At 46.0% G+C, this 46,788-nt stretch carries 38 protein-coding genes and 1 tRNA gene; 23 read left to right on the plus strand and 16 right to left on the minus strand.

What is annotated here, in order from left to right:
• The first annotated feature begins 219 nt into the window (after positions 1-219).
• The gene (locus tag ACX0G9_RS27130) at positions 220-1,554 is read left to right on the plus strand and encodes a 4Fe-4S dicluster domain-containing protein (RefSeq protein ID WP_459068117.1); all 1,335 of its coding nucleotides are present in this window, start codon (positions 220-222) and stop codon (positions 1,552-1,554) included.
• Here the strand turns inward: ACX0G9_RS27130 and ACX0G9_RS27135 are convergent.
• The 7 genes from ACX0G9_RS27135 to ACX0G9_RS27165 form a co-directional block, all read right to left on the minus strand.
• A complete protein-coding gene (locus tag ACX0G9_RS27135) occupies positions 1,544-2,197 on the minus strand; it encodes a LysE family transporter (RefSeq protein ID WP_459068118.1) in 654 nt (217 codons plus the stop codon). The two genes, ACX0G9_RS27130 and ACX0G9_RS27135, sit on opposite strands and share 11 nt — an antisense overlap.
• A gap of 7 nt (positions 2,198-2,204) precedes the next feature.
• The gene (locus ACX0G9_RS27140) at positions 2,205-3,263 is read right to left on the minus strand and encodes a hypothetical protein (RefSeq protein WP_459068119.1); all 1,059 of its coding nucleotides are present in this window, start codon (positions 3,261-3,263) and stop codon (positions 2,205-2,207) included.
• On the minus strand, positions 3,260-3,991 hold the full coding sequence (locus ACX0G9_RS27145) for an NRDE family protein (RefSeq protein WP_459068120.1): 732 nt from the start codon (positions 3,989-3,991) through the stop codon (positions 3,260-3,262). Before ACX0G9_RS27145 ends, ACX0G9_RS27140 begins: the two co-directional genes overlap by 4 nt.
• Complete coding sequence (locus ACX0G9_RS27150; RefSeq protein ID WP_459068121.1) at positions 3,979-4,482, minus strand: hypothetical protein; 504 nt, start codon at positions 4,480-4,482, stop codon at positions 3,979-3,981. The genes ACX0G9_RS27145 and ACX0G9_RS27150 overlap by 13 nt, the downstream gene beginning before the upstream one ends.
• 40 nt (positions 4,483-4,522) lie before the next feature.
• On the minus strand, positions 4,523-5,131 hold the full coding sequence (locus ACX0G9_RS27155; RefSeq protein ID WP_459068122.1) for a YceI family protein: 609 nt from the start codon (positions 5,129-5,131) through the stop codon (positions 4,523-4,525).
• Positions 5,132-5,146: 15 nt separating this feature from the next.
• On the minus strand, positions 5,147-5,539 hold the full coding sequence (locus ACX0G9_RS27160; protein WP_459068123.1) for a DoxX family protein: 393 nt from the start codon (positions 5,537-5,539) through the stop codon (positions 5,147-5,149).
• 111 nt (positions 5,540-5,650) lie between these two features.
• A complete protein-coding gene (locus ACX0G9_RS27165) occupies positions 5,651-6,385 on the minus strand; it encodes a Crp/Fnr family transcriptional regulator (RefSeq protein ID WP_459068124.1) in 735 nt (244 codons plus the stop codon).
• Between the two features lie 52 nt (positions 6,386-6,437).
• Here ACX0G9_RS27165 and ACX0G9_RS27170 point away from each other — a divergent pair, with 52 nt between their 5' ends.
• The 11 genes from ACX0G9_RS27170 (at position 6,438) to ACX0G9_RS27220 (ending at position 19,722) form a co-directional block, all read left to right on the plus strand.
• Positions 6,438-7,217, plus strand: a complete 780-nt coding sequence (locus ACX0G9_RS27170; RefSeq protein ID WP_459068125.1) for a (Fe-S)-binding protein — start codon at positions 6,438-6,440, stop codon at positions 7,215-7,217.
• A 24-nt stretch (positions 7,218-7,241) separates the two neighbouring features.
• Positions 7,242-7,772 (plus strand): hypothetical protein, encoded by a 531-nt coding sequence (locus ACX0G9_RS27175; protein ID WP_459068126.1) that lies wholly within the window; start codon positions 7,242-7,244, stop codon positions 7,770-7,772.
• Between the two features lie 230 nt (positions 7,773-8,002).
• A tRNA-Gly gene (locus tag ACX0G9_RS27180) sits at positions 8,003-8,078 on the plus strand.
• Between the two features lie 184 nt (positions 8,079-8,262).
• Positions 8,263-8,856, plus strand: coding sequence for an RNA polymerase sigma factor (locus ACX0G9_RS27185; RefSeq protein ID WP_459068127.1), 594 nt, complete (start codon positions 8,263-8,265; stop codon positions 8,854-8,856).
• A gap of 49 nt (positions 8,857-8,905) precedes the next feature.
• Positions 8,906-10,069, plus strand: a complete 1,164-nt coding sequence (locus tag ACX0G9_RS27190) for a FecR family protein (protein WP_459068128.1) — start codon at positions 8,906-8,908, stop codon at positions 10,067-10,069.
• 329 nt (positions 10,070-10,398) lie between these two features.
• Positions 10,399-13,866, plus strand: coding sequence for a SusC/RagA family TonB-linked outer membrane protein (locus ACX0G9_RS27195; RefSeq protein WP_459068129.1), 3,468 nt, complete (start codon positions 10,399-10,401; stop codon positions 13,864-13,866).
• Between the two features lie 50 nt (positions 13,867-13,916).
• A complete protein-coding gene (locus tag ACX0G9_RS27200; protein ID WP_459068130.1) occupies positions 13,917-15,383 on the plus strand; it encodes a RagB/SusD family nutrient uptake outer membrane protein in 1,467 nt (488 codons plus the stop codon).
• A gap of 61 nt (positions 15,384-15,444) precedes the next feature.
• Complete coding sequence (locus ACX0G9_RS27205) at positions 15,445-16,878, plus strand: hypothetical protein (protein ID WP_459068131.1); 1,434 nt, start codon at positions 15,445-15,447, stop codon at positions 16,876-16,878.
• Positions 16,879-16,882: 4 nt separating this feature from the next.
• The gene (locus ACX0G9_RS27210) at positions 16,883-17,398 is read left to right on the plus strand and encodes a protein-disulfide reductase DsbD domain-containing protein (protein ID WP_459068132.1); all 516 of its coding nucleotides are present in this window, start codon (positions 16,883-16,885) and stop codon (positions 17,396-17,398) included.
• 31 nt (positions 17,399-17,429) lie between these two features.
• The gene (locus ACX0G9_RS27215; RefSeq protein WP_459068133.1) at positions 17,430-18,500 is read left to right on the plus strand and encodes a redoxin domain-containing protein; all 1,071 of its coding nucleotides are present in this window, start codon (positions 17,430-17,432) and stop codon (positions 18,498-18,500) included.
• Between the two features lie 28 nt (positions 18,501-18,528).
• Complete coding sequence (locus ACX0G9_RS27220; RefSeq protein WP_459068134.1) at positions 18,529-19,722, plus strand: redoxin family protein; 1,194 nt, start codon at positions 18,529-18,531, stop codon at positions 19,720-19,722.
• Positions 19,723-19,841: 119 nt separating this feature from the next.
• On the opposite strand, the gene ACX0G9_RS27225 is transcribed toward ACX0G9_RS27220, so the two are convergent.
• The 4 genes from ACX0G9_RS27225 to ACX0G9_RS27240 form a co-directional block, all read right to left on the minus strand.
• Positions 19,842-21,584 (minus strand): T9SS type B sorting domain-containing protein, encoded by a 1,743-nt coding sequence (locus ACX0G9_RS27225; RefSeq protein WP_459068135.1) that lies wholly within the window; start codon positions 21,582-21,584, stop codon positions 19,842-19,844.
• Positions 21,581-23,143: a DUF1501 domain-containing protein gene (locus ACX0G9_RS27230; protein WP_459068136.1), complete on the minus strand. Its 1,563-nt coding sequence runs from the start codon at positions 23,141-23,143 to the stop codon at positions 21,581-21,583. The genes ACX0G9_RS27225 and ACX0G9_RS27230 overlap by 4 nt, the downstream gene beginning before the upstream one ends.
• A gap of 17 nt (positions 23,144-23,160) precedes the next feature.
• Positions 23,161-24,828 (minus strand): DUF1800 domain-containing protein, encoded by a 1,668-nt coding sequence (locus tag ACX0G9_RS27235; RefSeq protein ID WP_459068137.1) that lies wholly within the window; start codon positions 24,826-24,828, stop codon positions 23,161-23,163.
• Positions 24,829-24,907: 79 nt separating this feature from the next.
• Complete coding sequence (locus ACX0G9_RS27240; protein WP_459068138.1) at positions 24,908-25,393, minus strand: hypothetical protein; 486 nt, start codon at positions 25,391-25,393, stop codon at positions 24,908-24,910.
• A gap of 201 nt (positions 25,394-25,594) precedes the next feature.
• Here ACX0G9_RS27240 and ACX0G9_RS27245 point away from each other — a divergent pair, with 201 nt between their 5' ends.
• The 8 genes from ACX0G9_RS27245 (at position 25,595) to ACX0G9_RS27280 (ending at position 38,711) form a co-directional block, all read left to right on the plus strand.
• The gene (locus ACX0G9_RS27245) at positions 25,595-31,459 is read left to right on the plus strand and encodes an alpha-2-macroglobulin family protein (RefSeq protein ID WP_459068139.1); all 5,865 of its coding nucleotides are present in this window, start codon (positions 25,595-25,597) and stop codon (positions 31,457-31,459) included.
• A gap of 78 nt (positions 31,460-31,537) precedes the next feature.
• Entirely contained in the window at positions 31,538-32,980 is a 1,443-nt protein-coding gene (gene miaB / locus ACX0G9_RS27250) for a tRNA (N6-isopentenyl adenosine(37)-C2)-methylthiotransferase MiaB (RefSeq protein ID WP_459068140.1), read from the plus strand.
• Between the two features lie 78 nt (positions 32,981-33,058).
• Complete coding sequence (locus ACX0G9_RS27255) at positions 33,059-34,309, plus strand: sigma-54 interaction domain-containing protein (RefSeq protein ID WP_459068141.1); 1,251 nt, start codon at positions 33,059-33,061, stop codon at positions 34,307-34,309.
• A gap of 48 nt (positions 34,310-34,357) precedes the next feature.
• A complete protein-coding gene (locus ACX0G9_RS27260) occupies positions 34,358-34,891 on the plus strand; it encodes an LptE family protein (RefSeq protein ID WP_459068142.1) in 534 nt (177 codons plus the stop codon).
• Positions 34,892-34,914: 23 nt separating this feature from the next.
• The gene (locus ACX0G9_RS27265) at positions 34,915-36,204 is read left to right on the plus strand and encodes a hypothetical protein (protein WP_459068143.1); all 1,290 of its coding nucleotides are present in this window, start codon (positions 34,915-34,917) and stop codon (positions 36,202-36,204) included.
• Between the two features lies 1 nt (position 36,205).
• Positions 36,206-36,547 (plus strand): preprotein translocase subunit SecG, encoded by a 342-nt coding sequence (gene secG, locus ACX0G9_RS27270; RefSeq protein WP_459068144.1) that lies wholly within the window; start codon positions 36,206-36,208, stop codon positions 36,545-36,547.
• Between the two features lie 111 nt (positions 36,548-36,658).
• A complete protein-coding gene (gene mltG / locus ACX0G9_RS27275; protein ID WP_459068145.1) occupies positions 36,659-37,717 on the plus strand; it encodes an endolytic transglycosylase MltG in 1,059 nt (352 codons plus the stop codon).
• 25 nt (positions 37,718-37,742) lie between these two features.
• Positions 37,743-38,711 carry a YihY/virulence factor BrkB family protein gene (locus ACX0G9_RS27280; protein WP_459068146.1) on the plus strand — a complete coding sequence of 323 codons (969 nt, stop codon included), beginning with the start codon at positions 37,743-37,745 and terminating at the stop codon, positions 38,709-38,711.
• Positions 38,712-38,739: 28 nt separating this feature from the next.
• On the opposite strand, the gene ACX0G9_RS27285 is transcribed toward ACX0G9_RS27280, so the two are convergent.
• The 3 genes from ACX0G9_RS27285 to ACX0G9_RS27295 form a co-directional block, all read right to left on the minus strand.
• Positions 38,740-39,153 carry a DUF7336 domain-containing protein gene (locus ACX0G9_RS27285; protein WP_459068147.1) on the minus strand — a complete coding sequence of 138 codons (414 nt, stop codon included), beginning with the start codon at positions 39,151-39,153 and terminating at the stop codon, positions 38,740-38,742.
• 89 nt (positions 39,154-39,242) lie between these two features.
• Positions 39,243-39,758, minus strand: coding sequence for a TlpA disulfide reductase family protein (locus ACX0G9_RS27290; protein ID WP_459068148.1), 516 nt, complete (start codon positions 39,756-39,758; stop codon positions 39,243-39,245).
• A gap of 50 nt (positions 39,759-39,808) precedes the next feature.
• Positions 39,809-40,477 (minus strand): TrmH family RNA methyltransferase, encoded by a 669-nt coding sequence (locus tag ACX0G9_RS27295; RefSeq protein ID WP_459068149.1) that lies wholly within the window; start codon positions 40,475-40,477, stop codon positions 39,809-39,811.
• A 95-nt stretch (positions 40,478-40,572) separates the two neighbouring features.
• Here ACX0G9_RS27295 and ACX0G9_RS27300 point away from each other — a divergent pair, with 95 nt between their 5' ends.
• From ACX0G9_RS27300 to aat, 3 genes are read left to right on the plus strand one after another with little or no spacing between them, the layout of a single operon-like run.
• The gene (locus ACX0G9_RS27300) at positions 40,573-43,305 is read left to right on the plus strand and encodes an AsmA family protein (RefSeq protein ID WP_459068150.1); all 2,733 of its coding nucleotides are present in this window, start codon (positions 40,573-40,575) and stop codon (positions 43,303-43,305) included.
• Between the two features lie 60 nt (positions 43,306-43,365).
• Positions 43,366-43,674, plus strand: coding sequence for an ATP-dependent Clp protease adaptor ClpS (locus ACX0G9_RS27305; protein WP_459068151.1), 309 nt, complete (start codon positions 43,366-43,368; stop codon positions 43,672-43,674).
• A gap of 21 nt (positions 43,675-43,695) precedes the next feature.
• A complete protein-coding gene (gene aat, locus ACX0G9_RS27310; RefSeq protein ID WP_459068152.1) occupies positions 43,696-44,340 on the plus strand; it encodes a leucyl/phenylalanyl-tRNA--protein transferase in 645 nt (214 codons plus the stop codon).
• Here the strand turns inward: aat and ACX0G9_RS27315 are convergent.
• Complete coding sequence (locus ACX0G9_RS27315) at positions 44,321-44,833, minus strand: hypothetical protein (RefSeq protein WP_459068153.1); 513 nt, start codon at positions 44,831-44,833, stop codon at positions 44,321-44,323. The two genes, aat and ACX0G9_RS27315, sit on opposite strands and share 20 nt — an antisense overlap.
• A 59-nt stretch (positions 44,834-44,892) precedes the next feature.
• Positions 44,893-46,275, minus strand: a complete 1,383-nt coding sequence (locus ACX0G9_RS27320) for an exonuclease domain-containing protein (protein WP_459068154.1) — start codon at positions 46,273-46,275, stop codon at positions 44,893-44,895.
• Positions 46,276-46,788 lie beyond the last annotated feature (513 nt).

Consider the following 46,788-nt stretch of genomic DNA (forward strand, 5'->3'; position numbering starts at 1 on the left):
CACAAAAGAGGCTGTAAGCCTCTTGTCCCGGAGGGACCGACATTAAACAGGTGCCGGAGATCCGCTAAATTTTTTAAAGTGGATCTCCGGTCACAAAAGAGGCTGTAAGCCTCTTGTCCCGGAGGGACCGACATTAAACAGGTGCCGGAGATCCGCTAAATTTTTTAATGCGTATTTCCGGTACATACCCTACCTTAGATGCCATAATAAATTTCAGTTATGGTCCTTGTTCAGCAGATCCTCTTTATACTGGCCGCAGGTTTGGCTGTTTGGTGGTTCTCCAAAAAGATCGGGCAGATCCGGCGCAATATTCTTTTAGGCAGGGACGAAGCATATAACGACCATCCGGATAAACGCTGGAAAAACTTGTTGCTGCTGGCTTTCGGTCAAAAGAAGATGTTCCGAAATCCCCTGGTGGCCCTGATGCATTTTGTCATCTATGCTGGTTTTATTATCATCAATCTGGAAGTGTTGGAAATCATCCTGGATGGTATCCTGGGAACGCATCGTCTTTTTGCTTCAGCTCTTGGAAGCCTCTACCCAGTCCTGATCAATGCCTTTGAAGGGCTCGCCGTGGGAGTGTTTACGGTATGTGTACTTTTCTTATTCCGAAGAAATATTCTTAAGCTCAAACGTTTCATCAGTCATGATCTCGATGGATGGCCACGCAGCGATGCCAATTATATCCTATTGACGGAAATTCTGCTGATGACCTTGTTCCTGACGATGAATACAGCCGACACCTTGCTTCAATCCAGGGGGTATGGTCATTATGCGGTTCACCCAACCGGAGATTTTGCCTTCTCCCGGGTCCTGCATCCTTTATTGAACGGATGGAGCGATACTGCCCTGGTGAATCTGGAAAGGACCTGCTGGTGGCTGCATATCCTGGGGATCCTCGCCTTCCTGAACTATCTTCCTTATTCCAAACACCTGCATATTTTGCTCGCCTTCCCGAACGCTTATTATGCGAGACTGGAACCGGAAGGCAAGCTGCGCAATATGCCCGAAGTTCAACGGGAAGTAGGTTACGCCATGGACCCATCTTCCGTACCCCCATCTCCGGAAGGAGGTGCCCCACCACCGGTTCCTAAGTTCGGGGCAAAAGATGTTTTCGATCTGAGCTGGCGTAATTTACTGGATGCTTATTCCTGTACAGAATGCGGCCGCTGCAGTGCTGCCTGTCCGGCCACCCAAACCGGAAAACTGCTTTCCCCCCGGAAGATCATGATGTCTACCAGGGACAGGCTGGAAGATGTCAGTAAGAATATCAACAGCAATGGTGCCTTTAAGGATGACGGAAAGTCTCTCCTGGATTACATCGGCGTAGAAGAACTGAGAGCCTGCACGACCTGCAATGCCTGTGTGGAGGAATGCCCTGTCAGCATCAGTCCTGTAGAAATCATTATGGAAATGCGCCGGGCCCTGATCATGGAAGACAGCAATGCACCGCAGGAGTGGAATACCTTATTTGGAAATGTGGAGAATAATTTTGCCGCCTGGAAATTTAGTCCGGAGGACCGTGACAAATGGGTAGAAGAAATCAAGGGTTAGCCTTCCATCGTTTGGCTATCCTGGTGCCCTGAAAAAGAGCTGTCAGGAGAAAGATTCCACCGATAACCCAATTGACCAGGCTCCGGTAGGTAAAAAGTGCATCTACAAAATAACGACCTCCAAAAATATAAATCCCGTTTCCCGCAAAGGTACCCAGCCCAATTCCCAGGATATAAAAATAGTAATGATCTTTGCGGGGTTGTAATACTTTCTTGGTAAGCAGGATGGTACTCCATCCAAACCAGAAAGGAATCTGCAGCGGGTTGATGGCACTAAGAAAAACACCGAATAAAAATGAAAATAACGGGCCCGGAGAAAAGCTGGTAGCGTTTACCGGCCGCCCATTGCCTGCTCCCCGGTAAGCCGCATAAAAACTACCGATGGCCATGATCAGCACTATACCTAAAGTGAGCCATTCCAATGTCTGAAAAAGCCTTTTTTGCCGCTGCACCCAATCCATGGCCAGCAGTGATAACCAGACATAGCCCATTTCCACCAACAAAACTCCGACAGAAAAACAGGTTGCCGTAAAGATGCCTTCGCTCACGGACAGCCTTGCGGCAGTTACATTTAGCGTTCCCAGGGGCAAAGCTCCCAAAAAACTGATTAAGAATCCTATGAAAAGTATTTTAACGAATTGCATAGTTATCCTACATTTCCGCCAATTTTGCCGACCATCCTTTATCTTCCCTGAACATCTGCAATCCTTCCTTAATGGTAAGGTAAGGATGTCCCAGCCGGTGGTTCAGACGACTAATCTTTCCCAGAATTATCCAATGCCGGATAATCTCCTTCCAGGCATAAAAAAGAGTATGGGCAGGATCGTAGATATGGGTCGGCTCGGACCCGGCGCCGTTCACTTCAATAATGGCAAAGTTCCTGCCTTGTTTCAATTCTTCCCAATCCCGGTAGCGAATATCCAGTCTCCCAAAATAAAATCCCGGGATCTGCCTGCAAACGCGGTCAATGGCCAGGGTTAGTTCATCGTCGATTAAATGAGAGTCGTCGAGGAATTTAGCTCCACGCGCATGATTGCCATAAGGCACCAGGACAAAATCCTCTCCTTCCGGCAGAACTTTGCCGAAGATCGATCCATACAATTTTTTAAGTCCGTCGGTCTGAAGGATCGCTCTTTTATTCCTGCTGATCAACTCCCCGATCTGCGAGTGGCCATCACCTTTAATACTGAGGAACTCCTTCCGGACGATCCCGGATATCCTTCCCTTCTTTTCTCCTGGATACCGGTAATAAAATATCCCTGCTTCCTTTTTATACGATACAAACTCCTGGATATGAAAATCCAGGGTAGCAGAACCAATATACTCTTCCAGATCAGCACTTGTATTAAGGATCTTTACCCCTCTGCCTTTGCTGCCTACATTGGGTTTGCCGATCAGGGGAAATAAAAAACCCTGGCCTTCCAATTGAAGAAGGACGTTTTCTTCAACTGCCGGCAAGGAAATGAACAAGGTTTTGGGATGATAACACGCAGGAATGAGTGGTGAGATATCCTTCTTGGATTCACTCAGAAAACCTCCGTTTTTTATGCTGGGATTGGACGCCGCAAAAAAGAAAAAGGACCGCGCACGGAGGCACAATCCAATCCAGATAATATAAATGGGAAGATAAACGGCAGTAAAGCTCCAGTACTCCCAATTAAAAAGGCGAATAAAAAATGGCCGGTATGCCAGACGTTGGAACCAATTCATAAAAAAACTTCCCTGGCTTTGGTAAAGAAAACTTCCTGGCAGGTCGTTTGTTTGCCTGGCAAGGCAAGATATTTCATCCGGGCGACACGGGGTGTAAAAAATAAAGAGGTTATACTAACTGTCTGCATCAGCCTTCCCCGATTCATCAGCAAACCGGAATGCGGATCCCCTGCCCCTGCCGATTGATGGAATTCCAGAATGGCATCCTGATCCGGATCGGGGTTTTCCAACAGAAACTGTTCAAACCATTTTTCCCGTCTTTGCACTCCCGCTTCATCATACAAAGTTACCGAAGACCATATCCAGGGTTTATTCTTGTCCATTTGCCTTTCAAACTTCACCGATCCATCCCAACGGCATTCAAATAAATTTCTTTCCAGCACCAAAATAAGCGTAAATGGTTCAATCCCGCTCAAATCCGTATGCCGGAAGCTCAGAAGGGGGTTATCGCCCTGTGCCAATTCCAGAAGAACCAGACCCCTGCTTTTACGATAAGGAGGCAGAGGAACATGTTTTTTCCAGGCGCCGTTCAACAGGATAAGCACATGCCCTTTTTCATGCATAACAAACCAGGTTCCGCCTTCTTTACCGTCCCTGGGGAACAAAAGTCTGCCACAGGGTCCGTCAACGAAATGCGGATCACGGGCAACGGTTCTCTCTGGATTTTCATCCCGGCTTGACGTAAGCAAAAGGGTATCCCCTACGGGAATATAGGTCACTGCGCACATTGCCTGCGGTATTTGATGGTAGAGGAAGCGATCCCGTAATTTTCAGCCAGAATAAGATGAGGACAGATCTCCCGCATTCCGATCCGGATCAACGCCATATGATGGATAGTATGTTCCAGATTATAGACGATCTCCCGGAAAAAGTTGGTTTGAAGGGTAAATGGAATACCGGAAAGTTCGTCATAACTCGCCTCAAGCATCAGGGGCTTGTCCGGTCTGTTAAGATCTTTTATTATTTGTTCCAGCAAATAAATGGCCAGGTCTATATCCTTTTCGATGATTTTATCCCGTTTTCTGTTTTCGTAATTTACCAATCCGGGTTCATAGCCATTCTCCAGAACCTGGAACAATTCGATGATATGCCGGACATGCTGTCCGATGGTATTGCCGGATAGGGTTTGGCAGGATTGTAAATATTCATTGGGGTGCAATTGACGTAACGATTCCGTCAACTGACCAAAAACGTGCCGGACAGCTAATTGTAATTGCATGATTAGACCTTTACTTTTCCTAAGCTAATATTATTTTTCTTTATTTTTTAGCAAAAAGGGCTAAAACGACGGTAAGATTATTGGAAATGGTGCTGGAACCCCCAATATCGAAATCTTTCCTGTTAATGGTAAACTCTCCGCTGAAAATGTAATCGTTCCCCATAGGAGTGGCAATAAATGGGAATGAAATTTCCTTCGTTTTGTTCTTAATTGTCAATTTTCCCGAGATCTTATACGTATTGTTTATATCCGAAGGAGTGATGCTGGTAGATACGAAATGCATCCGGGGATAGTTCTGAACATCAAAATAATTCTGTTTCTTCAGGTGTTCGTCCCGCACGCCGTTATCCGTATTTATGGTGGAGGCATCCACACTAACCTCAAAACGGGAATTAGCCGTTTCCCTGGGGTCAAAACTGATCTTTCCCTGCAAACCGGTAAAAGATCCGCTTACCACAAAACCAAAGTTTTTGATCTTAAAGGTAACCGAGGATCCCTGGTCTGTAGGATTATATTGATTTACAGACTTTTTTTCTGTCGACAAAGAAGGTTGTTTTGCCGTTGCCTGACCAGCATCCTTTATCGATTCCTGAGCAAAAGAGAATATTCCTGTCAACTGGATCAAAAAAAACAAAAAAGTACGGTTCATAACAGACTATCGAATTTATATTTTAGACAAACCGGCCACCTTTAATAATTCCCTGCGGTAATAGAACAGCAGGACGGCACAGGAAATAAAAGCGATCACCGCATAAAGGAACAGCACATAATCTCCGTCAAATTTAATCCCTAATTTGGTCAAATGGAAAAAGATGGCTCCGGCCATTAATCCCAGGCCCAAAAAAGCTCCGTATCCCGTAGTCCTGGGATAGAGAATAAGAATCGATGCGATCAATTCCAATATTCCAGTCCCGATACGGCCCCAGGGTTCCATGCCCAGTACGGTGAACAAATGGACAGATTGCGGATCGGCCGTAAATTTATAAAAAAGGGTTTGGAGCATGATCAAGGCAGCCAGGACCCGGAAAATCCATAATACGATATTTCGGACATTCATACAGACATGGGTTAAAAGGTTAAAATATGACGGACCCGATTAAAAGGGAAAATGCCCTGTTTCTTCATCCGGCACTTAAAAATAGAGCCCTTTCTTAATGTCCATTGTCGGTCAATTGACATTCACCCGTTTTTGTAATTTTTTAACGTCCAGAAAACAGATCTCCTGTCTGTTGTAGGATAAAATGCCTTCCGTTTCCAATTCATTGATCATCGTGGTCACGGTTTGGCGGCTGCTGCCGATCAGGCTGGCGATATCTTCGTGAGTCAGGTAATTAGGCATACAGAATCCTTCAGCAGTATTTTCACCCAGGTTCTGCTCTACCAGTTGCCATAAAAAATGGATCAGTCTTGTCTTTACATCCTTGTTTAAGAGATTGAGCAGGCGATTTTCGATATTCCTCAATTTGGCCCCCACCTGTTTGCTGTATTTCAAAGCCAGATCCGGCCGGTTCTTCAACAGCTTTTCAAAATCATCGATGGTAAAAGCGCAAATGCTGACATTATCCTTATAGGCCTGGGCAAATTCGCCATGAAGATTATTCCGCTCCAGGCTGAACTGGCCAAAAAGCTCTCCTTTCCGAATGATCTCCTTGATCTTTTCTCTGCCTTCCGGATCGATAAAACCGATTTTGATAGTTCCCTCCTTAACAAAGTAGATCTTATTGTGATTGTAGGCCTCAAAGTAAATATATTCCCCTTTGGGCACCTCGATCACACGATGCTCTACCTTCAGGTCCTTATATTCATCCTCGGATAAATGACACCAAAGGTCATAATTCCTGATCAGGAGCATATCGTCACCGCCCGCCATAAATAAATGCGTTTTAGCAACTAAAGTTACCATTAACTATGGTAATTAGTTCTTCATCTGTATTTTTACAAAAAATTATCCTTTCATGCAGGTACCAACGATGGCCGAATTATTGGCAAAAGGAGAAAGCCCTGAAATTTTATTCTGGGTGGGATGCGCGGGCAGTTTTGATCAGCGGGCACAAAAGATTACCAGGGCCTTTGCCACTATCCTGAACAAGGTAGGCATTAAATTTGCCATTCTGGGAAAAGAGGAATGTTGTACAGGAGATCCTGTCCGCAGGGCGGGGAATGAGTTCATGTTTCAGATGATGGCCTATCAGAACATTCAGTTGCTGAATAATTATGGCATTAAAAAAATCGTCACCACCTGCCCGCATTGTTTTAATACCTTAAAAAATGAGTACAGCGAACTGGGGGGCAGTTATGAAGTTATTCACCATACCGTTTTCCTGCAGCAATTGCTGGATGAAGGTAAGATCGTGATGAAAGAAGACGGTCCTTATAAAGGCCGCCATATTACTTACCATGACAGCTGTTACCTGGGAAGGGCTAATCATATTTATGAAGCCCCCCGTAAGGTACTGGAAGCCCTGGATGCCGAACTGGTGGAAATGAAACGCTGCCGGAGTAAAGGACTTTGTTGCGGCGCCGGGGGCGCTCAAATGTTCAAGGAAGAGGAAAAAGGGAGTACACGGATAAATTTTGAAAGGACCGGTGAAGCATTGGATACCGGGGCCGGTATTATCGCCTCAGCCTGCCCTTTTTGTAATACCATGCTCACCGATGGAGTCAAACACGGGGAAAAAGAAGAAGACGTGAAAGTGATGGATATCGCAGAACTAATTGCTGCCTCAATTGTTTAAATTGTTAAAGATCAATCGTAACACATGAACACTGATTATAAGACATTATTACCTGAAGATTTTGCCGGAAGTTCCCGGGTCTGGATCTACCAGAGTCATCGTCTTTTCAGCATCGCAGAGGCCCTTTCCATTGAAGAGATTTTGGAGGCCTTTGTTAAGGATTGGAATTCCCATGGAGCCCCGGTTAAAGGGTATGCCAATTTATTCTATGGACAATTTATTGTATTAATGGCTGATGAATCGGCAACAGGGGTGAGCGGTTGCAGCACCGACAGCTCGGTCCATCTGGTTAAGGAAATAGAAAAGGCCTTCAGCGTATCTATGTTTGACCGGCTCTCCCTTGCCTTTTTGATTCGGGACTCCGTGCAGATCATTCCATTAGCACAATTGCCTTATGCCCTGGAAAATAATTTTATCGATGAGAATACCCTGTATTTTAATAATCTTGTCCAGACAAAAGAAGAATTGGAAGAAAAGTGGATAATACCATTGAAATACAGCTGGTTATCTGCTAAATTTTTGAAAAAAATGACACCAAATTCAGTCTTAAAATAAGCGCCCTTGTATAGGATATTATTATAAATAACATTCCCGCTACTGTCACCCAACCGGTGAAGCCTACACCTGCAACATCAACAGTTATGGCCATTATGTACTTTCGAAAAATGGAAATAAAGAAATACTTCAAAAAGAATTAAACCCTATTTTTGCGGCTGAAGGCTAATCATTAACGATTTTGAGAAGGGTAATTATATTTTGAACAATCTATCCTTCGCAAAACAAATGCGAAAGTAGCTCAGTTGGTAGAGCGTCAGCTTCCCAAGCTGAAGGTCGCGGGTTCGAACCTCGTCTTTCGCTCCAAAAAACGCCGCAGGCAGTTGTGCGAAGGCCGACATTAGATTCAAAAGGCCGTCTTTAACAGGACGGCCTTTTTTTGTTTATCCGATCCGATATTGTACTTTTATTGACCATTCACCATTCCTATCTCTTGACGAACATTTACTAACACCCGATTCCTTTATCAAAATCAGAGACAGGCCGTTTAGTGTCCAAAGAAGAATTACATACCAGCAAAGAGTTATTGCAGCGGGTGGCCAAAGACGATCATGATGCTTTCAGGCAATTATTTGATCTGTATGCAGACCGGCTGTATGCCGCCGTCTATAATTATACCAAATCCCGGTTTATTGCCGAGGAGTTAGTCCAGGAAGTTTTTATCAAGCTCTGGGACCACCGGACCCAGCTGAAAGAAATACAGGACCTTACAGCCTACCTGTACCGGATGGTCTTTAATCATATCAACACCTATTTAAAGAGGACAGCTAACGAACGGCGTATACTAGAAAAAGCGGAAACATGGATGACCGCCGGCCAGGACGGCACCCGGCAACAGCTGGAAGCAAATGAAATGCTCCGCATCATTAACACCGCCATAAACCGCCTCCCTCCTCAAAAAAAGCTCATCTATCACCTGAGCCGCGAAAAAGGCCTCAGTTACCAGGAGATCGCCGAAAAGCTCCACCTCTCCCCCAATACTGTCAAAAATCACCTGGTAGAAGCCATGAAATTATTACGCAGTTACCTGAAAGATCACGCATTGGAGATAACCCTGCTCATCCTCCAGACCCTCATGAAATAATTTTTTATTCCAACTAGTCTTTTTCTTTTCGACGATAGTCTATTGTTCAATGGAGCGGATTAAATTTTTACTATCAAAATATCTGGCTAACCAGGCAGAAGAAGAAGAAATACAGGAGATACTCCAATGGCTGCGTAACCATGAGCATAACGAAGCCCTCCTCCAGGAAATTTGGGAACAACAGCCCTCCCCAGCGCCGGCAGCGGATCTGCAGCGGATGTGGATGAATATTGAGGCCTCCACCCTGCCCGTACCCATACTCCGGCTCCCCTTCCTTCGCAGAAACTGGCAGGCCGTCGCAGCCGTCTTTTTGTTATTGGTATCAGGCGGATGGCTCCTGGTCAACAATCACAACCACACCACTCCCGCCGGACAGCCACCAGTCGCAGTCCAGGAAATAGCTCCCGGAAAGAACGGAGCCGTTCTAACGCTCGCCGATGGTAGCAATATCTCATTGGACAGCACCGGCAACGGAGTGATCGCTAACCAGAAAGGCACACAGGTATTGCTAAAGAACGGCCAGCTGGAATATGATGAAACAGGAAAGGCTTCCGGTGAAATAGTTTACAATATCATGACCACCCCCAAGGGCCGGCAATTCAACCTCGTACTGCCGGATGGCTCCCGCGTCTGGCTGAATGCCGCCTCATCCATAAAATTCCCTACCGCGTTTAAGGGGAATACCCGCAGCGTAGAGATCACCGGAGAAGCCTATTTCGAAGTGGCGAAGGATAAGAACAAACCCTTTTTTGTCAAAGCCATGAATACAGAGACCGAGGTCCTTGGTACACATTTCAATATCAATGCCTATGAAGAGGAAGGGATAGTAAAGGCTACCCTGCTTGCCGGCAGCATCCGAACCACTGCCCTGAACTCCGCCCGACCGGGTGACGCAGCCCTTCTGCAGCCGGGAGAGCAAGCTCAGATAAGACCCAATGAAAAACTGATCGTCGTACCCAACACAGACATAGAACAGACGATAGCCTGGAAGAACGGCGCCTTCAATTTTCAGAACATTGGTCTGAAAGAAGTAATGCGCCAGTTAGCCAGATGGTATGACTTGCAGATAGTTTATGAAAAAAATGTCCCGAATATTATTTTCGGCGGCGAGATGAGCAGGAACATAACCCTTTCAGATCTGTTGAATGGATTAAAAGATATGGATGTCCACTTCAGAATAGAAGAAGGTCACAAGCTGATCGTCATGCCCTGATCCTCCGAAAAAAACAGCAGATCCCCTGCTTCACCATTCAGGCCTTATCCCCTTGTCACTGAACGATTGCACCGCTATGTGAATACAAATCAGGCCGTCATCGAAACAACACCTGATTATCATCAACCAAAACCAACCATTATCTGGAAACAACCATCATCATCAATACCTGGATCCGCGTCAGCCAAAAAAACAAAACCGCTTCGGGGTCGGATCCGAAGCGGCCATTTGTCGGTTGATTGGAATATCAGTTCGCTGGAACCTTTATTTTCTACAACCAAACAATGCAATTTATGCCAAAAACTGCTGCTGCACAAATGCTGCGAATTATGAGAATTACTAGTTTTTTACTATTGGTGTTCTGTATGAATCTCTCCGCCAAAACACATTCCCAGGCCATTACCCTGTCGGTAAAGAACGCCCCTTTAAAAGAGATCTTCACTGCTATAAAAAAGCAGACCGGTTACTTCGTATTCTATAAGAACGACCTGCTCACGGATGCACAGCCCGTCTCGCTTACAGTGACCGGTATGCCATTGAGTGATTTTTTGGATATAGCCCTTAAAGATCAGTCACTCAATTACAAGATCACCGACAAGACCATTATGCTGTTCCGTAAGCCACCACCTCCCGCTGAACCACCCGGTAAAGACCCCCATGCGACTACGACCGGCCTGCCGCCCGTCATAGTCGCCGGCCTCCTCCACTTTCAAGACAAACCTGCCTCCGGCGCATCCGTTACCCTCCGGCCCGGTAAATGGGGAATGGCCACCGGCAATGAAGGTAATTTTTCTTTCCAGAATGTGCCGCCAGGTTCCTATACCCTGGAAATATCCAGCATTGGGTATAAAAAAATTGTAAAAAAAATAGTAGTGAGCAACACTCCGCTTTTCCTTAATATCAGCCTGGAGCAGGAAATTGATCAGGTGGAAGAAATAGTCATTACCACCGGCTATAGTACTAAAAAGACAGGCGAGCTCACCGGTTCCGTTCAAAAGATCTCCGGCGACGACCTCCGCAAAGGCATCACCACCTCCGATCCGGTATCCTTGCTGAAAGGCAGGGCCACAGGCCTTTACATCTCCGAACAGACCGCCGGCGACCCTACCAGCAGCGGCGGACAGATATTTGTACGGGGACAAAGCAGCATCGCAGGGGTTGGAGTCGACCAATACAATGAATTCGTATTACCTACCCTGAACTACGGCCCCCTGCTGGTGCTTGACGGTGTCATCATGCCCAATCAGAACCTTAAGGAAGTGGTAACTCCCCAGGAAATTGAAGACATCACGATCCTGAAAGACGCAGCCGCTACAGCCATATACGGCTCCAGGGCTGCAGCAGGTGTATTGGTGGTTAACACTAAAAGAGGACGCGAAAACAAGCCCCGTGTAAACGCGGAGGTGAAATATAGCCTCAACCATCCCAACCGTGGCACTGCCCGCTTCCTGAGCGGACAGGAACTGTATGACCTGCAGAAACAATATTATTCCGAAGACTACCAGGTAAATAACGGCAGCCTGTCCATCCAATATCCCACCTTACAAACCTATCTGGATTACAAGCTGCCCTCAGCAGACGATGTCGCCCACTCCTTTGATTGGCAGAAATATGCCTTTATCAACAGCAACACCAAAGAAGTCAACCTCTCCGCCAGTGGCGGCAATGAAAAAACAAAGTACTACATAGGAGGCTCGTATTATAACGAACAGTCCACCGGCGTAAAAAATGGCCTGAAAAGAGGCTCCTTCCGCATCAATCTGGAAAGCAAGCTCAGCAACCGGCTGACAGCCAATGTCTCTGTGAATGGCATTATGAATGATGGCAACCGGGAAGTATACGCGACCGGCGTATATCTGTACGGAAACATACCCTGGGCCACTCCCTATAATGCGGATGGCTCCCTCAAACCTTACCTGCTCTATAAAGAGGATGGGAGTACACATCAGGACGTTAATCCGATCTACGACAACCAGTTCAACAACTACCACCTCCGGTCTCAGCTGTTATACGGATCGGTCAGACTGGAATACCGCCTGACGGACTGGCTCAGCCTTTCCACCACCAATAGCGGCAACCTGAACTATACCAGGAACGAAAAATATATCGACGTGAGGTCCTACGCCGGATCGGGGACCTTCTATGCCCCCAAAGGATTCCTGGGCACCAGCACCAACTACCTGAACTCCTACCTGACCTCCAACCAGCTTAGCTTTCATAAGACCTTCGGAGATCACTCCATCAACGCGCTCGCAGCGATGGAATTCGGAAAGACCGGCAACGAGGATGAACTGGTCAACGTCAACAATGTACGTGCCGGTTATCCCGTCATATCATTGGGCAGAAATGTAGGTGGCGCCTATGATTTTTCTATATACGGTATACCTGCTACCAAAGCAGGCAATATAGAAGGAGGAAAGGAAGTTCAGGCCGTATACTCTATGTTCGGCGAAGCCGGGTATACCTTCCGCAAACGTTACAGCCTCAGCGGCTCCGTACGCAGGGATGCTTCCAGCAGCTTCGGCCGCGACAGACGTTATGGCACCTTCTATTCCGCCGGCGCCGCCTGGATTGTAAGCTCTGAGAACTTTATGAAGTCCATCAGGGCAATCAGCCATCTTAAACTGCGCGCCAATTATGGGACCAGCGGCTCCCAGCTAGGAGACAACTTCCTCACCCAAACCCTGTATGATTCCCGTTATACTTATAGCGGACAAGGCGCTGCCCAAATATCGATCCTCGGTAATCCCGACCTGCGCTGGGAAATGACAAAGACCTTTAGCGGTGGCATCGACCTGGGCCTATTCAAACGCATCAACGCCACCATTGACTTTTACAACCGCCTCTCCGAAGATCTGCTGCAAAAAGTAACCCTGCCCTCTCTTACCGGCTTCACCAGCCAATGGCAGAATGTAGCCGAAGTAAAGAACACCGGACTCGAGATCCTGATCAACTCGGATAATATCGTCCGGAAAAATTTCCGATGGAGCACCTCCTTCAATATCAGCTTTAATAAGAACAGGATAATGAATGTCGCCAACGATTCCCTGAGACAAGGTTTCTACAACGCCAACAGCTTCTATATGTTCAAGGGGGACGATATCAATACCCTGAAGGCTGTAAAATATGCCGGAGTAGACCCGCAGAGCGGAAAGGCCCGGTTTGAAAAACTGAATTTCGATGCCAAAGGGATCGTCAACGGCAAAGAATATGTGAACACCCTGGCCGAAGTAGATGCAGCCACAGACACCCGGCAATTTCAGACCATCGGCAGCTTTCAGCCAAAATATTATGGCGGCCTGACCAACACCTTTACGTACAAACAATTTTCCCTGAACATACTGATCACCTATGCCCTTAAATACATTATGCACGATGATCTGGCAGAACAGATGCAGGTAGGTAATATCACCAACTATAACCAGCTGGCTTACCGGAAGAGCCAGGTCCCCTGGACCCAAACAGGTCAGACCAACGCTACCGAGCCCTGGCTCTATTATCAGGCCAATACCGACTATTTCGGCTCCAGCAAATACATGCATGACGGCAGCCATGCGCGGCTTCGGTCCGTGCGACTTAGCTATGAACTGCCATCCTCTCTCATGAAAAAATGGAAGGCCTCCAACTGTACGGTATATGTAAGCGGCGACAACCTGTATACGATCTATTCAAAAAATATCGTGGCCTCTGATCCTGAAGGACCTTCCGTAGGACAGGCACAGAATTTCGGGACCTCCAACGGCTCCAGCATTGGAATTCCCCGCCGGTTTGTATTTGGTGCACAGATGACTTTTTAACGATTGCCTCCAGGGCAACTTTTAATTATTGATGAACAAAAAGATCTACAATGAAACTAACGCTTAAAATATTCCTTCCCGTTCTGTTCCTGGCAGCAGCCTGCAATAAACAAATAGACGATGTCAGACCGCTCACAAAAATAGACAAGGACGGCGAACTGGCATCCGTCGCAGGGATCGTCGAGACCACCGTCGGGAACTATCTCCTGCTCGCCGGCAGCGGATTTGCCAACTTTGATGTGCCCATGCAGGACCTCGGTGAAAGCCGTGGCAACAATGTGACCCTGCAGAGCTGGGCGCCGGTCAATAAGAATACGGACGCCTTTTTCTTCCGGAACAGTATCGGTGCCACACTCGGCAACAGCGCCGCTTTTTACCGGGGCGCCTATCAGATCATCGTGAGCGCCAATACCACCCTTGAAGGGATTGCCACCTTTGAGAAATCCACCTTCGCTTCCCTGACGGACAACGATAAGAACCAGGTCCTGTACGCAAAAGGAGAAAATATATTCCTCCGGGCATTCACCTACTTCAACTTAGTACGGATATACGGCAAGCCCTACTATCAGAACCCGGCCGCCAGCCTTTCCATTCCTCTTAAAACCACCAGCGACATCAAAGATGCACCGGCGCCTGCCAACGTAAAAGATGTATATACCTTTATCACATCGGAGCTGCAGACGGCGGCCCAATTGATGAAAGCTCCGGTCACAAAGACCAATTCCTTTGCCAGTACCGCAGCAGCCTGGGCGCTTTTATCCCGGGTATACCTGTACATGGGCGGCTCCATCTCAAGCCCCGACGCCGGCTCCAACCAGCTGGCTGTGACCTACGCAGACAGCGCCATCGACCAGACCAGCGGCCAGTATGCCCTGCTGCAGGGAACCGAATATTCGAACATGTTCGGAGACGACGAGTTTGGTACGATCGGACGCGCCACATTCGCGAACAACAAAGAGATCATCTTAGCTTTTGACAACTCAGCAGGCGGCAGCAGCATCGGACAGCTGTACCATTATGACCAGGCTTACGGGGTCGGCGCCTTCTTCCTGCCTTCTTCCGATCTGAAGCAATTATTAGTGCCCACAGACATCCGCAGCACCTTTTTTAAAAAGAACCCCAATTCCGGATTTGTAGAGACTACCAAATGGCTGTCATTGAATCAGGCCTGGCTTACCTACTGTCCCACGATATTCTTCCGCCTGGGAGAAATTTATCTCAACCGCGCCGAAGCCTATTCCAAACTCAACAACTCAGCCATGGCCAGGGCAGACTTAAAAGCCATACACACCCGGGCCGGCCTCCCCGCCACCGACATCGACAACATTGCCGATCAGGACCTGATCACCGCCGTACTCAACGAACGCCGGATGGAACTTGCCTTCGAAGGCCACAACAGCTTTGATAATTTCCGCAACGGACTACCCATGACCCGCACCGCGGCGGATAACAACGGAACGGCTATGACCGTACAGCCGGATGATCCAAAAGTCGTATTCACTATTCCGAATAATTAATGATACAAAAATGAAAAGAATATATTCAGTAACAATAATACTCCTTGCATTACTATGCGGTATGCCCGGTAAAAACAACGCACAGGGATCGCCATCAAAAAGCCCCTTAAAAATACTTTTCGTAGGGTATGATCCGGGAAGAATACCGCAGGAATTCAGAAAAGGAGCGGACGAATTCACCGCAAAGGACTCCGTCAGAATGCCCGCCTTTAAAGAGCTATTGAAGAGGTATTTCACCGAAGTGCAGACGAGGGATTGCAGAGATTGGAAAGTCACAGATTCCGACCCCTTCGATGTGACCATTTTTGATTACAGGACCACCCCGATAGAAAAAGGGAATAACTATGATATCCCCTCCAGGTATCTGCCGGATAATTTTTCAAAACCAATAGTTTTCATCGGCAGCACAGCCTCTCAAATGGGAGCAAGGATCGGATTGAAATTAGACTGGCTTTGTTTATGCCTCGACGCCGACGCGCATCATATCAATACCCGGCATGCCATTTTTTCGGGTCCGCTGGAAAAAATAACTCCGACCCTGGTTATGGGAAAAACCCCCGATCCCATCTTTGAATATCCTTCAGGTGACACCGTGCCCCGGCAGATCCCCATGTGGAAGGTCCAGACCCTGTCCTATGGCAAATCCGAGGAGGTCAGGATCGGCCTGGTATCAAGAGGTCACCGGTTCGAAGACTCTCCGGATGCAGAGGTGATCTCCAGCGGGGTTTGCCAGAAAGATGTCACCGCCGTAGCGCTTGGAAGACACGGCAATTTCTTCCTGTGGGGTTTTGGAGCGTCCCCGGTAAATATGACCGATGAAGCGAAAAAAGTTTTCGTCAACTCCGTAGCCTATATGAAACAATTTGATGGCCGGACGCCGATTGCCAGGGAATACAACGAGCGGATGGCTACTACAGACGATGTACGGAACATCCTTGGATGGGCCACCAAAGAATACTGGCAGAAATCTGTTGCCTTCATGAAACAGGCTGAGGCTGGTACCCAGGAAGAGAAGAAGAAATTAGAGGCTAAGAAGGCGGCAGGAGCAGTCTTGACGGATCTCGAGACACAGGAGCTTTCCGCGTGGACTAACTATAAGCCTTCGCCCCCCAAATCCTGGGAGGATTATTTGAAAGACCTGATGGGCCCTTTTGCAAAACAATTCGGAAGCAACGCATCCGCCTTTCAGAAATACATAAAAGAGAATATGGACTTCGTGTATTGCGACCCCAAAGGTTTCTTTAGTTATAACATAGACGAGGATGTGAAAAAGTTAAAAGTTTCCAACCACAGTACCAAACTGTTAGAGACTTGTATTACACTGTTGAAAGATAACGAAGAGCCGGAATTGGCCCTGCGCGTGTTAAAGCGATATACGTCAGAAAATTTTACAACGGCCGGCCAGTGGGATGCCTGGTATAATAAAAACAAAAGCCGTCTGTTCTTTACCGAGACCGGCGGCTATAAATTCCTGGTCAACACCTTAAACTGTTAAAGGAATGAAAAGAATATTTAAAATATGGGTTTGCTATCTCATAATTACCTGCCCGGCAAGAGCACAGACAGTCGGCTCTTCTTTTGATAAGCAACTGGCAAAAGCCGTAAAGGAACTAAATTGCCCCCTGACGGATCAGCACGATCCGGTGGGCACCAATGCCGTATTAATTAAAGAAAACTCCACCGGAAAGATGGCCATCGTTATCAAGGCGGTCATCGCTCCGGGATGGCATTTGTATTCCTTCGTACCGGCTGACAAGCCCTACATCACCACACAATGCACCCTGAAACTACCTCCCGGTATAACAACAGTAGGTGACTGGGAAAAAACCAGCGCACAGGCTTCCGGAACGGATCGGGGTGTATTGATCTGGGAACGCGAGGCGGTATTCGTTCTACGGTTACGGTCAGAAAAAAGGGATGCCAAAGGTACAATACAGGTGGGGCTCTCCTATCAGACCTGTGATCTCCGGCAATGCCTGCCCCCGGCTGAACGATCTTTTAACCTGAATTATTAAAAATCATCTACCACTATTAAATCAATAACTCATGTACCAAAAAGCACACCACCTTATCACAGGACTGCTCCTGTTCAGCCTCGCCTCTTTTTCGCAGAAAACCCATGTATCTGCCAATATCCCGGGCCTGAAGGACCCCCAAGTGTTCATCCATTATTATAAAGACACCGTCCCCAAAACGGATACGGTGAAAATAAAGGACGGCAGGTTTACCTGGACAGCGGAAATGCCCCAACCTCAAAAAGTCGCCCTGATGTTCTCCCAAAGATATGTGCCGTTTTTCGCGGAGAGCGGCAACATTAAAATTACCGGAACAGCCGACCTGAAAAAAACAACCATCAAAGGCTCGAAGACCCAGGATGAATCCGAGGCCTACGACAAATCCCTAAAGGACCTCACTGATCAGGAAGAGCCATTGTATGACAAATACGGGAAAGGCAGCAAGGAAGAGCAGATTGCATTGGAAGCCAAATTGAACGACCTGAGAATGCAAAAAAGAGCAAGGGCCAGTACCTATATCACCGCCCATCCCGCAAGCGCCTTTAGCATCAGCCTGGTTGCGGACCGGGCATCTATGGGCGAATACAAGGATGTGGCAGCTATCTATGAAAAACTCGATCCATCCGCTCAGCAAACCGTCCAGGGCCGGAGGATAGCAGAAAGACTGACCGTATTAAAGAAGAGCGCCTTGGGTGAACAGATACTTGATTTTACCCAGAACGACACCGAAGGCAAGGCCGTTCAATTCTCCGCCTTCAAAGGGAAATACGTACTGGTGGATTTCTGGGCATCCTGGTGCGGCCCCTGCCGCGGAGAGAATCCGAATGTATTAAAGGCGTACAACGAATACAAAGACAAGAACTTTACCGTTGTGGGCATTTCCCTGGATGACAAGGCAGAAAACTGGAAAAAAGCCATCAAAGAAGATAACATGCCCTGGACCGAACTCTCCGATCTGAAAGGCTGGAAGAATGAATTGGCCGACTATTACGGAATCCAGGGCATCCCCTCCAATCTGTTAGTTGACCCCAATGGAAAAATTGTTGCAAAGGACCTCCGCGGCGAAGAATTGCATGCCAAACTGGCCGAACTACTGAATTGAGATTCACTCACTGTTAAAAATGAAATAAATGAAAAAAAAGATTGTATACTGTATAATAGCAACGGGCTCCCTTTTCGCCTGTAAAAGCGGCCAGGACAAGGATGCAGGAATGGTGGTGAAAGGGACCCTGACAGGGATCGACTCCGGCATCGTAAAGCTGATGTTGTATAATGAAGACGACCGGACCTCAAAGACAATCGACAGTGTGGTCATCCTCAATCATTCCTTTGAAATAAAAAGAAAGATCGGCACACCGGTGATGATGTCTCTGATGGTCCAGCCGGGAAACTGGGGCATCAGCCTGTTTGCTGAAGATACTACCATCACCATTACAGCAGATACTACAGGAGCTGAATATTATGATTATACAGCTTACGGTGGCCAGAAAGGAGCCAACATCAAAAAAAGCACCGAGACAGGCTCCAGAAATTTCGATGACTTTATGAAATACCAAACGGATCCGACATTATTAAAACATTACGAGCCCGTTTTTGCAGAGCTGAATAAGAAACTCACCGCTGCCGCTAATGTCGATAGTCAATACAAGATCCGGGACCAGATGGATTCAGTAAAAAAAGTGTTACAGGCAAAACAAAAAGCCTGGATCGATGATTATGTCATGAAGAACCCGTCTTCCGTTGCAGGCGCCTATATCTTTGGGCAGTTTTATATGTTCTCCCAGGACATGCCGGCAGCAGAATTGGAGACCATGCTGAATAAATTTCAGGGACAGGCGAGATCCTCGGCCTATTACCAGACTATGGCAGCCGCCCTTGACAAAAAGAAAACAGTCTTGCCGGGCAGCGTGGCGCCGGATTTTACGCTGTTGAAAAGAGACAGTTCCCAATTTACCCTCTCTTCCTCCCGCGGCAACTATTTGATGATCGACTTCTGGGCAAGCTGGTGCCATCCCTGCCGGCAGGCAATCCCCCATTGGAAAGGCGTGTATCAGAAATATCATGACAAAGGCTTTAACATGATAAGCGTATCTGATGACTCCAGGTGGCCGGATTGGATAAAGGCCATGGATGCAGAGAAAATGCCCTGGACCCAGGTCTGTGACGAATTCCCGGTAAAGAACATGCCCGCCAAGGTAGGCTCCTTATACATGACAACCTATATCCCTTTTTATGTATTGCTCGACAAGGAAGGTAAGATCCTCGTCTATTCAGGAAAAGAAGAAGACATCGACAATAAGCTAAAAGAAATTTTCGGAAGCTGATACAAAAAGAAAGAGGGTGTCTCAACTTTTGATACCCTCTTTCTTTTTTCCTGAATATATATCGCAATCCCACCTCTATCCTCCACCGCAAAGGCAGATCCCGACCCAAGGTAAAGGTGCTACCGAATTACCAACACCGATCCCTTTCTGAATACCGGTTGTTTAGTAGATGTATTAATATAATGTACCATCCAGATGAAGGTCCCGGGAGGGACCTTGCGCCCATTAAAGCTTCCATCCCAACCTTTGTCCGTGTCGGAAGTTTGAAACACCCTGTTCCCAAACCGGTCATAGATCGCCATCTGGAAACCGCTCATTTCGCAGGCATGCAAGGGCCGGAAACTATCGTTGATCCCATTCCCATCAGGTGTAAAGGCATTGGGTAAAAGAAGCTGACAAGCGCAGGATACCATGGTGACCTTCGTGGTTAGGGTGTCCTTTCGACAACCGTTCTGCGCCACTACGGTATAGGTTCCTGTTTGGGAAACCTGGTAGGAAGCCGATCTTGTACTGTCCTGCCAGGCGTAGGTATCCGCATTCCCTTTGACTTCCAGCCAGAATTTTTCCCCGTTGCATAAAATAGTATCCGTGGCCATACGTACTTTCAGGCTGTCATCGAATTGCACCGTCAGGGTGTCTTTATACAGGCATTGACCGACCTGTGCCGTAACGGCGTAAGTCCCGGGCCGGTAAACAAAATAGGTAGCCTGACCGGTCTGGTTCTGATCATCCCGTTGTGCAGGGATGGCCTGCCAATTATAAGTGCCCTCTCCAAAATTGGCGTCCAGGGAAAGGGTACTTCCCTGGCAGATAGCCGTATCATGAAAATCCAATTGCCGGTTTCCGCGGTAACTGACCAACACAGTATCCGTAACCTGGCATTTGCCGTTCTGCGTTACAAAAACCCAGTAGGTATCAGGCTGCGTGATGGTAATCGCGCTGTCCGTGGAACCCGAGCTCCAATCAAAGGCGGAAGCTCCTGCCAGACGGGCTGTTATCGTGTACTTTTGTTTGGGGCAAAGCAGGGTATCCGGTCCGATGCTAAAGGATGGGGCCAGGGGTGAAGAATAAGTGATCGATACGGTGTCCTTAAATACCCCGCATCCGGGAACGGTTACGATGGACACATAGGTACCGCCGGGAGCATGTGTCAACAATTGATCTCCGGTAAATGCCAGGAGACTTCCGTTGAGCAGCCAGGTATACTGACCATTCTGGGTCGCCGCATTCAATAAAAGATTGGCACTGTCACACATGATATGATCTTTCCCCAGCTCTATCGAAGGGGTGCTGCTGATATAGACACCAAGACTGTCATTGACGCCGCACCCATCGATACTAACGGCATATACACCGGATTTACTTACCCGCAAAGTGTCTGTATGGCTGGTGCTGTCATCATTCCAGGTATAGAGCGCTCCTGAAATAATGGGAGCGTTTAATAGAGTGGTTTGCCCCTCGCATAAAAAGATATCCGGGCCGAAATTGTAATTCATGGGCGTTACCACAGTAATTGGGCCCTGTATTCGCACCGTATCGGTCTTATTATTCACAACTGTCAGTTTTATCGTGTACACACCGGGGGTTGCATAAATATGTTTGGGCTGTTTGGCCCCCGAACCGTTATAAATACCGGAAGCAGGATCCCCGAAATTCCAAATCACTTTTTCGGGGAAAGGCAGACTATCGAATACCGGAGAGCCAAAGGATATGGTGGAGTTGACACAGGTAGAGGTATAATTGATGGTATCCTTGCCACCCTGAGAAAAGCCAGTGGCAGGAACGATCACTGCCAAACTTATCAGCAGGATCAAACAGGTCATTTTAATATGGATCTTTTTAAAGGTAAGGCAGATTATCATCGGTTCACTTTAAGCATGGTCCTCACTTGCTGTACGGATAAATTTTGTAATCGTGCATAATAAATCCCGGATGCCCAGGTATGCGTATCCACTGTTATCCTATAAGTTCCCTGGGTATAATCCTGATCAACCGGAACCAGGATCAGACGACCGGAAGCGTCAAAGATCTGCACCAGCGTATGCCCCCCATTGGTTTTAAATGTCAGGGTGGTACTGTCAGTAAAGGGATTGGCGGAATTGAAGATGAGTTTGTCGCCGATATTGTTCAGGTCATTGTAATCATTGCCGCAAGCCGTATTTTTCATGAACGGCAGGTATTGATAGTTCTTTAAAAGGATATTCGTTGTATCGGATGGAGACACACAGAACCAATCCCGCAGTATGGTTGAATAAACGGAACGGAAATCATATTGCATGGGAATATTGCTCTCGACACTGGATCCGCTCAGATCAGGATTATTCCCCAGGATTCCGGATTTGGCATACTCCCCGAAAATAAATACCGGTTGAGCGGCACCGTGATCCGTTCCAAAACTTCCGTTGGAAATGATACGCCGGCCGAATTCAGAAAAGGTCATTCCCAATACCTGTTTGTGAACGCCCAGGAATTGACAATCTTTCATAAACGCCGTAATCGCTTCCGATAATTTCTGCAGGAGGATGCTGTGATTACCTGTCGTCGTATCCCCGCTCTGTACCTGCCCTCCATGCGTATCGAAACCGCCCATGCTCACCATATACACCCTGGTCTTTAATCCCCCGGCAATTAACCGGGCTACCGTCTTTAGTTGTTCGGCCAATTCATTATTGGCCGGGTAACTGCTTTGGGCCGTGACCTTTTTAGCAGCTGCTTCAATGGCCCCAGCGTATTTATTGGTTTGCCGGGCCACGGCACGAAGATAGGTAAGCTCGTTGCCCATAGGTGTGTCCGGTTCCGGCTCGGTGATCCCATTGATCAGGTCATAAAACTGAGTGTCCGTCGGCACGGCCATGGCCGTATTACCTCCGGGCGCCATAAAGACCGGGGAGATGACCGATCCGATCTGGATAGCGAGCGGATCCGACATGATATCATTTGGATAACCTATAGGAAAATTGGTATAGGTCTCTCCTAAAAAACGTCCGGCCCATCCGGTATCAAGGTATTGATCGGAATCCGCACCGGTAAGCCAGATATCCGTTGACCGGAAATGTGAGCCATCCGGTGACGGGTAGCCTACCGCCTGCAAAATGGCCAGTTGATCGGCATCGTATAACTCTTTAAATCCGCTTAAGGCCGGGTGAAGACCGCTCTTGGTCTTACCACCCAACTGTAGTATTTTTTGTTCAGGTATGGCGATATTGGAACGGGCGGCAACATAATCGCCGTAGTTCTCAATGGGGATCACGGCATTCAGGCCGTCATTGCCTCCGACCAGCTGCACCAGGATCAGCACATGATTATTGTCAATGGCGTCTTCCAGGCCTTTCATAAAAGGAAGATGGGAAAAAGCATTTACCTTAAATCCACCCATAAAGGCGACAGGCGCCATCGTTCGGATAAAATCTCTGCGTCTCATAATGATATTGGCTATGGTTAGGATAAATGGTATTCTGGTAAATTCATCAGGTATCTGTATAAGGATCTGAGTTTTCCATCGACCGTGGTGTAGGCCTTCATATCTGTCGGATCATTCACATAGGCTTGCCAGGCCTTCGTCCAATACTGGTCGTTGGTGAGATTACCCAATAAGATAGAACGTTTGAGCAGATCTTTTGAGCTGTCGGATAAGGGTGGTCTTATTAATATGTCCAGGGAATCGCTGATCAGTTTATCCGGATTACCCGGGTTGGATAGAAGGCTGGCAAATCCGACCGCATCGATCCGCAGGCTGGTGCCGTTCATCATATCACCCGTACTGATCAGGAGATCGGTATAAAAATTCCTGCCGGTATACGTAACAGAATTGATCCATAACTCATGAAACTGAGGTCCCTGGCGATAAGCATCCCATCCGGCTACCAGCTCGATGGCCAGCAGCTCCTGCTGCAGGATGGCAGAACGCTCGTTTAATAGTTGCCATACGGCATATTGCCCGGAAAGGTTGGACGGACCCGGAATCGCTACCTGGTATTCCCGGCAAAGACCGATCAGAAAATCCAGCGGGCTCTTGATGATACAGGACCCGGAATTAATCAGGTCATAAAAATGCTGGCTCTTGAATAAAGCGGATAATACGGTCTTTATATCATATCCGCTTTGCAGAAATAAGGTCGCCAGCGGACCGATCACATTCGTCTCGATCGTACTGTCGATCTTGTAATACAAAAAGAAATTATACAGCTTCCGGCAAATAAACCGGGCAGATTCCTGGGTGGAAAATAGCATCGCTAATAAATCATCCAGTTCTCCTGCTCCCCCTCCTCCTGAATACCCCGTAACGATATGATTCCCGTAAAAACCGGAAAAGTTCTTATTCTTATCATCATGGTTTCCCGGCATAAATACATAATTGTAATTGTTGTCAACCGTATGCCCCGTCAATACCCTGGCTGCAGCGTGTACATCGTCCTGGACATATTTGGACCCGCTCCCTTTCCCAATGGTATAGAGTTCCTGCAGCTCCCGTCCGTAATTTTCATTTGGAGCCGTCATCACATTGGTGTTCCCGTTCAGGTAGATCAGCATCGCCGGATCCAGGGTAATGGCCTTGACCAATTGAGGAAGAGTGCCCAGCGCGTTTTGCCGAAGGGTCAGGTATTGATTATACCATAACTGGGCCGGTATATCTCCAAAATGCGCGGTAGCATCCATGGCAAAATGGTTATGCCAGAACAGGGTCATTTTTTCATGGATCGATCTGCCCGGGTTTATGATTTGTCCAATCCACCAGCATTGCAGAGAGGACACCCTGCTCTCATTCATATCCGGGTCGCTATATAACAACCCCATATTGATCCAGGTTTGCCAGGCGGCAACCCCGGTCGGGTCGGCGCCATAATTATTTAAGGGAAGGCTGGCAGGCGCTGCCGTTGGTTGCAGCAATTCATCCACGGCCTGCTCCATCGTACGTGTTTTAAAATATTGGATATCCTGGACAGATGCGCCGAACAAGGTTCGTTTCAACAGGTGAACCACCTGAGCTGTGTCCCAGGTTCCAGTATAAGGCGCGATACCGGCCGGGCTACCCCCGAATAAAGGAGAAAACGATGCAGACTGGCTTTCCATTAGTAAAGGACTTTCCATCGGTTTAGGATTTTCCATGTACGATTTTTCCAAATAGGATTTTTCGATTCCGTCAAAAAATTAAAAAAACCCGGTCCAAAAGGGGCCGGGCGTATTTTTATTCCTGGTATAAGGCGGTAAAAAGACCATTGGACAATTGAACACTGCCGGTCGGGCCAGCCAGTTTCAGGGAAAAATGCCCGCTGACCACTCCGTTATATATCTTGGCAAATTTTTCAATCTCTACGTAATTATTACTGTCCCCTGTATTGGTAAATACATTCCCCCTGGAATTGGTATAGGTGACCAACAAGCTATCTCTCCGGAATTGGCCGGTCGTATCGCCGATAACACGGATACTGATATTCCCGACTTTCGAGGAAGTATCTGCAAATTCGCCGGAAATGAGTGTGGTGCGTACATGATACACGTCCTGGATATAAGCGAGGTTTACCGGATAATTAATGGCGGTATCATTTGCCGAAAATGAAAAAGAGGACCAGGTAGGAACAGCCGCAACCGCGCTGCCTTTTTTGCAGGCGGTAAGCAACCCGCAAAGTAATATCAACAGGATTAACAGGTTAGTTAAGGGTGTGTTTTTCATAAAGTCCAGTTTTGGCCGGAATTGCCTATAAATTATCAATTTTCAAGCCAAAACCGGGATCAAAAGAAATATCGCACCCACTCCCTGTTTATTTCCCTAACGGGCCCCTGCTTTTTTTTCCGGGAAGGGACGGGAAGGGAAATAGCCGACAGACAAATATGTAATTTGAGCCTTTGATGCATCTACCGTAAAACATGCTGTATGAGTATTCGATTGCTGTTTATCCTGCTATCTTTTTCCGCCCTTTCTGCCCTTTCTGCCCTTGGTCAGCAAAACCTTTCCGGAAGTATCCATCATAGCGAGTTTACGTATATCTATCGAATTTCGCAGCGGGAAGCGATTACCCTGTTCCAATCGGACATGGAAAAATGGGGGGAAAGTTATTTACATACCCTGGTCGATTCCTTCCAAACAGGGGTCGGTTCAATCCGGGAGGAGCAAAACAAATATCACTCTCCAACGGAGGATGTTCAACTTCCACCAGGAAATTATTTGTTTGTCAGCGCGGTTGGCAGCCATCTCTCTTCCACACTTCGGACTATCGGCGATCTGCAGCTTGACCTCCTCCCTAATGGTCATGGCCTGACCTTTGCACTCCGGTCCCGGCAAGGAATACCGATCCCGGATGCAGAGGCAATGATCAACCATAGCCGGATTTCCTTTGATACGGCTACAAGGACCTATCGCCTTGACAAACGCAGAAAGGGAGGCTTGGTCAAAGTGAGCTATCGGGGAGCATTGTATTTTTTCCCGCTAACTTATTTGATCACGCCGGTCAGACACCTGTTCACCCGAAACGAACACCATGCTTCCTTTAAATATGGTACCCCCTATGAGTCCCGCTTTTATTCGTTTATGGTCTTTAACAAACCAAAATATAAACCCGGCGATACAGTACAGGGAAAAGCGTTTATCCTTAACCGGAGAAAACAACCCATCAATCGCCCCTTATTGCTAAGGATCAGCGACCGCAACCTCTCCATAGATTCCGTCATCGGTCTGGTCCGGCCTTACCGGGCTGGTGGTTATACCTTTTCTTTTGTGCTGACCGATAGCCTGCACCTTGACCTCGACGAAGATTATCTCCTGACCCTGGAAGAAACGGGCAGCAGCCGGTATAACCTGCCGGCTTATGAAGGGGACCTTGATAAAGACGAATACGCGGCAAAAAGAAAGGTGACGGCACGGGGAAATTTTACTTTTGAGGAGTATGTCTTGCAGTCGATGCGGTTCAATGCCAGAACAGATAAGGAGGAAAATAGTCCGGGAAATCCTCAGGCCATCTATTTAAAAGCAACCGATGAAAACGAACTGCCGCTTGCGGATGGAAGAATTCAACTCTATGTTCGCTCAACCGGCCAGATCGATCGGTCAGTAATTTCAGAAGCATTTCTAAAAGATACACTCTGGTCCTGGTCTCAAGCCCTCGACCCTGTCGGAGAAACCAAGATCACAATTCCCGATAGTATTTTCCCTTCGGTATCGTTCCAATACCGGATCGAGTGTATTCTATTGAACGGTAATAATGAGCGAAGAAACCAAACATTCCTTCGGAGATATGCTGCGGATACCGGAAAAATTTTTTTTCAGCCACACCTGGATAGTCTGTTTATCGACTACCGGGTCCTAAATACCTCCCGGTCTGTCATGGCCATCTTAACCAGTTGCACAACCAATGGAGATTCGATAGAAAAAAGGGCTGTTACTTTACCCTTAAGATTCCGTATAAATCCTTATGCAGGCTCTTATCGACTTATTACTCTTCCCGACAGCCTGCATGGGGAATTTGACCTTACCGTCAAAGGCCAGGAGGTTACCTGTGTGGCAAACCGGACCAGGGATTCGGTAAGCATCGAATCAGTCAATCCCAATCATCTGTATTTCTGGTATACCATTTTTGCAGGAAATAAGAAAATTTCCCGCGGTTATAACAATTGGTTGAGCTATCATGCTCCTTCTATTACGAGGAAGAACTATTTTATTTCCCTGCAATATGCCTGGTCAGGAAAGATAAAGCAACAAGATTATACCGTGCCTTTCCGGGATAAATTGCTCCAGATAGATATCCGGGAACCCTCTTTTGTTTACCCCGGCCAAACCACCAACATCGGCATTGCCGTAAAGAATGCCGACGGAAAACCCGTTGCCAATGCAGATCTGACTGCTTATTCCTATACCGCAAAGTTTGAAAATACTAGATCCTCCCGGATGCCTTATCTGGGCAGGACCTTTCCAGGAAGAAAATATTTTCCCGATTTTCAAGGGGAAGAAAAAAAAGAAAGAAACTATACTTCTTTGTTGAATTGGAAAAAATGGAGCTTGGAAATGGGCTTGGATACGCTGGAATACTATAAGTTTCTGCATCCGGCATCCGTCTATATCAATAGGGAGCCCGCCCGTGACCGACTCACGCAAATCGCTCCCTTCGTCAGCTTCCGGGGGGAGCTCTTGCCAGTCCACCAGGTATATATCGATGAAATACCCGTTTTTTTTAGCCAGGCACAACAACTTTCCCGGTATAGTTTTTATGTTCAACCCGGTAAACACGCTTTGCGCCTGCGAACGAACGACCGGATGATTTTTCTGGATAGCCTGATGGCCATTGAAGGGATGAAAACCTTTATCTGTATCAATGCAGATACCTCCAATAAAGCAATTTACCTTAAGAAATTACCGGATTCTCTTACCAATGCCGAAAAGAATCTTTGGAAACGATATATGATCCTGGTGGAAAATAATTTCGGAGAAAATTTTGCCAGCATCTCCCAGAATAACAGGATCGTGTTGCTTAATCCTCACCAGTGGACGGGAGGTCATTTTAGTTTTCCCATATTGGCAGGGCCTTTTACCGGACAATCCGCTACCCTGCATGTCAAAAATGAATTTGAACAATCCTTTGAACCGGAAGGTAATTATCGTTTTCTCCTTGCTCCCGGATTGGTCAAACAAAGAGATCCCTTTACCCCATACCTTTTCTCCTCCAAACTTAACGGACAGACGCCTGATTACAATTTTCATGATTGGGTATTGACATCCAAAGAAGTAGATAGTTTATGGCAGGATTATCTGGATGACCGCTGTGCATATACCGACCTTTTTCAAAACGAAAAAATGGAGAAATATGCCAACGGCGCCTTACAGATCAGCATAGGAAGGTTAGGACAAATGGAGCTTCCCTTTATTAAAAGCAGTTTTTTATTCCGCTATGATAATCCTGATTTTATCCAGGTAAATAAGGGGATCGATCGTAGCCTTGGTTATTTGCGGCCAGGATATTACCGATTGTTGGTCCTAATGAAAGGAAACGAATACCTGATCCGGGACAGTATCCGTATTTTACCGGATGGCCTGAATTATTTTCAGTTGGATAACCTCCCCATTCACCACAAAGATAGTTTGAGCCTACGAATAGTCAATTTGCTGAATAATCAGGATGGACGATGGAAAATGCCTGTATCCGATCCTGACCTTGATCCCGTTAAACAATCCTTTAGCGATCGTTTCCTGGATAGTTTGACCTTTCGGCGAATGGTATCCGGCAGAGTGAAGGATCCCTCAGGCTTACCGCTCTCAGGAGTATCTGTACTAATCAAAGGAACCCGTCTTGGCGTCAGTACGGATGCCAGGGGCTATTTTTGGCTACGGGTACCTGAAAAGGGAAAACTAAAATTTGCGTATGTTGGTTATGAAAGTATTGAAAAACGAATCCTGGACGGAGAGGATTATGAAATAACCTTGCATCCTGCATCCATGGCTTTACAAGATGTAGTAGTTACGGGATTTGGGATCAGCAGGAGAATGAACCTGACAGGCTCCGTATTATCTTCCGCCCCATCATTCGAAGGAAACCTGCTCATGGGAAAAGCAGCAGGAATCCAAATAAGGGGGATGTCCTCCTTTTCTTCTCTCCCTCCTCCCCTGATCATCCTGGACGGAATTCCCTATTCCGGAGATATCAGCCAACTGGATCCTTCCGGTATCGCTGAAATCAGGGTATTGAAGGCCGAAGAAGCAACGGCCATCTATGGACAAAATGCAGCAGGCGGAGTGATCCTGGTGACGACAAAAAAGGCCGGTAGTGCTAAAAATGATCTTACGGAAAACGCTCCCGCTGCCGGTCATATGCTCCGGCATCATTTCCGGGATGATGCTTTCTGGCAACCCCGTTTACGGACGGACGAAAATGGGATTGCCACCTTTTCCGTCACCTTCCCGGATGATATCACCAATTGGAGAACTTTTGCACTGGCCATAACCGATAAACAACAAACAGGGTTTGCAGAAGGCACTGTTAAATCATTCAAAACATTAAGTGCTACCATTGCTGCCCCTGTATTCCTTGTAGCCGGAGATTCCGCTAATATGATCGGGAAGATTCTCAATTACGCACCGGATTCCCTGACTGTAGATAGAATATTTTCCGTAGATGACGGTAACCCGGTCAGTTCTCCGGTATTTATACGAAATGCTCATCTCGACACTTTTGCCCTAAGACCAGGGAATGCAGATTCTTTGAAAATAAAATATACCCTCTTAAAAAAAGACGGCTATTTTGACGGAGAAGAAAGGACCCTGCCTATCTATAAAGCAGGAGTGAAGGAAACAAAGGGCTTTTTTTCGGCCTTGGAAAACGACACCAGCCTGGTAATATCCGGGAATGCCTTCTTTCCGGGTTCGGAAACCGGGAGGGAAAATATTTCGGTTTATGCAGAAGCCTCTGTATTTCCTGCCCTGCTGGATGAAATGGAAAGAATAAATAAGTACGAATATCTCTGCAATGAACAGATCGCTTCTAAACTAAGGGCCCTGCTGGAAAAGAAAAAATTGGTTCATTTCCTGGGAAAATATTTTAAGGAGGATAAAACCATCAAAGATCTTATTAATAAATTAAACCGGGCTAAAGGCCCTGATGGTTTATGGGGTTGGTGGAATAATAATGGCCCTTCCCTTTGGATTTCCCTTCATGCCTCCGAAGCTTTACTGGCAGCGGAAAAAGCAGGATTTGTGATAAATTTCAACAAACATGCCCTTCGTGATTACCTGGTCTTTGAAATGGAAAACCAGCAAAGAACCGGGAAATTAGACTGTCTGCGATTATTACAGGAAATCCATGCAGCTGTCGATTATAAAAAATATATGGATACCATTGAAAAAAAGATCCCACCCAAAACATTATATGAAAAGCTAAGATTACTGGAACTGAAACAGGCCGCAGGGTTATCGATTTCGTTGGATACCTTTCTGCTGAAAAAGCAGGTTACTATCTTGGGAAACTGGTATTGGGGAGAAGACAATCTGCAATTTTTTGATAATGCCTTCCAGAATACCTTGCTGATGTACCGGCTCCTGAAAAATGAGGGGGGACATGAGGACGTATTAAAAAAAGCCCGTAACTATTTCCTGGAGAAAAGAAGGGATGGTCATTGGAGGAATACCTATGAATCCTGCCTGATCCTGGAGGCCATCCTGCCCGATCTGATGAATACAGCCTCTTCCGGCCAATCGTCCGCAGGTCCCGTTTTGCCAGTTTCGCTATTCATCAATGACGGAAGGCCAGTTACCGTCTTCCCTTATTCAACACGGATAAAACCCGGGGACAGCCTGGTTATTCATAAAAAAGGAAGTTTACCGCTTTACTTTTCCGCCTACAGACAATATTGGAATGCCATCCCGGAAAAAACCACCGGAGCCTTTGCCGTTCGTTCTTTTTTTGAAAGGAATGGCCAGGTTGTGGCCCAAATAAAAGCCGGTGAGCCGGTTTTATTAAAAGTAGTAGTGGAGGTTAAAGGAGACGCGGAATATGTTATGATTGAAATTCCGATTCCGGCCGGCTGTTCTTACAAGGAAAAAGAACAGTCTTATTCTAACCATGAAGTCCACCGGGAATATTTTAAGGATAAAGTGAGTATTTTCTGCCAGACCCTGGAAAAAGGAACCCATACCTTCAGCATTTCTCTGTCACCCAGGTATACAGGGCGCTACGGATTGAACCCTGCCAAAGCAGAAATGATGTATTTCCCTGTATTTTATGGGAGGGAAGGAATGAAGGCGGTGAATATTTTCTGATTATTTGATTGCTCTGCCAACTTGTCACATCAAATCTATTTTCTACGTATCTTCGCTCCCTAAAATTGGAGATAACTGATGCCTGAAACTATAAGTACCAGGATACATGCCGAAGAACGTCAGGGGGAGGCTTATGGTCCTATCATCCTGAAAACCAATGAATATCAGAAAAAATTCTATATAGAAAGTTATGGCTGTGCTATGAACTTTGCCGATAGTGAAATTGTTGCTTCTATTCTAAACCAACATGGATTCGGAGCTACACGGCAGTTTGAAGAAGCTGACCTGATCTTTTTAAATACCTGTTCGATACGGGAAAAAGCAGAGCAAACGGTCCGCCAGCGTCTTCATATTTTCCGACAGGCCAAAAAGAGCAAACCAGGCATGCTGATCGGGGTTTTAGGTTGTATGGCCGAAAGGCTTAAAAGCAAGCTATTGGAGGAAGAAAAACTGGTAGATATGGTAGTGGGTCCCGACGCCTACCGGACTTTACCCGGTTTGATCGAAGAGGCTGAATCCGGGCAGAAAGGTGTAAATGTCCTTTTAAGCCGGGAAGAAACTTATGCCGATATTTCTCCGATCCGGCTGGACAGCGACGGAGTGAGCGCTTTTGTCAGTATTATGCGGGGATGCAATAATATGTGCTCTTTCTGTGTGGTACCTTTTACCAGGGGAAGGGAAAGAAGCCGTGATGCCGGTTCAATTATCAGGGAATGCGAAGAGCTTTTCAGCAATGGTTATAAAGAGGTAACCTTACTTGGGCAAAATGTGGATAGCTATCATTGGGTAGACGAAAACATTGTATCGCCCTCCGGATCAGGGCAGGAAGGAGTCGTTACTTTTGCCAAACTACTGGAAAAAGTAGCGCTCATCGATCCCCTGTTAAGGGTCAGATTTTCCACTTCCCACCCCAAGGACATTACCGATGAGGTTTTGCATACCATGGCCAGATATGAGAATATCTGCAAATACATTCACTTGCCGGTTCAGAGCGGAAGTAACCGGATACTGCAACTGATGAACCGGACTTATACGAGGGAATGGTACCTGGCAAAGGTGAGCAGGATTATGGAAATATTGCCCGGATGTGGCATCAGCGCGGATATCATTGCGGGATTCTGTACCGAAACCGAAGAAGACCATCAATTTACGCTGGATCTGATGCAGGCCGCAGGATATGACTTTGCATATATGTATTTTTACAGCGAAAGACCGGGAACGCTGGCTGCACGCCGTTACCAGGATGACATTCCCGAAGCTGTCAAAAAAAGAAGACTTGATGAGATCGTAAAGAAACAAAGGCAATTATCACTGGAAAGTCATAAAAAAGACGTCGGAAAATCATTCCTGATCCTTATTGAGGGAGACTCCAAAAAAAGCAAGGGTGAATGGAGAGGACGAAACAGTCAGAATAAAGTAGTTGTGTTTCCGAAGACTGATTCCGCTCATCAAAAAGGAGATTATGTTTGGGTAGAAATAGTGGGTTGCACCGGTGGGACACTCATGGGAAAGATCAGATAAACCGAAAGGACTTTTTTAATCAGGCAAATAGAACGGTTCATTAGCAGATTCAAGTAGTAAACTAATAGCAACTGAGGTATGGAAATACAATCAATCAAAAATCGTTTTGGCATTATAGGCAACTCGCCGGCCTTGAATTTCGCTTTACAGGTTGCTATCCAGGTAGCGAATACCGATCTTACCGTATTGATTTTCGGAGAAAGCGGTGTTGGTAAAGAGGTCTTTTCCCAGATCATTCACGCCTTATCGGCACATAAACACAATCCTTTTATTGCAGTGAACTGCGGAGCCATCCCTGAAGGAACTATCGATTCAGAGCTTTTTGGTCATGAAAAAGGATCTTTCACGGGAGCGGTAGATTTCAGGAAAGGATATTTCGAAACAGTGAACGGTGGCACTATTTTCCTGGATGAAATCGGGGAACTTCCATTAGGTACTCAGGCAAGACTTTTACGCGTACTGGAAGCCGGGGAATACATCCGTGTAGGATCCTCCAAGGTTCAAAAAACGGATGTTCGGGTGATTGCGGCAACCAATAAAGATCTGCTTGAACTTACCGAAAAAGGAAGATTCAGGGAAGATCTTTATTACAGGTTGAGTACAGTACCGATACGTGTCCCCTCTCTGAGGGACCGCAAAGAAGACATTCCGCTTCTTTTCCGGAAATTCGCGGTGGATTTTGCAGAGCGGTATAAAGCGGCTCCGGTACAATTGGACGAAGAGGCGAAAAATCTGTTAATTAATTACCCCTGGCCGGGGAATGTAAGGGAATTGAAGAATATTGCAGAACAGATATCCGTTCTATCGGAAGATAAACAGGTTGCCGCATCCGGGTTGCGCAGGTTTATTCCGGAGACATCCGGAAACAGGCTGCCCATGGTGATGCACCAAAATGGAGGATCTTCCAACGGAAGTCACGAGTTTGCGAATGAAAGGGAGATTCTGTATAAGCTCTTTTTTGATATGAAGAAAGATGTGACGGAATTGAAAAAAATGTTTGTAGAGATTTTACAGAACCCTTCCCTGGCATCAACCCAGCATGCCGCGTTGATCAATGACCTGAAAGAGCTGAAACCGGTAGAAAGTTTTCAACCGGCGAATATTTCTTCCGCCCAACCGGTGATGATCCATAATAACAGTAATAATAATGAGGACATTCATCTGCATGAAGAGGTGGAAGAATCCCTGAACATTATGGATAAGGAAAAAGAGCTGATCATCAAAGCCCTGAAAAAACACAAGGGCAAAAGAAAGGATGCTTCTTCCGATCTGGGCATCAGTGAAAGGACCTTATACAGGAAATTAAAGGAATATGATATCAATGAATAACTAAACGAATGAATAACTAAACGAATATCAGGCGAGATAAAATAAATCATGATGTACACTAAAACGCTTGCAGGCTCTCTTCTTTTCTTTATTTGTCTTGCGGGTTCTTCCTGTAAGATCTATTCCTTTAAAGATGTTTCCATCCCGTCCCAGGTAAAGACCATACATATTGCCTATATTGAAAACCGGGCGAGATTGATTAACCCACAGTTGGCTCCTCAATTAAATGACAAGCTAAGGCAAAAGATCAATCAGCAGGCATCCAAGCTGACCCAGGTTCAGACCAGCGATGCGGATTATGATGTCAGCGGTACGATAACGGATTATAATTTCACGACCTCGGGTATTTCCCAACAACAAGCTTCCAGTAACCGTCTGAGTATCACGGTACACCTGGTTTTCAAAAACCACCTGGATCCAACCGGCAAAACGGTTGCGCCGGCAGATTTTGAAGCCGATGTGACAAGAAATGTCGATTTTCCAGCCAGCCAGACCATAAATGAAGGGGAGGCATCCAAATTACCGGAAATGCTCACTAATTTGACGGACGAAATTTTTAACAAGCTTTTCTCCAACTGGTAGAAATAAACGTAAAGACCCAACCCATGCAGCAACTTTTAAAACATCTTTTCCAGGCTGACACGCTGGAAGAAGTTCCCCGGGAGCGTCTGGAGAATTTAATCGAAGAATATCCTTCTTTCGGTGTTGCCCGTTACCTGCTATCCCAAAAACTGGGGGCCGAAAAAGCTGTCACCTTTCAGGAAGAGACGTTAAAAACGAATTTATACTTCTCCAACCCTTTCTGGCTGCATTGGTTATTGCAAAATCAGCCGGCCACCCAACCCCGGCCAGCCACTGTACTGCCACCTTCCTTACCCGTATTTAAAGTAGCGCAGGAAGAAAAAGTTCAGGAAGAAAAAGTAGCAAAGGAAGAAGTTGCAGAAGCGGAAATGCAGGAAACCTCCAATGGAATTGTAGGGACCGCTCTTGAACAGGCCAATGAGATCCGTGAACCTGAAGTCATGAAGGAGGACGAGTCTGTTGCTGAACATTCCTTTAACGAGGATGAAAAAGCAGAAGAATTACCAGAACAAAGCCAGTCCTTTCCCGAGACCGAAGATTCGGGCTTGGACGGAAAAAATGCTGATGAAGAACTTGTTGAGAATCTTGATGAGAATCTTAATAAAGAACTTGTTGAGAAACTTGATGAAGAAAAATCCAATGAAAAAGAACCTGATCAGGAATATCCCGTAATGTCGGAGGAATCCCCCAATTCTTTTGAAAAATCCGGGTCTTCCTTAGAGGAACCAGTTTTTTTCCTGGAGGAAGTCATAACCGGGGGTAAAGCTGATGAACCTCATACCGAACCTGCGTCAGGGCCCGGGCCTGAAACCGTTACCGAATATAAGCAGGAATCTGTAGTTACGCAGCAGGAAAACAAACCTTCAGGAGGCGAAATTCCCCAGGCTCCCAAGGCCTTCAATTTCACACTTTCTCCTATCATTGATCCCCCTATTGACTCCCCGCTGGTTTTCGAATCGTTTCATACGATCGATTACTTCGCTTCCCAGGGAATCAAACTGAGGCTGGATGAGAATCCCAGCGACCGGCTGGGCAAACAGGTGAAAAGTTTTACCGATTGGCTGAAGGTCATGAGGCGCCTTCCGCAGAAAAATGCGGAGATCATACCGGATATTGCGGCAGAGAGTAAGATCCAGGCCATTGCAGCCCATTCCATTGAAGGAAAAGAGGTCGTAACCGAAACTATGGCCGAAGTGCTGTCCAAACAGGGGATGAAGGATAAAGCCATAGAAGTTTACCGGAAATTAAGTTTGCTCAATCCCGGGAAAAGCGCTTATTTTGCATCCAAAATCGAACAATTAAAAACATTTTGATATGACGCTGTTTTTCGTGCTTTTGATTATCCTGGCTTGTGTGTTCCTCGGATTGATCATTCTTGTCCAAAATCCTAAGGGAGGCGGTCTGGCCGGTAATGTAGGTGGGTTTAGCAATCAGTTAATGGGCGTCAAACAAACGACCGATGTCCTGGAAAAAGGAACTTGGGTATTGGCAGCAGTCGTAGGGTTATTATGTTTATTTTCCGCGGTATTCGTTCCAAAGAATGCTGTCAGTAGCCGCAGGGTTCCTGAGAAGATCAATGCTACAACTACCGCTCCCGCTACTAGCCAGCCAGCGCCAGAAAATCAGGCCCCGGCTCCGGCTTCTCAGAAGCACTAGTGAGAAAAATTCCATTTAACATATTTCCGCCCTGCCTGTATAAACTGGCAGGGTTTTTTCTTTCTAAGACGGAACTTTTTTATTTATTTTGAGCATCAATCGTTAATACCTATGAAGCGACCCGTTTTAATAATAACCACCCTCCTCTTTTTTGTATTGGTTTTTTCAGCCTGGCGTTTCCTGGGCCCGGCAACTACATTTAGTGAGGATAAATACAACCTGTATATCCGGACAGGCATGAATTATGAACAGGTTCTTGATCTTTTAGATAAAGATACCGTGCTGAAAAGCCCCTCCTTTTTCAAATGGCTGGCAGCAAGAATGGATTATCCTCAAAATATCAAAGCAGGTAAATATGAGATCAAAAAGGACATGAGCCTGCTAACCCTGGTTAGAATGCTTCGTAACGGAAGACAGTCTCCCGTTCACCTGGTCATTACCAAACTACGGACCCGGGAGAATTTGGCTTCACTACTTGGAAAAAGGTTCGAATCGGATTCCTCGGATTTTTTTTCATTTATCTCCAATAAAGATTCTCTGGCCCCTTTTGGAGTGGATTCCAATACCGTAATGACCATCGTCTTCCCCGATACCTATACTTATTTCTGGAATACCCCTCCTTCTGCTATCTTTAGAAAAATGTTTACCGAATATAATGCCTGGTGGACTCCCGAACGAAGGCAACAGGCACAAACCAAGGGGCTAACCCCGGCTACCGCCTATATCCTGGCTTCTATTGTGGAAGAAGAAACCAGGGCAAAAAGCGATAAAGCAAAAATTGCCAGCGTTTACCTGAACAGAATGGCCAAAGGCATGCGGCTTGGAGCCGATCCAACGATAAAATTCGCTCTTCGGAATTTTGAATTAAAGAGGATTTATAAAAAATATCTGCAGGTTGAATCGCCTTATAATACGTATATCAATTCCGGCCTGCCCCCCGGTCCCATTTGTACCCCATCCAAACAAACCCTGGAGGCCGTACTGGAAGCACCGAAGACCGAATATTTGTATTTTGTGGCAAAACCCGATCTTTTAGGCTATTCGAATTTTGCGGTCACCTATAAAGAACATCTGGAATTTGCCAAAGAATATCAGAAGGCATTGGATGAGCAAATGGCTATAAGAGCCGATACCCTTAAAAAAGCCGATTCGCTGGAAAAGGCAAAGTGATTGATCAACTACAGTAATCCCCGTAATGACCAAAATTGAAAGGAAAATTTATAATAGTACTTTCTTCCGTTTCCTGGAAGCAAAAAGCAAAAAGATCATTTTGCCAGGTTTTCAGGGAACGCCGTTATACGAGATCATTGTTTTTTTTATCAACCAGGTAAAAAAGGTGGGATTGAATGACCGGGCTGGCGCCATTGCCTTTAGTTTCCTGACCGCCATCCCGGCAGCAACCATTTTTATTTGTACCCTCATTCCCTATTTACCGATCGCCCAGCAAATCAAACACCAGTTATTGCTGATCACCCGGGATATCACCCCCAATCAGAATACCTTTGTTCTCGTCAGCCAGTTCCTGGAAGATTTCCTCGACAAACCCAGGGTAGGTTTGCTATCCTTTGGTTTTTTACTGACGCTTTTTTATTCTTCCAATGCCATGATGGGCATCATGCGTTCGTTCAATAAATCATTGGTCTTACATACCAATATGTATAATAACAACCGGAACCCAATTCAAACCCGTTGGATGGCGATCAAATTAACCAGCCTGGTTCTGTTTATGGTTATAGGATCGGTCATTCTCCTGGTCACCCAGGCAGAACTGCTCCGGTCGCTGTTAAAATGGCTGCATATCAATAATCGTTCTGCGAGGGGGCTTTTCAGAACCCTGCGTTGGGTGGTGATCGTCCCGCTGTTCTATATTGCCATCGCCTATATCTATAAATATGGACCTTCCGTGCACAAACGATGGAAGCTTTTTTCTCCCGGTACTCTTCTGGCGACTTTTCTAACAATATTGACCACCTTCGTTTTTTCTTATTGGGTTAATAATTTTGCCACCTACAATAAAGTCTATGGCTCGATCGGAACCATTATGATCCTGATGCTGATGATCTATTACAATTCCCTTATCTTATTGATCGGTTATGAATTGAATGTCAGCATTCACCATATTAAGGCTATGTCCGATAAAAACAAATTGGAAGGGCTGGTGTAAGGATCACAATGCCTATAAAAAATGTAAATTAATCATCCGATTCTGCCCATACCCCATTTTCCATCATCTCTTTTTTTATTTCAAGTCCTCTTTGAATAGCCTGTTCTTCATTTTTAGCAAAAACATAAATGTCTGTCATTTTTAAAAACTCATATACATCTTCATTCAACGCTCTTATTTCAAATTCAGGAACATTAACCTTTTCGACTGAACGCACCTCTCCATTTTCCCGAAACCTTACTATATAAGGAGATTTGTCCGGGAAGGAAAGATATTCAGGATCAACTACTAATTCCTGAATAAAAAGCTCATGAGGCATTTCCGGATACCGGCGCATATAGGCTTCCGCCTTTTCCCTGGTGCTAAAAACACCATCCACATCTATACTATATGAACAATGGCACTTTTCCGGATGTACTATATATACTTTTTTTAATTCCATTTGTGCTTATTAGTTTAAGCACGCAAACTATTTATTCGGATTAAAATCCAATACCTCAATCCGGTCAAAATTTAATTTGTTGATAACTGTTAGTGGCCAATCATAAGCCTAACTGCCGGCGCTACCTGCAATTCCGTCAATTGACGGTCGTAAAAACGGCGATAATTCGCCTTATTATTGATAAAGAGCGAAGAAGGGAGGCCTCCCGACCAACCCGAATCGATCTTTGGGAGGGAATTAGCAGCATTCTTTTCATTCAGCCAAATAATCCGGGAAATAAACTGTTTCTTTTTGGCGAAATCTGCGATCCGCGATGGATTGTAGCCCGGAGGATCCAGGCTCACCAGCAATAATTCCACCTCCTCGTACTTATATTGCGCCACGGCATTTTGGAAATAAGGGATTTCCGTTATGCAGGGCGTACAATAGGTTGCCCAGAAATTGATAATAAGGGGGTGATCGCAATCCTTAATATAGGTCTCCAATTCTGATACTTTCCATTTTTTTATCTCCTGAACCTGCGCGCCGGCAGGAAAAGCGGACAAAAATAAAGCCAGCCAAATCAGAGCAAAGACCTTCCGAACAATAAAATTAACCTGATACATAGACAATATTCTTTGTATGCCTTAACGGGATTGCGACTCTATTTACCGGCTTATTTACCCTCCTTCGGTTGGGTGGTTTGTTTGACTCCATCCTGCTGGGGAAAGATGGGCCTGAAAACAAATTCCTCCGTTTCTAACTGCCCCCGGCTCCACTCTTTGAGCAGGGCCTGATAATTATCCTCCGGCAACCCACGTTGAGCATAATGGCCTGCCAGCGTTTTTTGACGGAAAGCCTCATAGAGGCTGACAGCACAGGCAACGGAAATATTCAGGGATTTAATGATCCCGACCTGCGGAATAATAAAATTGCCATCGGATAAAGCTCCGATCTCCTCACTGACTCCCGAATGTTCATTGCCGAATACCAGGGCAATCCTGCCAGTCAGATCCATATCGTACAAAGAAACGGCGTCACTGCTAAGATGAGTGGTATAGATATGGTCAACTTTTTTTCGTAGATCGGCAAAACATTGCCCGGCATTCGTATACTGATGGATGCTCAGCCATTGGGCCGCGCTGCTGCTGCTTTTCGCACCCCATTTTTTGTGTACAGGGATCCTGGTATTCAAAATATAAATATCCTGGACGCCTATAGCATCGCAGGTCCGCATTACGGCTGAAATATTGTGCGGATCGAATACATTTTCCAGCACAATAACGATATTATCCTGCCGCTTGTCTAAAACCTGGGTGATTCTGTCCTTTCTTTCCGGCGTCATATTTGGTAAATAAAGAAAATAAAGAGTAAAAATAAAGAAAGATTTTTTGCATATTTGCACTATTCCAAACCTGTCTTCTAATATCCTGACTGACCATGATCAAAAAAACCCTTAAAATCGCAGGCATTATCCTGCTCGTACTGATCGGTTTTGCCTTTGCCGCTCCCTTTCTTTTCAAGGCAAAGATCACCAACCTCATAAAAACCCAGATTAATAAGAGCATCGCCGCTCATGTGGATTTCTCAGAAGTAGATATTTCTCTTTTCCGGAACTTTCCCAGGCTGGCTGTTGCCCTGGACAGCCTCCGGATCACCGGAATCTCAGAATTTGCAGAAGACACCCTGATCGCTGCCAAACGGATTGACGTAGCCCTCAATCTTATGAGTGTTATTTCAGGAGATGAAATAAAGATCCACTCCATCAAGATCGATCAACCCCGCATTCATGCGCTCGTCCATAAGAACGGGCATCCCAACTGGGCGATCACTCTCCCTGATTCCACGGCCAAAGATCCTGCAATTCCGGCCTCCGCCAAGCCCTTTAAAATGGATCTGCAGGCTTATGCCATAACAGACGGTTATATTTATTATAAAGATGAAACTGCCGATATGAGCAGTGAAATCAGCGGTCTCAACCATTCCGGCAGCGGAGATTTCACCTCCGACCTGTTTACCCTGAAAACCAGAACGAGTACTGAGTCCTTAAGCTTTAGCTATGGGGCCATTCCCTACCTCGTTCACACCAATACGAATGTGGTTGCCGATTTTCAGGTGGATAACAAGGCCGGCAAGTATACCTTTAAAGTCGATAACCTGGCTTTAAATGACCTGAAACTCCATACAGAGGGATTTTTCCAGATTGTCAATGACAGTTCCTATAATATAGATATCAGGTTTAACGGCCCATCGCTCGATTTTAAAAGTATTTTATCCCTGATACCCTCCATCTACCGAAAAGACTTTGCCAGTATCCGAACCAGCGGTCAGGCAAGCCTGAATGGCTTCGTAAAAGGTACTTACGACAGCAGGCATATTCCTGCCTACCATATCGATTTGGAAGTAAAGGACGGAACCTTTCAATATCCTGACCTGCCCAAGCCGGTCAGGAATATAAATATAAAGCTGAAGGCAGATAATCCTGACGGGATAACGGACCATACGGTCCTGGATATTCCTCAAGGCCACCTTGAAATGGAAGAGGCTCCCTTTGATTTCCGTTTGTTTGTTAAGACCCCGGTAAGTGATCCTTATATCGATGCAGGGGCTAAAGGAAAGCTCGACCTCGCCAAGCTGGCACAGTTCATAAAATTGGAGGCAGGAACCCGGTTAAGTGGGTTACTGAATGCAGATATGAATCTGAAAGGCAATTTATCATCCATTGAAAAGTTAAAAAGCGGGTCGGCAAAGCCAGATGAAAATTTTCAGGCCGGTGGAACCATCGGCCTTACGAATTTTTCCTGGGCCTCAACGGCTTATCCATCCGGAATCATCCTGGACAACCTGCTAATGACAGCTAATCCTAAAAATATTACGCTTACCGATCTGAAAGGATCATACGGCAAAACCCATTTTACTGCCAATGGCACCTTGAATAACCTGTTATCCTATATGCTTAAGAACAAGCCGCTGGATGGTGCCCTCACGGTAAAAGCAGATCAGGTGGATCTGAACGACCAAATGGGTTCTATGCCCAAGGATAGCACCGTAGGTAAATCCGTTTCAGCTCCAGGAACAGCTGCTGGAGCCAGATCTGCACCGCCCTTCGCCGTACCGGACAATATCAGTTTCGTTGTGAATGTGGTCATCGATAAACTACATTATAACAATCTGGATATGCAAAATTTATCCGGTAGTATGAAGATCGCTGACGAAACGGTTAAACTCGACAATATCAAGGCACAGGCCCTGGATGGCGACATGATGATCAATGGACTCTATTCGACCAAAGTCAGCAAAAAAAATCCGGCATTAGCATTCCGATATGACGTAAAAAACCTGGATGTGCAAAAAACTTTTTACGCCTTCACCACCGTACAGAAGCTGATGCCGGCCGGGAAATTCATAGCTGGAAAATTCAGTTCCCAGCTTACTATGAGCGGTTTTATGGGAGAAAATAATTCTCCCGATCTCAATTCGTTAAATGGTGATGGAAATATGCTCCTGGCTGCCGGAGCCTTAAAGAATTTTGCACCGACAGATAAACTGGCACAAATCCTCCATCTGGACCAATTAAAAGAATTATCCCTGAAAGATGTCAAAACCACATTTTCCTTTCGTAATGGTAAAGTAATAATCGACCCTTTCCATATAAAGGTACAGGACATCGATATGGAGATCGGCGGTTCTCACGGTTTCGATCAATCGTTGGATTATGCTATCGATCTGAAATTGCCGAGAAGTTTGCTGGGTGGCCAGGCAAACAACCTGGTAAATAATGTGGTAGCGCAGGCTGGAGCAAAAGGAATACCCGTAAAACTCAACGACAAAATAGACCTGCCTGTAAAAATCGGAGGGACCATGACCAATCCCCTATTTAAAACGGACATGAAAGAGGCTTTGAGCAGTACTACAGGCAGTCTCAAACAACAAGCTGTCAGCCTGGTTCAGGCCAGAGTGGACAGCGCCAAACAACAGCTTCGTGATACGGCAAAAGCCGTTGGTAAACAAGCTCTTCAAAATGCGGGAAATGAGTTGAAAAATCAGCTCCTGGGCAAAAAGGACACAACAGCCGGGACACAGACAACAGGCCCGGATGACCCTAAAAAGAAGGCCGAAGAGGCCGGAAAAGGGCTCCTGAAGGGTCTTTTCAATAAAAAGAAAGCGGAATAAAAATCAGCTCATCCTTGTAAGGCTTGCCGAAAAACGTAATTTTGTAAAAAGAACGCAAACATGCCCTATTTTTTGCATGATCCAAAAACGATAGCCATCGAGGAGGTAGACACAGAAGTGCTTACGGACAGCGATGATCCCTTCAGCCTGATCGTATGGAATGATGAGGTAAATACCTTCGAATGGGTCATAGAAACCCTGATGGAAGTATGCGGGCAAACGGTTGAGCAGGCAGAGCAATGCGCTATGATCATTCATTCCAAAGGTAAATATTCAGTCAAACGCGGAAGTTATGAGGTTCTAAAACCCATTTGTGATGCGATTACCGATCGTGGTATCGGTGCGACCATCGAGGTAATGGCGGGTTAACTTCAAACACCGCCAAACTCTATGTCTTTATTCGCCTTAAACAACGAAATGATCTTCCCCCCTGTTCATTTGTCTGAACCGGACGGTCTGTTGGCTATTGGAGGAGATCTTTCCACAGATCGTTTATTGCTTGCCTACCGAAGTGGAATTTTTCCCTGGTATGAAGGCCGCCATATATTATGGTGGTCCCCCGATCCCCGTTTTGTCCTGTTCCCGGAAGAATTAAAAGAAAGCAAAAGCATGCGCCAACTGGCCCGCAGGAATACCTTTGAATTTACGACCAATAAGGCTTTCAGCGAAGTCATTGCCAATTGTAAAACCATTTCCCGCAGAGGACAGGAAAGTACCTGGATCACCGACGAAGTAAAAGAGGCCTATACCTGCCTGCATCGGGAAGGTCATGCACATAGCGCGGAAACCTGGTTGAATGGAGAACTGGTGGGAGGACTTTATGGTATAAGGATGGGAAAAGTGTTTTTTGGCGAAAGCATGTTCAGCAGGATCAGCAATGCCAGTAAATTCGCATTTATTCAATATACGCAATTGTTACAATCGGAAGGGGTTGCCATGATTGATTGTCAGGTCTATACAGAGCATCTCGAAAGTCTTGGTGCGAGAATGATACCAAGAGAGGATTTTGTCTTACTTATTGGGTCTCTAATCTGAAATGCGAAGAAACCCGATAATGCTTTAATGTTTTTATACTGAGTGCATCGCCTTCTCCTTTTACATACACCAGTTTATATTCCCGAAAGCTGTCTTCATTATCCATAAACCCAATAATACAGGAATACCTGTCCTTTCCCTTTTGAAGAACGGGTCTTGGCTCAGTACCCAGATCGGGTAATTTTACCGTATCCTCTCCTATCAGGGTACCGGATTGCATTTTTACCCGGTAGTAATTGGTTTTCCCCGTTTCAAACAAATGAACCGAGAATTCGTGATCATTCAGATCGCTTTTCATTTTCTCCTTATATTCAACAACGGCTTCTTTTTTCGGCTCTTTTCTGTCTTCAGGTGCGCGCCTGACATCGAATTCCCTGGCGGCCTTTTGGATAAGGCTGTCCTTTTCTCCGGTGTTACCGGTAGAGGAAGAATGACAGGCAAAAAAAGAAAGGGAAGTAACGAAAAACAGGATCAAAGCGACAATTCTAAACATGACTAAAGGGTAATGGTAATAAATAAGGGCACTTTTCCAGGATGCAAAGATGTTAAATTTTATCCGTTTATTATCCCCAGATCTGTTTTTTTCCAGGGCCATTTTTCTGCATGCTGATATACCAGTCCGCGCATATAATCATTTTCCGGATAGGGCGTAAGAAAGTTCTTTAATTCTCCGGGATCCGGAATGGAAGCGTCCGCAGGTAAATACCCCATTCCATAGATTTTACCATTTTCAACCAGTATACAGCTTTTTTCCTCCGGATGTCTGCCTTCATCCAGCAAGGTAAAACTGGGAAGGCTTTTTATCAGAAATCCTACCGCAGCTTCCACTCGTTGGTTGTACTCGGAGGTCGATTCCTTTTGGTCACAGGCCCCTTGACAAATCTTTTCCCGGATCCCTTCACAGGGACCATCGTCCGTCTGTATGAAACATAGTTTAGGACAAAGCTTCCATTCACGGATCAGTTTCCATAACAGCGTTTGGCCTTCCATCAATAAGGAAAAAGTATAGACCGGCTTTAATTGCCGTTTTCTTTTTTCAAGCACCAGACGGGAATAACCATTTCTGTCTTCAAAAACATATAGCCCATAGGTCTGTTCGAAACGTTTAAGACTCCTGTTATATAAGGGCCATAAACGCCTGATCTCGATACATTCGAGCAGGAAGGCCATCAATTCGGTTCCGGTAGTCTCGTGCGAAATGGAATGAATATTCTTCAGGAAATCCTGTTTCTGACGTCCAGGTTTGTTATTGGAAAAATGGCTGCCGACTCTCTTTCTAAGATTTTTTGCTTTCCCCACATAGATGACCTTCCCTTTTACATCATGGAAATAATAGACCCCTGGTCTGTCCGGTAGCCGGTCAACCTGCTCCGCAGCCAGGTTTACAGGAAGGTATTGTTCCCTGCTTTTTCCTTTCAGCATGGCCTGAATATGTTGCTGGCCCCCGGACTGCAGAATTCTTTCGAATAAAAGAACGGTAGCGTCAGCATCCCCTCCGGCCCGATGCCGGTTAGGAATGGAAATTCCCAGGTGATCACAAATATTACCCAGGCTGTAACTTATAGCTCCCGGAAAGACCTTTCGGCTTAGCCTAACTGTACAAAGTTTCTTGCAATTCAACTCCAGGCCGCATGCTTTCAGCTGGTGTTTAAGGAAGGAATAGTCAAAATTTACGTTATGCGCCACGAAAACAGCACCTTCCAGCCATTCATATAAAAATTGGGCAATTTCTTCAAAATAAGGGGCATCTGCGACCATTTCGTCATTGATCCCGGTCAGGGCCTGTACATAACGTGGGATGGTCATACCTGGATTTATCAGGGTCTCATACCGCTTGACTTCCCGGTTTCCATCGTGTAACACAATAGCGACTTCTGTTATTGCGTTATTTGCTGCATAACCACCGGTAGTTTCTATATCTACTATCGCGTACATTTTTCGAAGACCTCCATGAGCTGTTAAGCTATAAAGGTAAAAGAAAGATCGGTTATCACAAGCAATCCCTACCCACCCGAAAACGTATGATGGACCAACGGTCCCGCTGCCATGGGCCCATCATAAAGCTTTTGCTGAAAGACCGGTTTTCTGAGTCTCCACAGCGAAAAACATATATAACTTTTCCGTTCCCTGTAATTAATTAACCCATAAAATCCAAATCCGCATGGAAAAAATGCACCCTATTCAGGCTAAGACAAAAGAAAAAGACAGTAGCATCATTCTGACCTTTGTTACTGCTTTCCTTTACTTCTGCGCTATTATGGCGTTTGCCTACTTGTTTACCAGATCCTAGTTTAGCCAGTGGCAGGTATGGTATCAGTATGCACAAACCGTTTATAATTGGCCTTCGGCCGATGGACTTTGGTCCATCCTGTGCCTACTTGTTTACCAGATCCTAGTTTAGCCAGTGGCAGGTATGGTATCAGTATGCACAAACCGTTTATAATTGGC

It is taken from the genome of Flavitalea flava (genome assembly GCF_054461575.1).

Excerpts from the sequence above, each read along its gene's own strand:
- ACX0G9_RS27130 (WP_459068117.1), top strand. The coding sequence starts at position 220 with ATGGTCCTTGTTCAGCAGATCCTCTTTATACTGGCCGCAGGTTTGGCT.
- ACX0G9_RS27135 (WP_459068118.1), bottom strand. The coding sequence starts at position 2,197 with ATGCAATTCGTTAAAATACTTTTCATAGGATTCTTAATCAGTTTTTTG.
- ACX0G9_RS27140 (WP_459068119.1), bottom strand. The coding sequence starts at position 3,263 with ATGAATTGGTTCCAACGTCTGGCATACCGGCCATTTTTTATTCGCCTT.
- ACX0G9_RS27145 (WP_459068120.1), bottom strand. The coding sequence starts at position 3,991 with ATGTGCGCAGTGACCTATATTCCCGTAGGGGATACCCTTTTGCTTACG.
- ACX0G9_RS27150 (WP_459068121.1), bottom strand. The coding sequence starts at position 4,482 with ATGCAATTACAATTAGCTGTCCGGCACGTTTTTGGTCAGTTGACGGAA.
- ACX0G9_RS27155 (WP_459068122.1), bottom strand. The coding sequence starts at position 5,131 with ATGAACCGTACTTTTTTGTTTTTTTTGATCCAGTTGACAGGAATATTC.
- ACX0G9_RS27160 (WP_459068123.1), bottom strand. The coding sequence starts at position 5,539 with ATGAATGTCCGAAATATCGTATTATGGATTTTCCGGGTCCTGGCTGCC.
- ACX0G9_RS27165 (WP_459068124.1), bottom strand. The coding sequence starts at position 6,385 with ATGGTAACTTTAGTTGCTAAAACGCATTTATTTATGGCGGGCGGTGAC.
- ACX0G9_RS27170 (WP_459068125.1), top strand. The coding sequence starts at position 6,438 with ATGCAGGTACCAACGATGGCCGAATTATTGGCAAAAGGAGAAAGCCCT.
- ACX0G9_RS27175 (WP_459068126.1), top strand. The coding sequence starts at position 7,242 with ATGAACACTGATTATAAGACATTATTACCTGAAGATTTTGCCGGAAGT.
- ACX0G9_RS27190 (WP_459068128.1), top strand. The coding sequence starts at position 8,906 with ATGGAGCGGATTAAATTTTTACTATCAAAATATCTGGCTAACCAGGCA.
- ACX0G9_RS27195 (WP_459068129.1), top strand. The coding sequence starts at position 10,399 with ATGAGAATTACTAGTTTTTTACTATTGGTGTTCTGTATGAATCTCTCC.
- ACX0G9_RS27200 (WP_459068130.1), top strand. The coding sequence starts at position 13,917 with ATGAAACTAACGCTTAAAATATTCCTTCCCGTTCTGTTCCTGGCAGCA.
- ACX0G9_RS27205 (WP_459068131.1), top strand. The coding sequence starts at position 15,445 with ATGCCCGGTAAAAACAACGCACAGGGATCGCCATCAAAAAGCCCCTTA.
- ACX0G9_RS27210 (WP_459068132.1), top strand. The coding sequence starts at position 16,883 with ATGAAAAGAATATTTAAAATATGGGTTTGCTATCTCATAATTACCTGC.
- ACX0G9_RS27215 (WP_459068133.1), top strand. The coding sequence starts at position 17,430 with ATGTACCAAAAAGCACACCACCTTATCACAGGACTGCTCCTGTTCAGC.
- ACX0G9_RS27220 (WP_459068134.1), top strand. The coding sequence starts at position 18,529 with ATGAAAAAAAAGATTGTATACTGTATAATAGCAACGGGCTCCCTTTTC.
- ACX0G9_RS27225 (WP_459068135.1), bottom strand. The coding sequence starts at position 21,584 with ATGATAATCTGCCTTACCTTTAAAAAGATCCATATTAAAATGACCTGT.
- ACX0G9_RS27230 (WP_459068136.1), bottom strand. The coding sequence starts at position 23,143 with ATGAGACGCAGAGATTTTATCCGAACGATGGCGCCTGTCGCCTTTATG.
- ACX0G9_RS27235 (WP_459068137.1), bottom strand. The coding sequence starts at position 24,828 with ATGGAAAATCCTAAACCGATGGAAAGTCCTTTACTAATGGAAAGCCAG.
- ACX0G9_RS27240 (WP_459068138.1), bottom strand. The coding sequence starts at position 25,393 with ATGAAAAACACACCCTTAACTAACCTGTTAATCCTGTTGATATTACTT.
- ACX0G9_RS27245 (WP_459068139.1), top strand. The coding sequence starts at position 25,595 with ATGAGTATTCGATTGCTGTTTATCCTGCTATCTTTTTCCGCCCTTTCT.
- miaB (WP_459068140.1), top strand. The coding sequence starts at position 31,538 with ATGCCTGAAACTATAAGTACCAGGATACATGCCGAAGAACGTCAGGGG.
- ACX0G9_RS27255 (WP_459068141.1), top strand. The coding sequence starts at position 33,059 with ATGGAAATACAATCAATCAAAAATCGTTTTGGCATTATAGGCAACTCG.
- ACX0G9_RS27260 (WP_459068142.1), top strand. The coding sequence starts at position 34,358 with ATGATGTACACTAAAACGCTTGCAGGCTCTCTTCTTTTCTTTATTTGT.
- ACX0G9_RS27265 (WP_459068143.1), top strand. The coding sequence starts at position 34,915 with ATGCAGCAACTTTTAAAACATCTTTTCCAGGCTGACACGCTGGAAGAA.
- secG (WP_459068144.1), top strand. The coding sequence starts at position 36,206 with ATGACGCTGTTTTTCGTGCTTTTGATTATCCTGGCTTGTGTGTTCCTC.
- mltG (WP_459068145.1), top strand. The coding sequence starts at position 36,659 with ATGAAGCGACCCGTTTTAATAATAACCACCCTCCTCTTTTTTGTATTG.
- ACX0G9_RS27280 (WP_459068146.1), top strand. The coding sequence starts at position 37,743 with ATGACCAAAATTGAAAGGAAAATTTATAATAGTACTTTCTTCCGTTTC.
- ACX0G9_RS27285 (WP_459068147.1), bottom strand. The coding sequence starts at position 39,153 with ATGGAATTAAAAAAAGTATATATAGTACATCCGGAAAAGTGCCATTGT.
- ACX0G9_RS27290 (WP_459068148.1), bottom strand. The coding sequence starts at position 39,758 with ATGTATCAGGTTAATTTTATTGTTCGGAAGGTCTTTGCTCTGATTTGG.
- ACX0G9_RS27295 (WP_459068149.1), bottom strand. The coding sequence starts at position 40,477 with ATGACGCCGGAAAGAAAGGACAGAATCACCCAGGTTTTAGACAAGCGG.
- ACX0G9_RS27300 (WP_459068150.1), top strand. The coding sequence starts at position 40,573 with ATGATCAAAAAAACCCTTAAAATCGCAGGCATTATCCTGCTCGTACTG.
- ACX0G9_RS27305 (WP_459068151.1), top strand. The coding sequence starts at position 43,366 with ATGCCCTATTTTTTGCATGATCCAAAAACGATAGCCATCGAGGAGGTA.
- aat (WP_459068152.1), top strand. The coding sequence starts at position 43,696 with ATGTCTTTATTCGCCTTAAACAACGAAATGATCTTCCCCCCTGTTCAT.
- ACX0G9_RS27315 (WP_459068153.1), bottom strand. The coding sequence starts at position 44,833 with ATGTTTAGAATTGTCGCTTTGATCCTGTTTTTCGTTACTTCCCTTTCT.
- ACX0G9_RS27320 (WP_459068154.1), bottom strand. The coding sequence starts at position 46,275 with ATGTACGCGATAGTAGATATAGAAACTACCGGTGGTTATGCAGCAAAT.